Raw genomic sequence first — 56,146 nt, forward strand, 5'->3', positions numbered from 1 at the left:
GTCGACGATCTGTGGGCCCGCCACCTCTTCGACGAGCCGATGGTGGTGGCGCTCCCGGCGACGCATCGCCTGGCCGCCGGAACCGGTCCCGTCGGTCTGGCGGACCTCTCCAACGAAGGTTTCATCGTCTATCCACGCCGCAACGGACGGGCGCTCTACGATGGCATCATGGCGGCCTGCGCGGCGGCCGGGTTCTCGCCCCACATCGCCCAGAACGCGCCGCAGCTCGCCTCGGTGGTCAATCTCGTCGCCACCGGCATCGCGCTCGCCATCGTGCCGCGCTCGATGGCGCGGCTGGCGACCGAGGGCGTCCGCTATCGGGAGATCGCCGGTCCGGCCCCGGTCGCGCCGATGACCCTGGTGCGCCAGCCGACGCCGGAGATGCCGCATCCGCGGATTTTTACCGATCTGGTGCTGGCGCGGGTGCGGGGTGAGGGTGGGGAGTGAGAGAATTTCCGCTTGATCTGTTCGGAGGTCGGTCAAGCGCCGGATCTTCTCTCCGGGTGCACCAGTCATTGCCCTCTCTCTCAATCCTATCCGCAACCTCATCCTGAGGTGCGAACGGAGTGAGCCTCGAAGGAGGGCACCAGGGATCACCGAGATTTCTCGAGCCCTCCTTCGAGGTCAGCCGATCTTCGATCGGCTAACGCCTCAGGATGAGGTCGTGGGTGGGATGAAGAATCGTGACGAGAAGTGGCACCTCTTCCAACAAATCCCCCTCACGCCCCCAACCGTCCGATGATGTGATCCGCCACCCGCAGCGAATTCGCGATGATGGTCAGCGTCGGGTTCACGGCGCCGATCGACGGGAAGAAGCTCGCGTCGGTGACGTAGAGGTTGTCGAGCTCGTGCGCCTTGCAGTCGAGGTCGAGGACCGATGTCGTGGGATCGGGGCCGAAGCGGAGCGTGCCGGCCTGGTGGGCGGTGCCGCCGATCGGCACGTCCTTGCCGAGATAGAGCGAGCGGTCGAACAGGTGCGGGTGGATGTCGAGCTTGCCGCAGAGGTCGCGCAGCTTGGCCTTCAACCGGTGCAGGGCCTCCTCGTTGGTCTGCGTCAGGTCGAGCCGCACCTTTCCACTGTCGTAGAAAATCCGGTTCTGCGGGATCGGCAGGTCCTCGGTGGTGAGCCAGAAATCGAGGGAATGCTTGGCGAGCCAGTCGAACGGCTTTTCCGGAAACCATTGCAGGAAGCCCGGCAGCCCCTCGCCGTGGATCTGCACCCCGTCCGACTTGCCGACCATCTGGATGTGGCCCAGCGGAAACTCCCAGTCGTCGGCGCCGAAATAGAAGTCGTTGAGGCCGAGCGTCTTCTGGAATTTGGTCGGGTTCGGGGTGCGGGAGATCGCCAGCACCGTCGAATTGTTGTGCCGCATGTAGTTGCGGCCCACTTGCCCTGAGCGGTTGGCCAGCCCCTGCGGATGGGCATCGTTGCTTGAGCGCAACAGGAGCAGCGCCGAGGAGAGCGCGCCGCAGGCCACCACCACGATGTCGCCGGTGAAGACCTCGGTCGCCTCGCCGCGTTTCACCTCGACGCCGGTGACCGTCCGGCCGGCCGGATCGGTGAGGAGCCGGTCGACGTAAGCGTTGGTCATCAGCGTGAGGTTGTCGTGCGCCGCCAAAGCCGGGTCGACGCAGGTCACCTGCGAATCGGCCTTGCCGTTGGTGATGCAGGGATAGCCGTCGAAGGCGTCGCAGCGGATGCAGGCCGAGTGCGGCAGCGGCTTGCCGTTCCGTTCCTCCAGCCGCACGCCGACCGGCAGGTGGAACGGGTGGTGCCCCTCGCGCTTGAGGCCGTCGAACAGCTCCTGGATCCGCGGTTCGTGGGTGACCGGCGGGTAGGCGTAGGGCTTTTTCGACGGCGGCTCGGTCGGGTCCTCGCCGCGCAGGCCGTGGACGTAATAGAGCTCCTCCGCCGCCTGGTAATAGGGCTCGAACACGTCGTACTTCACCGGCCATTCCGGCGAGATGCCGTCCGGGTGGCGGATCTCATAAAAATCCTTTTCACGAAGACGGAACAGGACCGAGCCGTAGACCTTGCTGTTGCCGCCGACGAAATAGTGCAGGCCGGGATGGAAGCTCGACCCGTCGGCGCCGTACCAGGTCTCCGGCGCCTGGTAGCGGGCGTCGACGAAGACCGCCTGGCTGTCCCAGTTCTCCCGCTCCCGCGGCAGGTAATCGCCGCGCTCGAGCAGCAGGATGCGCTTGCCGGTCTGGGCCAGCCGCCAGGCCATGGTGCCGCCGCCGGGCCCCGAGCCGACGATGACGACGTCGTAGTGCCGGTTCTCGCTCATCGGCGGGGTCCCCTCCTCTGCGAAAAAGCCGCGGGATGACGTAAGGCGCCTCGCCCGTGCGAGGCGGATATGGCGGGGCTGGCGCGAACGTCGACCCGCTCCAGTTAGGTTTTTGCAGCGCGAAACAGGGCAGCGGGGTCACGGGCGGATGGCAAGTTTCAGCATCGCGGTCGCGTTCGGGGTCAGGCTCCTCCTGGTGATGCTCTTCCTGCCGTTCAGCGCGCTCGACAAGATCCTGAACTTCCGCGGCGCGGTGGGCCAGGCCAGGCAGGCGGTGCACGCGACCGGCCCGGCGACGGCGCTGATCCTCATGGGCCTGTTCGTCGAGATCGTGATGTCGCTCGGGGTCCTCACCGGCATCGCCGACCGCTTCGCCGCCTTCATCCTCGCCGGCTATTGCGGCGTCACCGCGCTCCTGTGGAAGCAGTTCTGGAAGCCGGGCGATTTCTGGTCCGGCGGCAAGGGACGCGAGCTTTTCTGGGATTTCTGGAAGAACCTCGCGCTCGCCGGCGGGTTTCTACTCGTCACCTTCGGCACCGGGGCGAGCACCGTGGAGAGTTTTGTCTCACACCCCTTCGCCTCGTCGAACCCCTACAGAATCAGCGAGACCGCCCGATGAGCGACGACAAGCCGAAAGTTCCCTACTGGCACCTCTGGGCCGACGCGGACGGGGTCAGCCACCAGACCCTTTGCGCCTTCACCGAGTTCGAGGAGAAATCGATGTCGCCGCCGGCCCCGCCGCAATGGCAGGGCCAGAAGACCCATGACGGCGCCACCGTGTTCGTCACCGTGCAGCCGGTCGGCTGGACCGGCGACTGGCACCCGAACCCGAAGCCGCAATGGATCATCCCGCTCTCGGGCCGCTGGTTCGTCGAATCGATGGACGGCACGCGGGTCGAGATGGGACCGGGCGAGATCTCGTTCGGCGAGGACCAGAACGTCCGCGAGGTCGACGGCAAGAAGGGCCACCGCTCCGGCACGATCGGGAACGAGCCCGCCGTGCTGATGATCGTCCAGTACGACAAGCCCCCGACCACGGGCGCGGCCTGCCGGTTCCGGTGACGCCATGGACGGGTTCGAGATCCACGACGAGCGCTTCAAGCACTACATCCTGGGCAACGCGCCGCTGGAAGAACTCGGCTCCGGCTTCCGCTGGATCGAGGGGCCGGTCTGGATGGGCGATGCCGATTGCCTGCTGTTCCAGGACCTGCCGCGCAACCGCACCATGCGGTGGATCGAGGGCGCGGGCTTCTCGGTCTACCGGGAGCCGTCGAACTACGCCAACGGCCAGACCCGCGACCGGGAGGGAAGGCTGATCGCCTGCTCGCATCGCGGCCGCTGCCTCTATCGCACCGAGTACGATGGAACGGTCACCACGCTGGTCGAGCGCCATGCCGGCAAGCGGTTGAATTCGCCGAACGACGTGGTGGTGAAGTCGGACGGGACGATCTGGTTCAGCGACCCGGTCTACGGCATCTCGAACGACTACGAGGGCGGGCGCCAACGATCGGAGCAGCCGCCGGCCCTCTACCGCTTCGATCCGCGGACGAACGAGATCCAGGTGATGGCGGGTGATTTCGACGGGCCGAACGGCCTCGCCTTCTCGCCCGACGAGCGCCGGCTCTACGTCGCCGAGACCGGCGACCAGTCGAAGCCGAACCCGCGCCAGTACATCCGCGTCTTCGACGTCGCGCCCGACGGGGCATTGTCGGGCGGCGACGTCTTCCACACGATCTCGCCCGGCTATTGTGACGGGATGCGGGTCGACGAGGACGGCAACGTCTGGTCGAGCGCGGCGGACGGGGTCCACTGCATCAGCCCCGAGGGCAAGCTGATGGGCAAGATCCTGGTGCCGCACCGGGTCTCGAACATCACCTTCGGGGGCCCGACCAAGAACCGGCTGTTCATCGGCGGCTCGCACACGCTGTACGCGATCTTCCTCGACCGGCGCGGGGTACAGACGCCGTGAGCGCGCTCCGCCTCGCCCGCATCGCCCTGAACGCCGCCGATCCGGCACGCCTGGCGGAGTTCTACCGCGAGGCCCTGGGCTTTACCGCGGGCGAGGCGCCGCCGGCCTCGGATTTCTCCGCCGTGACCGGCCTTGCCGGCGCGCGGGCCGTACCCTTGCGCCTCGGCGACCAGTCCCTCGACCTCGTGGCGGTCACCCCGGCAGGCCGGCCCTATCTGGGCGACGTGCCGGGCTTCAGCCCGGTGTTCCAGCACTGCGCGCTCATCGTCTCCGACATGGCGGCGGCCCATGCCCGCCTGTCGGCCCATCCGGGCTGGCGTCCGATCTCCACCGACGGGCCGGTGCGGCTGCCGGCCTCCTCGGGCGGCGTGACGGCGTTCAAGTTCCGCGATCCCGAGGGTCATCCCCTCGAATTGCTGGCCTTCCCGTCGGAGGCCATGCCCGAGGCCTGGCGCGGGCGCGAGACCGGCGACCCCTGCCTCGGCCTCGACCATTCGGCGATCTCGGTCACCGACACCGCCCGCAGCGTCGCCTTCTACGAATCCCTCGGGCTGCGGGTGGTGTCGCGCTCGCTCAATACCGGGCCGGAACAGGCTCGCCTCGACGCAGTCGCCGACCCTGTGGTCGAGGTGACGGGCCTCGGGTTCCCGGACGGGCGACCGCCCCATGTCGAATTGCTGTGCTACCGCGGTGACTTTTCTCGGTCGGCCTCGGACCTCGCGCCCGGCGATATTGCGGCGACCCGGCTGGTGATCGCAATGAGCAATGGCGACGGCGTGGCGGCGGCCTGCGCCGCTCATGCCGGGCGGCTCGTGTCGCGGGGGCCGGTCCCGCGGCCCGGCGGCGGCCTAGACGCGCTGCTGCGCGACCCGGACGGGCATCTCGTGTGGCTGATGGCGGGTGACACGACTTCCGACTGATCGGTTGTGAAATCAATGAAGTGCGGGAGCCCCTCTCCCGTGTGGGAGAGGGGAGATGTGCTGCGTCTTTCTTGAATAGATAAAGCAAAAATCGCATGACGGGGAGCGGGAGCCCCGTCGGGGACCCTCACGGCTCCTCCCCCCGCCTCTCCCCCCTGGGCGCCTCCGCGCCGATCGACTGGCGCCATTCGGCGAGGAAGCGGGCACGCTTGGCCCGGTCCTGCACCGCGAGCAGCACCGGGCCGACGGTGATCGGCCGGAAGGCGCCGGCGGCGGCGAGGCTCGGCGGGCCGTCGACGCCCTCCGGCAGCGGACCTGTGCGGTGGAAGAAGAAGGCCTGCTCGTGCGAGACCCGCTGGCCGCGCTCGGACAGGAGGTAATCGACGAAGGCGAAGGCGTCCCCTACCGCCCGGGCGGTGACCGGCACCAGGACGGCGCGGCTGAGGACCAGGGTGTAGTCCCGCGGCACCACCAGGCCGAGGCGGGCGCCGCGCCGGATCGCCCCGTAGACGTAGGAGCCGAGGAGGTTGTAGCCGATGACGATGCGCCCCGCCTGGAGATCGGCGATCAGGTCGCCGGTGCAGCAGCGCACCTGGAGGTTCGCTCGCCCGAACGCCTCGACGAGGCGGCCATAGGTGGCCGCCGCGCGGGCGTCGTAGACCGCGAACAGGTAGCCGATGCCCGACAATGTGATGTCGTAGGAGCCGATCCGCCCGGCATACGCCTCGGGCTTGCGCCGCAGGAGGTCGACGAGCTCGACCCGGCTGTGCGGCAGGTCCTCGCGCGGCACCAGATCCGGCCGGTAGGCGATCACCGCCGGCTCGGTGGTGAAGCCGAACACCTCGTCGCGCCAGGCGGCCCAATCGGGCTGGCGGCCGGTCTCGATCGAGCGGTGGGATCGGGCGCAGCCATCGTTGGCGAGCTTGATCAGGTGGTCGACCGAGGAGGAGATCACCACGTCGGCCGCGTAGTCGGACGCGCCCCGCCCGGCGGCGCAGGCCGCCGCCACCTCGCCGAACAGGTCCGCCGTGATGTATTCGTGGTAGACGACGGTCACGTCGGGATAGAGCAATTGGTAGTCGCGGATCAGCGGCGCCATCGCGTCGAGGTCGGCGGCGGACCGGATCGTCAGCGTCGTGCGCTCGTGCTCGCTCGCCGGGAAGCGGGTCATCTCCTCGGCGGCGGCCGGGCCCGAGAGGCCGATAACGAGGGCGAGGGCGAGGCGGATCATGCCCGCCCCTCCCCGTCCGGCAGAGACAGGATCACGCAGAACCCCTTGTCTGAATGCGCCTCGAAGCGCATCTCGCCGCCATGGGCCGCCGCCACCTCGGCGGCGATCGACAGGCCGAGGCCGGACCCGACCGTGCCGCCGGTGGCGGCCTGGAACGGCTGGCGCACCCGGGTCCAGTCGCTCGCCGGAATGCCCGGCCCGTCATCCTCCACCGCCAGCACCACCCGGCCGCGCTCGCGCCCGACCCGCACCGTGAGCCGGCTCCTCGCGCCGTGCTTGAGGGCGTTGTGGATCAGGTTCGACAGGGCCTCGCGCAGCGCGATGGCGTCGGCGGGAATCGTCACGGCGTCCTCCGGCCCCTCATAGCCGAAATCGATTGTCCGGCCGACATCGACCGCCCGGTCGCCGGCCTGCTGCACCGCGTCGATCAGGGTACGGCGGGCGAGCCCCGCCACGTCGACCGGATCGAAGGCGGCCGTGCGGGCGCGGTGGATCACCATCGCGTGGTTCAGGAGCTGGTTGGTCAGATGCCCCAGCTCGGCGGTGCGCCGGCGGATGCGGGCGAGCTGCTCGCGCCGGCGCCCCTCGTCGGTCTCGCTCGACAGGAGGTCGAGCTGGGCGGCGAGCGCGGTCAGCGGCGTGCGGATCTGGTGCGCGGCGTCCGCAATGAACCGCTTCATCACTGCGACGTGGCCCGAGAGGCGCCCCATGAAATGGTCGATCGAGGCGACGAGCAGGTGGATTTCCTGCGGCGCGGCGAGCCCGAGCGGCTGGAGGTCGTTGGGCCCGCGGGCCGCCAGCACGCCCTCGATGGCGCCGAGCGGCCGCAAGGCGGCGCGCACCGCCACCGCGACGGCGCCGAGCGCCAGCGCGCTCATCGCCAGCACCATCAGGCTCGCCTTGACGGTGAGCGCGCGGGTGAGCTGGCTGCGCGCCTCGCGGGTCTGGGCCACCACCACGGCGGCGAAGCCCGCCTGCGTCGCGTCCGGCACGTAGCGCCCCGCCACCACCGCCCGCACCGCCTGGCCGCGATGCTCCCCGTCGAGGAGGATCGGGCCGGCGCCGAGATGCTGGCGATCGACCGGGATGGCGAGATCGGCATCGCCGGTGAGCAGCCGGTCGCCAGGATCGACGACCTTGTAGAAGATCCGGTCGCGGGGGCTGAGCGCCAGCGTCTCGAAGGCCGAGAACGGCGGATCGACCGAGATCGTCCGCCCGTCGCTGGCGATCGATTCCGCGATCTGGAGCGCCGCACCGACGAGGAGCCGGTCATAGGCCTCGTCCGCGGCGAGCCGCGCCGAGGCCCAGGCGGCGACGAGCAGCAGGCCGGCGCCCATGGCGAGGACCAGGGCCAGCACCGTGACGAGGCGGGAGAACAGCGAGACGGTGCGGGGGATCACGGTCGAGGATCCGATAGTCTACGTCTCGTCCCACCCCCGGCCTCATCCTGAGGTGCGAGCGAAGCGAGCCTCGAAGGAGGGCTCCAGTGAACTCGGAGACTTCTGGAGCCCTCCTTCGAGGTCAGTCGATCTGCGATCGCCAACACCTCAGGATGAGGTCGCTGATGGGAGGGCGACATCGGCGGCTCCATCGTCGTCGACATCACTCCTGGCACACCACCTGATACCCAAGCCCCCGAAGCGTGCGGATCTCGGCCTGCGCCCCGGCGGCGGTGAGCTTGCGGCGCAGGCGCGCCACGATCTGCTCGACGGCGTTCTCGCTCGATTCCTCCTCGAAGGCGAAGACCCGCTCCAGGAGCTCCCCCTTGGCGAAGATGCGCCCCGGCCGCGCCGCCAGGATCTCGATCAGGGTCCATTCCCGGCGCGTCAGGTCCAGGGTCTCGCCCGCCACGCTGGCGTTGCGCGCCTCCCGGTCGAGGCGCAGGTTGCCCAGCGTCAGCGCGTTGTCGGCATGCCCGCTGTTGCGGCGTAGCAGCGCCCGCACCCTGGCCTCCAGTTCGCGGAAGTCGAACGGCTTCACCAGGTAGTCGTCGGCTCCGAGATCGAGCGCACCGACCCGGTCGTCGACCTCCGATCGGGCAGTGAGCACCAGGACCGGCACCGGACCCCGGCGCGCCCGCAGGCGCTTGAGGATCGCGAAGCCGTCGAGCCCCGGCAGGTTTACGTCGAGGACCACGAGGTCGTAGGCCTGGACGGCGAGCAGCGCATCGCCGGCCGCCCCGTCGGTTTCCCAATCGACCGCGTGGCCGAGCCCGCGCAGCCGCGCGGCGATGGCCTCGCCCACGTCCCGCGTGTCCTCGACGAGCAGGATACGCACGAAAATTCCTCTTCGATCATCACCCGGCATTATCTGTCAGGTCGGCGACAGGTTCGAAGGCTACCCAACCCCCAACGCCGGGCCAAGCACCTTCAAGGAAAGAATCACCATCAAGGACAAGAGCTTCGGTCCGCAGACGACGAAACGGGGAGGACACGCCATGAACGCACGCCCGACCATCATCCCTGAGCCGCTGCTCCAGGTCCAGGGTGTCACGCTCCAGTACAAGACGACCGATCATCTGGTCACCGCGACCTACCGGGTCGATTTCGAGGTGATGCCGGGCGACCGCTACATCCTGCTCGGGCCGTCGGGTTGCGGCAAGTCGACCCTGCTCAAGGCGATCGGCGGCTACATGACTCCGGTCGAGGGCGAGATCAAGCTCAAGGGCCGCAAGGTCACCGAGCCCGGCCCCGACCGGATGATGGTGTTTCAGGAGTTCGACCAGCTCCTGCCCTGGAAGACCGTCAGGCAGAACGTCGCCTTCGCGCTCACCGCGAGCGGCCGCGCGACCGGCGCGGAAGCCGATGACCGGGCGATGTCGTACATCGAGAAGGTGGGCCTCGCGAAGTTCGCCGATTCCTTCCCCCACATGCTGTCGGGCGGCATGAAGCAGCGCGTGGCGATCGCCCGCGGCATGGCGATGGAGCCCGACATCCTGCTGATGGACGAGCCCTTCGCGGCCCTCGACGCCCTCACCCGCCGCAAGATGCAGGACGAGCTGTTGCGCCTGTGGGAGGACACCCGCTTCACGGTGCTTTTCGTCACCCACTCGATCGAGGAGGCGATCAAGGTCGGCACCCGCATCCTGCTGCTCTCGCCCCATCCGGGCCAGGTCAAGGCGGAGCTCAACAGCCTGCCGGCCTCGGAACTGGGCACCGCCGCGCAGGGCGCCCTGGAGACCCGCATCAACGACATGCTGTTCGCCTGACAACGAGACATTCCGGGAGATACGCCGTGACCGCCACCCTCGCCCCCCTCTCGACATCTCTGGCCCCGCGGCCCGAGATCGTCCGCGAGACCTCCGCCGCCGGTGCGATCAGCGTCGAGCAGCGCCTGTCCTTCGCCGAGCTCGCCTATCGCCAGAGCTGGCTGCGCAAGGCCGTCGTGCTCGCCGCCCTCGCGGTGGTCTGGGAAATCTATGGCCGCTGGCTCGACAACCCGCTCCTGTTCCCGACCTTCTCGGCGACCGTCGAGGCCTTCGTCTCCTCGGTCCTGAGCGGCGAGATCCCCGCCAAGGCGCTGATCTCGCTCCAGACGCTGGCCATCGGCTACGGCATCGGCATCGGGCTCGCGGCCCTGCTGACCACGCTCGCCATCGGCTCGCGGATCGGCACCGACCTGCTCGAGACGCTGACCGCGATGTTCAATCCCCTGCCGGCCATCGCGCTCCTGCCGCTGGCGCTGATCTGGTTCGGCCTCGGCCAGGGCAGCGTGGTGTTCGTCCTCGTCCACTCGGTGCTGTGGGCGATCGCGCTCAACACCCATGCGGGCTTCCGCTCGGTCTCGAACACCCTCAAGATGGTCGGGCTGAACTACGGCCTGCGCAACCTGAGCCTGGTGCGGGCGATCCTGATCCCGGCGGCCTTCCCCTCGATCCTCACCGGCCTCAAGGTCGGCTGGGCCTTCGCCTGGCGCACGCTGATCGCCGCGGAACTGGTCTTCGGCGTGTCCTCGGGCTCGGGCGGGCTCGGCTGGTACATCTTCGAGAACCGCAATGCGCTCGAGACCACCAACGTCTTTGCCGGCCTGTTCACCGTCATCATGATCGGCCTCTTCGTCGAGAACGTGATCTTCGCCAACATCGAGAAGAAGACGATCCGCCGCTGGGGCATGCAGCACTAAAAAAACGACCCCACACCCCCTGGATCGCGCACGGTCCCGGGGGCATGAACGACGAAAACGGGAGGATCCCCCATGTTCGCACGCAAGCTCCTCGGCCTCGCGGCCGGCGCGGCCCTCGCTTTCTCCCTCGGGCTGGTCCCTGCCCGCGCCGAGGTGTCGGAGGTCCGCATCTCGAAGGGCTACGGCGTCCTCTACCTGCCGCTCTTCGTGATGCAGGAGAAGAAGTTCCTGGAGGCCCAGGCCGCCAGGGCGGGCCTCGGCGACGTCAAGGTGAGCTGGCTCACGCTGGACGGCGGCAACGTCATCAACGACGCGATGATCTCCGGCGCGCTCGACATCGCCGGCACCGGGGCGCCGGGCTTCCTCGCCCTGTGGTCGAAGGGCCGCGGCAGCCCCAAGACCGAGGTGATCGGCATCTCAGGCATGTCGACGACGGCGCTCGACCTCAACGTCAACAAGCCCGAGATCAAGTCGCTCGCCGACTTCACCCCGAAGGACAAGATCGCGATTCCGGGCATCAAGACCTCGCTGGCCGCGGTGGTGCTGCAGATGGCGGTGGCCAAGCAGTTCGGGCCGGAGAACTACGCCAAGCTCGATTCGAGCACCGTCGGCCTGCCGCATCCGGAGGCGGTCGCGGCGCTTCTGTCCGGCAAGACCGAGATCGTCGCCCATTTCGCCTCGCCGCCCTTCACCGGCGTCGAGCGCGCCGACCCGAAGATCCGCACGATCCTCAAGGCCTCGCAGGTCTTCGGCGACATCACCCTCGACGTGGTGTTCGCGCTCAAGCGCTTCACCGAGGCGAACCCGAAGATGACCCAGGCCTTCCTGGCCGCCCTCGACGAGTCTTGCGACTTCATCAAGGCCAACAAGGCCGAAACCGCCGAGATCTTCGCCCGCGCCTCCAAGGTGAAGGTGTCGCCCCAGGACGTCGCCCAGATCCTCGACGACCCGGACAGCCGGTTCTCGGCGACGCCGCACGGCATCATGGAGTTCGTGACCTTCATGAACCGGGCCGGCATCATGAAGACCAAGCCGGCGACCTGGCAGGACCTGTTCATCCCGGCCCTGCGCGACCGCGCCGGCAGCTGATCGGGTCGAGGGTCCGCACCCTCGAGACCGGCCCCGCCGCGCCCCGCGCGGCGGGGCTTGTTTACCAATGGTTAAGCATGTCGGTCCTTGATGCCGGCCATGCCGACTCAGCCTCTGACAGCTCATCTGGCCCCGGATCCGCTCGGCGACGCCCGGGACCTGCACGCCAGCATCGCGGCCCTGCGCCGGCTCCTGATCGCGCAGAGCCGCCAGTTCGAGGCCATCGAGCGCCGCCTCTCCCCGGCCCGCAGCCCGGCCGAGACGGGGGCCCTGCGCCTGCGCGCCCTCAAGGGCGGGAGCGTCTGACGCCCGCGCAGGGGCACTCCCTCCGGGTATTCAACCGCGAGGTGCAGGCCCGCCTGTCGTGCACGTCGGTGACCGGGCCGTAACCTTGATCCCGTTCCGCATGGACCACCCCTCGCCGCACCGCGTTACCCGGTTGACAGCGAGAGGAGGCCCAGCCGTGGACACCTGCACCGGAACGCCCGTCAGCCTGACCCTGGGCGGTCGCAGGATCGAGGGTGTCCTGCGGGCGGTGGGCGATTCCGTCGAGATGCCGGAGGCGCCGGGCAGCCCGGCGCGCCGGCTGCGCAACCTGATCCTCGATTTCGGGCCGGCCTGCGCGCCCGTGGAGGTGTGGCTGGCCGAGCCGGAGCCGCCGGGGCTTCCGCCCAACCCTAGGCTTTCAGCAAGATCCTGAGTTCGTCCAGGATGTCGTCGCCGCGGCAGGGACGGGCGACGAAGCGGGCATGGGCGGGCATCCGGTCGGGATCGGGCTTGCTGCGCCCGGACACGACGACGATCGGCAAATCGGGCCGCATCTGCGCCGCCGCGCGGGCGAGCTCGAACCCGTCGGTCCTGCCGGACAATTCGACATCGGTGATCAGCGCGACGATGTCCCGGCGCAGCTCGAGCAGGGAGAGCGCCCGCTCGGCGGAGGCCGATTGCAGCGCCTCGAACCCGGCCGCATCCAGCACGTCGCTGAGATCCATGATCGTCAGCGCCTCGTCCTCCACCACCAGGATGACGGGGCGCTCGTGCCTGGTCTCGTCCTCGGCAGCGTTCTCGGCCTTCACGGTGTCGTTGCTCACGTCGCCTGTCCTTGCCGGTCGGGCCCGTCCGGGACGCCCGCCCGGAAAGCGGCGCGGTCGGACAGGCCGTCGTCGTGTTGTCGGGCGGCCGCTCCCGGCCGGCCGGCGCCCACGCACCGGCCGTTGATCGAAACGGCCGATACCCTGCGCCGGTTGCAGCCCCGAGGCCGTCGCATCGACGAGAATTCGTCCCATCGGCGATCTGCCGCTTGCGCCGCGGCCCGCGCCCCGCTAGAGCACGGCACCGACCCGCACGGACGCCCCGGCGCCGCGCAGGTCTGGCCCGGAGAGGTGGCCGAGTGGTTGAAGGCGCACGCCTGGAACGCGTGTATACGGGCAACCGTATCGAGGGTTCGAATCCCTCTCTCTCCGCCAGATTTCTGGCAGTTTGAAAAAATCCTTTGGTTGTTTAGATGCGATGGTCATGCCTTTAACGTTAGGCTTAGATTAGTCGCTGTAGTTATCCCCCATGCGGTACGGCTGGCTGTCCTAGAGCATTTTTCGACGAAGTGGATGCCGGTTCGTCGCAGAAAATGCGGCAAAAACAAAGACCTAGAGAGCTTCGCGATTGCAGTGCGATCGTGAAGTGCTCTAATGGTCGTGACCGGCGCTATCGCTGAGATGCAGAGCACCGGCGGCATGCTATTCGCGGCACTCGTGCTCCTCACCTGTTGCGCCCGCACGACTTAACGCAAACCGGCGTCATTCCGACATCAAACCTTGTCAGCTGTGCTGGTCCAGGCTTGAGGCCATCCCGCATCGCGAGGCCTCGGTCGCGACAGGATTGCTCATGGCGCAGTCGATCGCGGTCGCCCGCTGCGATTCAGTATCTGCGCAATGCGTCCCAAAAAATATCCGGTGCGTCCCGCAAAGGGAATCAGGGGTATCCCCGATCGCGCGTTTGTTGCTCAGTCGCCATCGCTGGGGCATGCGGCATGCCTGTCGATTGTTGAAACAATTCCAACTTATGCCACGCTACCGTTTCAGGCTGAGCATCTTCGAGAGTCTTCTCGACCCGGGGAATTGGCTGGAGCTGCCTGACAGAGACGCTGCGGTAGCGAAGGCGCGCCAGATCGCGCAGGCGCTCCTCAGCGTCGCCGATCAGAGAGTGCCGTGGGTGGAAGGCGAGGTCGTGGTCGAATGCAGCGACGGCAGCCAGCCCATCGTCTTGCCCATCATCGACATGGCCGTGGGCGAGGCCAAAGCGACCTGGCACTGAGTCATGTGCCGGGTCGCTGGTCCGGTGCCGCCGAAGACCGTCGTCTCGCGGCCGTTGGCATCACACCGGATGCCACCACCGCCCGCGCAGGACCACGCACTCCGAGGTGATGCGCCGGTCCCCTTTCATGTGCTCGCCCAGCACGTCGACGTAGTCGAATTCGCCCTCGCGCACGGCGAGCACCGTCGCGTCGCCGAGCGCTCCGACCTTCAGGGTGCCATATTCCATGCGCTTCAGCGCTACCGCGGCATTCACCGTCGAGGCGGCGATCACCTCGTTCAGGCTCATGCCGAGGCAGAGCATCTTCGACATCGTGGTGACCTGGTCGAAGGCCGGGCCGTCGATGCACAGGGCGTGGACGTCCGACGAGATCGTGTCCGGCTGGAAGCCGCCGGCCAGCATGGCGCGGGCGGTCTTGAAGGCGAAGGAGCCCTTGCCATGGCCGATATCGAACAGGATGCCGCGCTCGCGCGCCTGGCGCACCGCCGGCTTCACCGCGCCTTGCGCGGTCACGGGTGAGTTCGGGAACGGCCGGAAGGCGTGGGTGAGCACGTCGCCGGGGCGGAGCATGTCCAGCACCGCCTCGTAGCTCGGCGGCGGCTCGTCGATATGGGCCATCAGCGGCAGCCCCGTTTCCTCGGCGACCTGGAGGGCGATCTCGAGGGGTGCGATCCCCTGCTCGCCCGAGGCATGGGCGCCGACCCGGACCTTGATGCCGATGATCACGTCGCGGTTGGCCTCGGCCACCGCCACGGCCTCGCGGGGCGCCATCAGGCGCATGTCCTGGCTCTCGCCGACCATGATGGTCTTGGAGAAACCGTAGATGCCCGCGAACGAGACGTGCAGGTAGGCGAGGATGCGGGCTTCCGCGCGCTCGATGACGTGCTTGCGGAAGCCCGGAAAGTTGCCGGGCCCGGCGCTGCCGGTATCGACCGAGGTGGTGACGCCCGACAGCCGGCAGAACGCGTCGGCATCGATGCCGAGCGAGGTGCCGCCCCAATAGACGTGGGTATGCAGGTCGATGAGGCCCGGGGTGACGATCGCCCCGTTCATCTCCCGGACCTCCGTCCCCTCCCCCGCCGGCAGGCCGCGGCCGAAGCCCGAGACGAGGCCGTTGGCGAAGGCGACGTCGGCGACCGCATCGTGGTTCTGCGAGGGATCGATGATGCGGGCGCCCCGCAGGATCAGCTCGTGCTGCACGGCTCTACCTCTGGCGATGATCACAAGAGCATTTTCCGACGAAGTGGATGCCGGTTCGTCGCAGAAAATGCGGCTAAACCAAAAATCTGGAGCACGTCGCGATCGCGATGCGATCGTGACGTGCTCCAGGGCAGGCCCGTCACGCGGCCTGCGCCGGCAGGCCGGCGCGGTCGAGGTGGCAGGCGGCGAAATGATGGCCGCCGACCGGATCGAGCCGCGGCTCCTCGGTGCGGCAGCGGTCGAAGGCGTGGGGGCAGCGGGTGTGGAAGCGGCAGCCGCTCGGCGGGTCGATCGGGCTCGGCACGTCGCCGCGCAGGACGATGCGGGTGCGCCCGGCATCGGGCTCGGGCACCGGCACGGCGGAGAGCAGGGCCTGGGTGTAGGGGTGTTTCGGCGCCAGGAAGATCTCGCGGCGCGGGCCGATCTCGACGATCTTGCCGAGATACATCACCGCGACCCGATGCGTCATGTGCTCGACGATGGCGAGGTCGTGCGAGATGAACAGCAAGGCCAGGTCGAGTTCCTTCTGCAAATCCTGCAGCAGGTTGACGATCTGCGCCTTGACCGAGACGTCGAGGGCCGAGACCGCCTCGTCGCAGATGATCAGGTCCGGCTCGGCGGCGAGCGCCCGGGCGATGCCGATGCGCTGGCGCTGGCCGCCGGAGAATTCGTGCGGGAACCGCGTCAGCGCCTCCCGCGGCAGGCCGACCCGCTCCATCAGGGCGGCGAGCCGCGTATCGAGATCGGCGCGGTTCCTGGCGAGACCGAAATTGCGGATCGGCTCGGCCAGGATGTCGCGCACCCGCATCCGCGGATTGAGCGAGGAGAACGGGTCCTGGAACACCATCTGGATCCGCCGGCGCAGGGGGCGAAGCGCGCCGGCGGACAGGTCGTCGATGCGTTTCCCTGCAAGCACCACCTGGCCGGAGGTCGGCGGGAACAGCCGCATCAGGCTGCGGGCGACCGTGGACTTGCCGCAGCCGGATTCGCCGACGAGGGACAGGGTCTCGCCCTTCTCCAGGGTGAAGGAGACGCCATCCACCGCCTTGAGGCTGCGGGCCTGGCGGCCCAGCAAGCCGCCGCCGAGGAGGAAGTGCTTGCGCAGGTCGTTGACGGCGAGGAGCGGGGTGCTCACGCGGCGAGCGCGTCCTTCGGCGCATGGTGGCAGGCGGCGAGGTGGTCGTGGGCCTTCGGCTCGAGCGCCGGGGCGTGGCTGCGGCAGAGATCGGTGACGGAGGGGCAGCGGCCGGCAAAGACGCAGCCCTCGATCCGGGTCTTCAGGCTCGGCACCATGCCGGGAATCTCGGCCAGCCGCTGGGGCGCACCCGGCCGTTCGGCGGCGCCGAGGCGCGGGACCGCGCCCATCAGGCCGCGCGTGTAGGGGTGGCGGGGCGCGCGGAAGAGGTCGCGGACCGCGGCCTCCTCGACCTTGCGGCCGGCATACATCACCACCACCCGGTCGGCGACCTCCGCCACCACGCCGAGATCGTGGGTGATCAGCATGATGGCGGCCCCGACCCGGCGCTTGAGGTCGCGCATCAGGTCGAGGATCTGGGCCTGGATCGTCACGTCCAGCGCCGTGGTCGGCTCGTCGGCGATCAGCAGTTTGGGCGAGCAGGCGAGCGCGATGGCGATCATCACCCGCTGGCGCATGCCGCCGGAGAGCTGGTGCGGGTATTCCCGGACGCGGCGGCGCGGCTCGGGGATGCCGACCAGCGTCAGCATCTCCACCGCCCGCTCCTCCGCCTCCTTGCGCGACAGGCCCTGATGCAGCCGCAGGGTCTCGCCGATCTGGCGCCCGACCGTCAGCACCGGGTTGAGCGAGGTCATCGGCTCCTGGAAGATCACGCTGATGGCGTTGCCGCGGATGCGGCGCATCTCGCGCTCGGGCAGGTCGAGGAGGTCGCGGCCCTCGAACCGGATCGCGCCGGCGAGCCGCGCCGGCGGTTCCGGCAGGAGCCGCAGGATCGACATCGAGGTCACCGACTTGCCGCAGCCGGATTCGCCGACGATCGCCAGGGTCTCGCCGGCTCGAATCGCGAAGGAGACCCCGTCGACCGCGCGGTTGACCCCGTCGGGCGTGCGGAAATGGACCTGGAGGTTCTCGACGGAGAGGAGCGTCATGGGCGTCGTCTCCGGAATGAGCATGAGGTGTTCAATATGACGATCTCACCCGCGACCTCATCCTGAGGTGCTGCGTAGCAGCCTCGAAGGAGGGCTCCAGAAAGCGCGGTGCTCGCTGGAGCCCTCCTTCGAGGCTCCCTGCGGTCGCACCTCAGGATGAGGTCGCGCGTGGGAGGACGAGGATGTCCGGGTGGCTGCCTCTCCGCAGCAGGCAGGCCCTCACACATCCTTCGCCATCCGCGGGTCGAGGGCATCGCGCAACCCGTCGCCGACGAGGTTCACGGCGAGCACGGTGAGCGACAGGAAGATCGCCGGGAACAGGATGATGGTGAACTTCACCTGCCAGAGCGCCCGGCCCTCGGCCATGATGTTGCCCCAGGACGGGGTCGCGGGCGGCACGCCGGCGCCGATGAACGACAGGATCGATTCGGCGATCATGGCCGAGGCGCAGATATAGGTCGCCTGCACGGTCATCGGTGCCAGCGTGTTGGGCAGGATGTGGCGCCAGATGATCATCGGCATCCGGGTGCCGGTGGTCACCGCCGCCTCGACATAGGGCTGCTCGCGCAACGACAGCACGACGCCGCGCACCAGCCGCGCCACGCGCGGGATCTCCGCCACGGTGATCGCCAGGATCACGTTCCCGATCGAACCTCTTGTCAGCGCCATGAGCGCGATGGCCAGCAGGATCGGCGGGATCGACATCAGCCCGTCGACGACCCGCATGATGATCCCGTCGGCCCAGCGCACCATGCCGGAGACGAGGCCGACGACGAGCCCGGCGAGCGAGGCGAACAGCGCCACCGCGAAGCCGACGAGGAGCGAGACCCGGGCGCCGTAGATCACCCGGGAATAGAGGTCGCGCCCGAGCATGTCGGTGCCGAACCAGTATTGGGCGGACGGCACCCGCGTGCGCCGCGACGGCGCGATCGCCGTCGGGTCGACGGTGCCGAGATACGGCGCCAGGATCGCCATCAGGGCGACGACGAGCAGGATCACGCCGCCGATCACGATGGTCGGGTGGCGGCGCCAGGTCCGGCGGATCCGGCCATAGGCCTTGCGCGGCGGGTAGAGATCGGGCAGCGGCGCGGCGACCGCGAGGCCGGGGGGCGCTTCGCCCTGCAAGGGTTGGGCGGCGCTCAATAGCGGATCCTCGGGTCGATGAGGGTGTAGAGGACGTCGATCGCGAGGTTCACCAGCACGTAGGTGAAGCTGAACAGCAGCACGACGCCCTGGATCACCGGATAGTCGCGCCGCAGGATCGCATCGACGGTGAGCCGGCCGAGGCCGGGAATCGCGAACACCGTCTCGGTGACGACGGCGCCGCCGATGAGCAGCGCGATGCCGATGCCGATCACCGTGACGATCGGCACCGCGGCGTTCTTCAGCGCGTGGACGAACAGCACCTGCCCTTGCGCCACGCCCTTGGCCCGCGCCGTGCGGACGTAATCCTGCTGGAGCACGTCGAGCATCGTCGCCCGGGTGACCCGGGCGATCAGCGCGATGTAGACGAGGCCCAGCGTCAGCGCCGGCAGGATCAGGCTCGCGAACCACGGGCCGATCCCCTGCTCGATCGGCGTGTAGCCCTGCGCCGGCAGCCAGCCGAGTTCGAGGGCGAACACGTAGGCCAGCAGGTAGCCGACGACGAAGACCGGCACCGAGAAGCCGAGCACCGCCCCGCCCATCACGAGGCGATCGACGAGCCGCCCCGCCTTCCAGGCCGCCAGGACGCCGAGCGGCACCGCGACCAGCACCGCGAAGATCAGCGTCACCAGCATCAGCGACACGGTCGGCTGCACCCGTTGGCCGATCATGGTGGTGACCGGCAGGTTGGTGAAGATCGAGGTGCCGAGATCACCGTGCAGGATGCGCCAGGCCCACTCGCCGAAGCGGACCAGGAACGGCCGGTCGAGGCCGAGCGAGGCGCGGATGCGCTCGATATCGGCCGGCGAGGCCTGGTCGCCGGCAATGAGCGCCACCGGGTCGCCGGGGGCGAGGAACAGCAGGCTGAAGACGAACAGCCCGACGACCGCCATCACCGGGATGACGGCGAGGACGCGCTTGACGAGGAAGCCGAACACGGGGGGTTCCTCAGGCCTTGGACACGCCCCAGGTGAAGGGCAGCGGCCCCTTGCCCACGCCGGTCACGGTCTTGCGCCAGGCCTGGTAGCCGAGGAAGTAGCCGGTCGGCACGTAGACGACGCCGTCCACCGCCGCCGCGTTCACCTTGTCGATCGCCGCCTTCTCGGCGGCCGGATCGGCGGCATCGAACCACTCGGTGATGCCGGCCTCGACCGGCGGCAGGTCGGGCCAGCCGAACCAGGCCTTGTCGCCATTGGCCCGGATCGCCGGATAGACCGCCGGGTTGATGCAGTCGGCGCCGGCATGCCAGGTGTGGAACATGTTCCAGCCGCCCTGCGACGGCGGCGCCTTCGAGGCGCGCCGCGTGCCCACCGTGCCCCAGTCGGTGGCGACGAAATCGACCTTCATGCCCATCTGCTTGAGGAGGTCGGCGGTGACGTCGCCCATGTTCTTGGTGATCGACTGGTCCTGCGCCACCACGCAGACCACCGGCTCGCCCTTGTAGCCGGCCTCCGCCAGCAGCTTCTTGGCCGCCGCGATGTCGCCCTTGCCGATTTTTTGACCACCCGCTTCGCTGTAGAGCGGCGTGCCCGGGGTGAAGAAGCCCGGCAGCGGCTTCCACAGCTTGTCGTCGTCGCCGATCAGCGACCGCATGTAATCCTCCTGGTTCATGCCCATGAGCACGGCCTGGCGGATCTTGGGGTTGTCGAAGGGCGGATGGAGGTGGTTCATCCGGAACGCGCCGATATTGCCCAGCGGATCGGCGATGTCGACGTTGATGTTGGCGTTCTTGCGCAGGAGGGGGACGAGGTCGGGAATCGGGTTCTCCCACCAATCGACCTCGCCGTTCTGCAGCGCCGCCGAGGCGGTGGCCGGATCGGGCATGATGATCCACTCGACCCGGTCGAGCAGCATGCGCTTGCCGCCGGCGAGCCACGAGGACGGCTCGTCGCGCGGCTTGTAGTCCGAAAATTTCTCGAAGACCGCGCGGGCGCCGGGCACCCATTCGGCCTTGGCGAACTTCATAGGACCGGAGCCGACATACTCGGTGATCTGGGTGAAGGGATCGGTCTTGGCGATCCGCTCCGGCATGATGAAGGCGCAAGGAGCGTTGTTCTTGCCGAGCGCCAGCAGGAGCTTCGGGAACGGTTTCTTGAGCTGCCAGCGGAAGGTGCGGTCGTCGACCGGGACCAGCTCGGCCTGGATCGCCCGGATCATGATGCCCATCGGGTCGCGGGCCGACCAGCGGGTCAGGCTCGCCACCACGTCCTTCGACAGGACCGGCTCGCCGTCGTGGAACTTGAGGCCGGGCCGCAGGCGGAAAGTCCAGGTCAGGCCGTCGGCCGAGACCTCCTCCGATTCGACCATCTGGCGCTGGGGCTTCAGCTGCGCGTCGACGCCGTAGAGCATGTCCCAGACGAGGGCGGCGGCGTTGCGGACGACGTATTGCGTCCCCCAGATCGGATCGAAATTCGCCAGGTTCGCCTGCGGCACGAACCGCAGAACCTTGGCCGGTTGCGCCAGCGCCGGGGCGGCGAACTGGGGCGCCATGCCGGCGGCGCCGATGGCGGCCGAGCCTTTCAGAAACGTCCTGCGGTCCATGGCGTATCCTGCCTGCGGGGCCTGTGGTCGTGAGCCGTGCCCGGGCCCCTGAAGAGCCGGCTCTCCTGCCAGGTTCGCCTCGGTCCGATCGCTCGGTCAAGGCGGATTGCAGGGTTTCCAACGGTCACGCTCGCCCCGGGAGCAAGCTTCGCGCCAAGGGGTGCACCAAGGGGCGCGCCAAGGCGGGCGGGAGGCCGTACCGGCAGCGCCGGAGCCACTCGCCTTAAGCCCTCGTGCCTATCGCCTCCGGTCGATTTCACACGCGAACGATCGGCCATCTTGAGCAATAATCGCTCTATGGGGCTGTCCGGAACCTGACTATGAACTTATTGTCGGCATCGAGGGGCGAGCCGATGGCATCACGCGGCGAGATCATCTTCGATTCACCGTCACCCGCGGTGGATTGTCAGGTATCGAACCTTACGGTCGTCGGCGCATTGCTCACGGTCCCTGCCGGAACCGTGGTGCCGGATGCGATCACGCTGGCGATTGCCGGCGAGTTCGTGATGCGCCGCTGCCGCGTGGTGTGGCGCCGGCGCGACCAGGTCGGCGTGGCGTTCGAGATGCCGGTCTGAGGTCACCGGAGCCGACATCGCCGTGTGTCCGACCAGGATCGGTGCGATCGAGCACAAGCTCCGTCGGCGAGCCCCGGTGCCGCCCAGGTCGTCCTCGAGACCCGTGAATCGTCGCCTGATGTGGTTTTCCGACCGGGCCGCACGAAAACCGTATCGGGGGGAAGGGACGACCAGCCCGGTCGAGGAGTGTTGCATATTGGCAACATTATCGCTGAGTGTACGAATAGACTTGCGGCCAATAATATGTATTGTTCGTATGCAGCATCGCGGAGAGCGCAATGGCGGACAATTATTCCTATTCATTTGATTACACATCGGGAGTTTTTCGCCCTTCCTATGTGTCGGCTATTGGATCTTTCAGTGTAGATTATAATTCTATGCGGGTGTACGACATTAACGTCGTGTCTGGAGATATAAGATTTACGTCTGGAACGGTCGAATATGGCAAAAATTTCGATGGAACTTCATCATATAGAGTCAATTTATCGTATTCTTCAGGTACTGTAAGTAATCAATATGCGTCTATTTCAAAAGATTCGGCCGGGTTATATTTTAAATATGAGTCGGTAGATACATCTTCATTTTCTAATGTTAGTTATTTGAGGAACATATATGGCAGCGATCGCTATTTCCTGCCGGTACGTACGAGCGCCGAGGCGACGAATGCCCCCGTCACCACGGTTGCCGTTTGCTTCACGAGCGGCACGAGCATCCGCACGGATCGTGGCGACGTTGCTGTCGAGCACCTGCGCGTCGGCGACCGGGCGGTGACCGCCTCCGGCGCCCTGCGGCCGGTCACCTGGATCGGTCACCGCCGTCTTGACGCGCAGGGCCGCGTCGTGCCCCATGACCAGCAACCGATCCGCGTCCGCGCCGGTGCCTTCGGGCCGGGTCTTCCCGCCCGGAACCTCTCCCTTTCCCCCGGCCACCCGGTGCTCGTCGGGGGCGATGCGGATGGCGCGGGCGGCCACCTCGTGCCGATCATGTGCTTGATCAACGGCACCACCATCGTCCGCGAGCCGGTCTCGTCGGTCACCTACTGGCATATCGAACTCGATGCCCACGACATCCTGTTCGCCGAGGGCCTGCCCGCCGAGAGCTATCTCGACTGGGGCGACCGCCCGTTCTTCACGGAAGCCTCCGACCACGCCCTGCACAACCCCGACTTCGTCGTGCCGGGTCTTTCCGCCCGCTGCCGGCCGGTGGCCGTGGACGGCCCGGTGGTCGAGGCCGAGCGCAGGCGCCTGTCGGGCGTGTTCGCGGCGTCGCTCGGCGCCGCTTGCGCCTGGGACGAGGCCGAACGCTTCGACTGGCTCGCCGCGTAGTCCCGGCCCGAAACGCCCCGCCCGGCGCTGCCGGCGAGTTCGTGATGCGCCGCTGCCGCGTGGTGTGGCGCCGGCGCGACCAGGTGGGCGTGGCGTTCGAGATGCCGATCTGAGATCACGGGGGCGGATATCCCGTCCGGTTTCGCAGAGCGTCCGGACCGGGGCCGGTACCCTCGCCGCCCCCGCCTCTGGGCTCCGCCCCATCGTTCCGGAACTTGCGACGGATAGGCGGGAGGTGGAAAGACGTGCGCGCCCGAGTCACGTTCTACTTCTGACCTGATTTTTGTTGTATATTTGCGACATTTTGGTTTAATGACCTGAGCCGAATTGCAACTTTTGGTACTTATAATTTAGAATTTCCTGCTTCGGAGGAGGATGTCGTGGCAAGCGTTTATTCCTATACGTTTAATAGCTCGCTGACCAACTTGGACGGCAAATCGATACCCATCGCCGGATCATATTATGTAAATTACGACACAATGCAAATATACAATGTAGATATCAGAATAAGAGACGCAATATTTGCTCCTACAACGGCACGAAGCATATTTGAAAGCGGACCCAATGCTTATAATGTGGGTTTTTCATATGCTACATCAATTTATAATAGCTATAATCTGAATTTTAGCTGGGAAACTAGAGAGCCGTCATCATTATTAAATATGAATTATTACGCTAGCAACACATCGAGCGTGGCTATGCCACCCGTAATCACGGATGCGCGGGCTGCATCTGTACCCGTAGCGACGACTCCTGTCTGCTTCTGCACCGGCACGCAAATCCGCACGGCGCGCGGTGACGTCGCCGTCGAGAACCTGCGGGTCGGCGATCGGGCTGTGACCGCCTCCGGTGCCCTTCGGCCTGTCACCTGGATCGGGCACCGCCGTCTCGACGCGCAGGGCCGCGTCGTGCCTCATGACCAGCAACCGATCCGCGTCCGCGCCGGTGCCTTCGGGCCGGGTCTTCCCGCCCGGAACCTCTCCCTTTCCCCCGGCCACCCGGTGCTCGTCGGGGCGGATGCGGATGGCGCGGGCGGCCACCTCGTACCGATCATGTGCCTGATCAACGGCACCACCATCGTCCGCGAGCCGGTCTCCTCGGTCACCTACTGGCATATCGAACTCGACGCCCACGACATCCTGTTCGCCGAGGGCCTGCCCGCCGAGAGCTATCTCGACTGGGGTGATCGCCCGTTCTTCACCGAAGGCTCCGATCACGCGCTCCACAATCCCGACTTCGTCGTGCCGGGCCTTGCCGCCCGCTGCCGGCCCGTTGCCGTGGACGGTCCGGTGGTCGAGGCCGAGCGCAGGCGCCTGTCGGGCGTGTTCGCCGCGTCGCTCGGAGAGGCCTGCGCCTGGGACGAGGCCGAGCGCTTCGCCTGGATCGCCGCGTAGTCCGGCCCGAAACGCCCCGCCCGGCGCTGCCGGCGGGGCCCAAGGGTCGTGTCGGGCGGGAGGACGCTACGGCGTCTTCACCAGGACAGGACGCATAAATCCCCGAAGGACCAGAGGCCGGACGACTTCCCGCAGCGGGTTTAAGGTGCACCGGGAACGCGAGCCCAGCGTGACGTCAATCCACGCCCTTGCTCTGCAAGGGGGGAAAGCTGGAGCGGGTGAAGGGAATCGAACCCTCGTATTCAGCTTGGAAGGCTCAGCTAAGCCTTTGATCCTGCTGCGCCTCATTCCTCGTCGCGAACCTATCCACCATGCCCTGGGGAGGAGTTTCGAGTGCGATGATGAACCGCTAAGCCGTCGATTGATCGGGTGGGAGCGGATGTCCGTTCCGGCCAAGCCCCCCATTCGGGCGCCCTGCCCTACCGCTGTCGATCACGCGACGTGGCGGCCTGACTTCCCCTGGAGGATAATTGCACTTCGTCATCTGTTAGGATGCGCCATGGCCGGATGGATGGAAAGCAGTAACTATCCGTGGGGCCAGGCGATGTTCTCTTTTTGGTCTACGGTTCGTTGTTTGTTTGCAACTCTTAAATTGGATGTTGCGGGACAGATTGCAACCTGAAAAATACATAATATGAAAATTGAGTGCTCTGGGGAGAACGTCGTGGCCACCGTTTATTCTTATTCTTTTAGCTCACAGCTTATAAACCAGAGCGACGGAAGTACCATTCCAGCGAGCGGATCGTTAATCATTGATTACAGCAATATGCGAGTTTATGATATAAATATCATAGCGGGCGGCAAAATAATTTCCAGCGGGACTGTCCTTAAGGAATTCAATATCGATAGAACCACATACTATAATATTAATTTAACCCAAGGGCAGCCTTCAGAAGATTATAGTTATCTCAATTTATTCATAAAATCGCCATCAGATAGCGTCTTTTATAATGCTAGATATACAAGAATAATTTTCGACGGCAGCACTTCACCACCGACCTCAACCTTTACACAGGCGCAATCCGCAGACATTGCAGCAAACCCTGTCGCCGTATGCTTTGTCACAGGCAGCCGGATCAGCACGGCGCGCGGCGACGTGGCGGTGGAGGATCTATGGGTCGGCGACCTCGCCGTCACCGTCTCCGGCGCCCTGCGACCCGTCACCTGGATCGGGCATCGCCATCTCGATGGACGCGGCCGGACCCTGCCTCACGACCAGCAGCCGGTCCGCATCCGCGCCGGTGCCTTCGGGCCGGGGCTGCCCGCCCGGGATCTCCGCCTCTCCCCCGGCCATCCGGTCCTCGTCGGGGCGGATGCGGATGGCGCGGGCGGCCATCTCGTGCCGATCATGTGCCTGATCAACGGCACCAGCATCGCCCGCGAGGCGGTCTCCTCGGTCACCTACTGGCACGTCGAGCTCGATGCTCACGACATCCTGCTCGCCGACGGCCTGTCCGCTGAGAGCTACCTCGACTGGGGCGACCGTCCGTTCTTCACGGAAGCCTCCGATCACGCGCTCCACAATCCGGACTTCGTCGTGCCGGGCCTTGCCGCCCGCTGCCGGCCCGTTGCCGTGGACGGTCCGGTGGTCGAGGCCGAGCGCAGGCGCCTGTCGGGCGTGTTCGCGGCGTCGCTCGGCGCCGCTTGCGCCTGGGACGATGCCGAACGCTTCGCCTGGATCGCCGCGTAGGCCCGGCCCGAAACGCCCCGCCCGGCGCTGCCGGCGGGGCCCAAGGGTCGTGTCGGGCGGGAAGACGCTACGGTGTCTTCACCAGGACAGGACGCATAAATCCCCGAAGGACCAGAGGCCGGACGACTTCCCGCAGCGGGTTTAAGGTGCACCGGGAACGCGAGCCCAGCGTGACGTCAATCCACGCCCTTGCTCTGCAAGGGGGGAAAGCTGGAGCGGGTGAAGGGAATCGAACCCTCGTATTCAGCTTGGAAGGCTGCTGCTCTACCATTGAGCTACACCCGCGGCGGCTGCCCAGATAGCACGGTCGATCCGGGTTGAGAAGCGGGGCAACGGCACGGATCGCCCCGTTTCCGCGCCCTACTCGACCACCAGCTTGTAGGGCAGGCCGGCGCGCACCGGCACGCCCTTGTCGAGCCCGTTGAGGACCTGGAAACGCTCGAGCGGCCGGTCGACCGCCGTCATGCGCTGGGCCAGGCTCTCGACGGTGTCGCCGGCGGCGGCGGTCACGACCTGGATGCGCAGGGGCTTGAGGCTGCGCGCCTCCTCCGGGGTCACCAGGGCGATGCTGGCGAGCCAGCGGCCGAAGGCGGGCTCCGGATCGGTCGCGCCCTTGGCGGCCATGATCATCCGGAAGGTGTTGGAGCCGACCCGTACCGCGGCGAGGCGGAAGAACCACTCCTTGCCCTTCGACACCGCCGTCACGGCCGGAAAGCCGTTCAGCATCCGGTTCTCGAAGCTCCCGGTCTCGATCGCGTCGTTCCAGGTCGCCTTCAGCACCTCTTCGAGGCCCTGGCCGGCATTGGTCTCGACGGCGTCGAACAAGAGGCGGCTCTTGCCGTCCGGGGTGGTGCCGAGCACCGCGCGGGCGGTGTTGTCGAGCCCGAAACCCTCCGGCGCCTCGAAGGCGACGCCGAGGCGTGGATGGATGAAGCGGCGGCCGCGGATCAGCCCGTCGGCCGGGTTGTCGCCGTAGGCGATGCCGTCGATCGCCGCGAGGTAGCGGTTGCGGTCGTCGACGCCGAGGCCGGGGGCGCCGATGCGCCGCGCGGCCTGCGTCACCTGGGTGATGCGCTCGGGCGTGCTCGGATGGGTCGCCAGCATGTCGGGCTCGGAATTGAGCCCGGACCCGGCGCGGAGCGCAGTGGTACGGTTGAGCGCGGTGAGGAAGCGCGAGGCCCCGAACGGGTCGTAGCCGGCGCGGGCCAACGTGCGCACCCCGGTCTGGTCGGCCTCGAATTCCTGGCTGCGCGAGAAGCGGGCCAGCACGAAGCGGGACTGGTCCTGCAAGAGGGCGCCGGTCGCGGGATCGTTGAGCACGTCGGCCACGACCTTGCTGACGAGCTCGGAGCGGAGCGCCATCTCGGTGCGGGCGCTGGCGTGGCGCAGGGTCACGTGGGCGATCTCGTGCGCCAGCACCGCGGCGAGCTCCGAGGTGTCGTCGGCGAGCGCCAGCAGGCCGCGGGTGACGTAGATCCGGCCGGTCGGCAGCGCGAAGGCGTTCACCACCGGCGAATCGAGCAGCGTCACCGCGTAGGTCTCGTCCGGGCGCTCCGTCGCCTTGACCAGGCGGTCGGTGACGTCGCTGACGAGGCGCAACGCCGACGGCGCCTTGTACTCGCCGCCGAACGAGGCCACGAGCTTGGCGTGGTCGGCGTCGTTGGCCGGCCGGTCGCGCCCGGTGGTGCGCGGCGCCTCGGGCGGCACGACGGCCGCCACCGGCGCCAGCGCGCCGGTCTGGTCCGACGTGCAGGCGGCGACGAGCAGCGCCAAGACCGTCGCCGGCATGATCGCCGCCGCCGGCACGATGGCTGCCGCTGACAAGATGGCCGCGCCCCCGGCCGGCCGTGTTCGCGTGAAAGACCACCCCATGGCGATCAGCGCCGCGGCGCCTGCTCCTCGTCCAGCATCTCGATCATCTCGGCCGCGCCGATATCCAGAGTCGGCCCGCGCCACAGCTCGACGATGCCGCGAGCCCGCACGCGCCGCCCCCGAAGCGCCGGGGAAGAGAAACCACGTTCGAGCATGATCCGCCAAGTGCGTTTCGACACCGTGACCGTAACACCTTCCGCACCGAAAGGGGCGAAGTTGAGGTAGGTGCGGCGCTCGCGCTCGCCGACGTTGCGCACCCTCCCCTCCACGACCGCGAATCGGCCCACCATCGTCGCGAGCCGCGCCACCTCCTCGGTCGGCACCGGGGGTGCCGCCGCCCAGAGCCCCTGCCCCCGGCGGCGGGCCGCGTCCTCCAGCGCCAGCAGGCCGGGTCGGCACAGGCTGTCGCCCTCCCCGGCATCGACCGCGACCAGCCCGGCCGCCACCAGCCCGCCGGCGAGGTCGGCCGGCTCCCCACCCTGTGTGGCGGCGTCCAGGACGATTCGGCCCCAGCGGTCGGGCTCCGGCGCCTCGCGGGTGGCGAGCGTCCGGCCCGCGAACCCGGCGAGCCAGGCCCGCGCGGCCTCGGCCGCCGCCGGGTCGTCGGGCCAGCGCACCCCGTCGAGGCGCGCCCGCCGCCCGGAGGCGAGGACGAACTCGCCCCGCGCGGCCACCGCCTCGATCCGGTCCTCTGCGGCGATGCGGCCCCGGCAGGCCGGCGGCTCGCGCCCGCGCGGGCTCGCCGCCGCCGCCCCGGCGAGGAGCGCGAGGCCGAGGCCGAGACTTGCCGCGATCCGTCCTCTCATGGTGGAAAAGCCCGTGGTGAATGCCTGCCCGCCGCCTCATCGGCGAGGTTGGCGGAAAGCGGTCGGGATGGTAAGAGGCTCGCCGTGGGTCTCCGTAGCTCAGCTGGACAGAGCACAGGTTTCCTAAACCGAATTGGGCGTCGCGCCGGGAAACCGCGCGGCGGATCCGCTCAAAGTCGGGGAAAGCGTCGAGCCGTTCGCGGAGTCACGCCGATCCCGAGCCAAGCCCGGCCGCCAGGTCGGGAAGGTGTAGAGACTAGACGGGCGGCACCTAAGGGCTCTTCGAGGATTCTCGGGGGGCCTACGGTGAAGGGATAGTCCAGACCACGAACGCCTCGCGGCGGCGGCGAAAGCCGAAGTGGTATGAAACCTGGGGTCGCAGGTTCGAGCCCTGCCGGGGACGCCACATCCCGCCAAGCCTTTGTGCTGGCTGAAATTCTGCTAAAATCAGTGCCTTGCGGGCCGCCGGTCATACAAACTGGCGGTGCAAACGGGCCATGGGCTTGATGAACTACCTCCTGCGGGACAGGCACGGCACCTACTATTTCCGGCGGGTGATCCCGGCCGAGCTGCGGCCCTTCATGCCTGCCCCGTGGACCGGGAAGGCGAACTGGAAGCAGAGCCTCCAGACCAAGGACCCCGTCACCGCCAAGCGAGCCCAGGCCCGCCTCCTCTCCCGCTGCGTAGCGGACTTCGAGGAAGCCGAGCGGGCCAAGCTCGAGGGTCACGCCAAGCCAGGCTTGCGGCAAGGTGCCGCCCTCCCCCCGGTGGCGGAGATCGAAGCGGACTTCCTCTCGGGGCTCCTGGAGGAGGACGCGGCGCACCGCAGCTCGGGTGATTCGCGCCGGCAGCATCAGACCGCGGCGGAGCGGGCGGAGTGGGACCATCTGGCGCCCCTCAACCTCGCCGGCCGGGGGATGGACGCGGCTATGCACCACGTCTACGGCGATGAGCTGGAGATGCTGGCGGCGGACTTCGCGAATGCCCAGGCGCGGCAGGACCCGAGCATCGTCCATGCGGACCTGAAGGCCCTACTCCAGCGGACCGGGGCGGTGCTAGACCCCTCCTCCGATGAGTACCACGAGGCCGGCCTTGCGATCCTCCGAGCCCATGTGCGGGCCTATGAGCTGAAGCTGGAGCGCCAGCGGGGGAAGATCGTTGCCACCCCTGCCCCGAGCGCCGACAGGGGGCCGAAGCTGTCCGAGGCATTCGAGGCCTGGAAGGCAGGGAGCGGAACCCGAGGGAGCCGGAAGCCGAGCCCGAAGACTCTCCTGGAGGCGGTCTATGCGGTCCGCCGCTTCACGGAGTGGCATGGTGATGCCCGTCTGGGCGACATCACCCGTGCGATGGGCCGGGAGTTTGCCCTTGCGCTGGCGAAGGTTCCGACCGGCCTCCCGGACAGCCTGCGCCAGACGCCTCTCCGCGAGCTGGTGAAGAGGGAGAAGGACTTGGCCCACCTCCCCCCGGTCCACTCCGGCACCATCAACAAGTCGCTCAACATCCTCTCGGCCATCGTCAGCCACGCCGAGGCAGGCGGTGAGCTGGACGCGGTGCCGGGGGGCTTCAGGAACCCCTTCGGCAAGGGCGTGAAGCTCGACACGGACCGGCGCGAGGCGGACCCGAGGCAACCCTTCAGCGCAGCGGACCTGAAAAGCATCTTCGGTGCGAGGGTCTTCCAAACCGGCGAGCGGCCGACCGGAGGTGCCGGCGAGGCGGCCTTCTGGCTCCCGCTCCTGGCACTGCTCTCGGGTGCCCGCCAAGGCGAGCTTGCCCAGCTCCGGGTGATGGACCTGGCGGAGGATGCCGAATCAGGGGTCTGGTACCTCGACATCGGGACGGCCGGCGGGCGGAGCATCAAGACCGCCTCGTCACAGCGCCGGGTCCCGCTGCACCCTGCCCTCGTGGATGTCGGCCTACTCCGCTACCGGGCGGGCCTCGTGGCGGCTGGAGCCAAGCCTGAAGCCTCCCTCTGGCCGGCCCTCAACATCGAGCGGGAGGCGCAGCCGGCGGGGGCGTGGTCGAAGTGGTTCACTCGCTTCCTGCGCAAGACGGTCGGCATCGCGGACCCAACCAAGGTCTTCCACTCGTTTCGACACACCTTCAAGCGGATGGCCCGCGATGCGGGGCTGCATGAGGAGATGCACGATGCCCTCACCGGGCACGCTGGAGGCGGAGGCGTCGGGCGGGGGTATGGGAGGGGCTTCGGGCTCAAGGCGATGGCGGCCGAGATGGCGAAGATTGAGGCCCCTGAGGTGGTGCGGGGTCTGAGGTGGTCTGAGGCGGGGTCTGGCGAGGCGGCGGGGGCGAAAAGCGAAAACCGATAGTCCGGCCGCGTAGGCTGCCGACCTAGGGGGTAAGCACCTCGGCGAGCTTCGCTACAATCTCCGTCATCGGGTCTTCTGCGGAGTCCAGACCACTTCGGGATGCCAACATGGGACTGACATTGTTCAGCGCCTCGAAAGTCACTCCGTGAAGGATCGGGATGAGCCTCTCACCTCTGAGGAGAACCGAAAGCTCTTTGTCGGCGATGCCCTCTTTTCGCAGGCGGTCCAGCAGCGCGGGAGTTACCAGCACAATCCCAACTCTCGAATTCGCTAAGCCCTTGTCGATGGCCCGCATCAACGGCACACCGAGACCAACGTCCTTCTCACTGAACCAAACTGAGACGCCGCGGGCTACGAGGAGGTCGTGAAGCTCCTTAGCGGCTCCCTGCCGGTCGTCCCAAGCATGACACAAAAAGGCGTCTCGAAGGTCAGGCTGCTTCTGCGCAAGGTCCTCAACGCTCTCGCGGATCGGCGTGAGTGCTCGTACTTGCGCAGGCGTATAGAGCACGGGTGAACTTGTTCGCGACCAGCGGGGCTTGGAGCCTCTGCTACTGCCTCCCCCGCTAGCGCTTCTGCCGCCGCCGATGCTTCCAGAAGAGGAATAGGAGGGATATGAGGGGTAAGATGGATACGAATATGACCTGTAGCCACCAAAGCGGTGACGACATGCGGGGCATGCTGCTGCGGCGCTAGCCGAGCGATGACCTTCTTTGGGCGCAGTGCATCTAGCCATGCGATGATTTTTGCAGCCTTTAAGCGCTCACGAAAAGCAGCCCACTTTCTCAGTCCTCGATTCGGCTGTGGATAACAGAGTCCCGGGGTCAGCCGGCAGGACAGTGATGACGACCGTAAAGTGTTCTGAGCTTGGTCACCCCTTCCCGCCTTGCACCAAGCGCAGCTTCATGACCCCCGGAGGCAAATCCGGCGGTCTCCCGGGCCGCTCCAGGTCCACGAAATACGCCTTGCACTTCGGCACGTACTGGCTCTTCGCCCTTGCCCTCGGCACGTCCCGCCAGGGGCAATCCATCGCGATCCGGTCCAGCACTTCCTCCAGCGGGGTCTCAGGGCCGAACTTCGCGGCCAACCTCGCGAGCCGGTAGCTCCCCTGCCGATCGGGGCATTGAGGGCAGCCTACCCGCACCACCACGTAGGGGTAGGCGGCAAGGTTGCTCGGCCGGGCCGGTGGCGGATCGTCAAAGCGCATCGCCGATGTCGTCAAGGCGCCCACGGACGAAGCCCCGGGAGATGAGGCGGGAGCGTTCACGCGTCCGGCGCTCGGCCTCCAGGAGGTCCGCCAACGCATCCGTGATAGCGCACCGGAGGGCAAGCGCGAGGTCGCCTGAGGTCTGCGAGAGGTAGGCCGCGGCAATGGCCTCGACGGGGCATGAGGTACCGGCGGGAGCGGAGGACGGGCCTTCAGCGGGTCCGGTGTGTCTCGCCAGCATCGTGTGCCCTCCGTCCGAATCATTGAGAACGAAGAGGGAACACGCCACGGGCCGGTTGGTTCGGTCAAGGCTGGCGGGCCGGGCGGAGAGGTCATGCTCGCCTTGTCCCGCTCTGCGCCGCAAGCAGCTTCATCGGCCATCCAATGCGCCCCGGCACATTCCTCGCTGCGTTCTTCCTTGCGGCCTTCCCTGGCTTAGCTTAGGCGCATTAAAGCGCGTTTATGTGACTGTAGGGACGGCAATGGATCGACGGTTGATCGTGCTCCTAACCGCCATCATCGCTTTGGCAGGCCTTGCCGTTTGGCGTTCAGCGGCACTTCAAATCGCGAGCAACATTGAGCACCAGCAGAGTGCGCAGAGCATCCGGGCTAAGGTCTCAGGCAACCCGGCTGTTGAGCCTCGCGGAGCCTCGAAGCTAATTTCGTCCGCCTCTCCAGAAATCGAGCCCAGACGTCAGGGTGAGCAGGAATGGGACTACGGCAAGCTGACGGACTGGGTATTAATTTTCTTCAATGCCTTATTGGTCGTCTTCACACTCCTACTGTGGCGATCCACTGACAAGCTTTGGAAGGCGGGCGAGAAACAAATCCAAGTCGCCCGTGATGCCGCCAACGCTGCCAACGAATCCGCCATTGTTGCCCGGAACACACTAATAAATAGCCAAAGGCCTTGGATTATCGTCGGCGCAGAGATCGTAGACGAAGGTATAAAATTTGATGATATTGGTATTTATATGGATGTTAAATTGAGTTTGAAGAACATCGGCAACGCAATCGCTCTGAAAATATCTCCAAATGCTGAGATTTTTGCTGGCGGGCAGCGCGGGGCTTCCATTCTGGAATGGCGAGAGTTCATCGCAAAATCAAAAAATAGAGGCTTGCCGTATGGCCTTCATCTCGCTCCTAGCGACAGTATGCCAAATGGGAGCGATGGAAAAACTTTAAAGATATATCCAAGAGCAACAATATTTCAGCATCCCTGGGTTAGCGATTTGCTAAAATCGGATGATGTTCAGCTTTTTGTTTGCCTATGCGTGACTTACACATTTCCATCGGATATGAATGAAGTACACCACACCAGTTTATTTATGCATGTGACAAAGAAAGATAATGGCACTATCTCTCCGAAAGAGTCTACAATAAATGCAGATGATCTAATTTTAAAAGAAGATGCGGGAGCCAACTTTATTAGTATTGATTAACTCTGTACGCTTGCGCGGCGCCTTAGTCCCAAACATAATTTGCGCCACTTAGGTCATGCGAGGTGGTGGCAGCGGCGAGGAGGAACCCGAAGGCACCTCCCCGCCACCATCACGCCCTCAGTGCCAAGCTTACTGCTGCGTCGGCAGGACCCCGCTCAGGTCCACCCCTGTCGCCCTGCCCAACTTCTCCAGAGCCTCGGCGCCGGTCGCCCGATCCGACTTCACGCCATCCTTCGCGGCCACCGCAGCACGGCCCTTGAGGGTCTGCTGGTAGACCGCCTGCCGGACGTTCGGGTCCGCCATGAGCAGCTTCCCGGCCGCCTCGCGGTACTTAGCGACCGTCCCGGTGAACATCGCCTGCTTGGTGCCCTTGGTCTCCGCCTTGCCGTCCGGCGCCCTCTGGTAGGCCGCGGTTCGCATGATGCGCTCTACCGTCGCCTTCATGCTCGGCCCCCGCGGCAGGTGCCCAGCAAGCTCCTGATAGCGGTCATAGGCGTTCCGCCCGTCCGCCGTGCGCACATCACGGAGGTCCACCCCGCGGAAAGCGGAGTCCGGTGGTCCGAACGGCATCATGCCCGCTTCGTCCACCATGCGCCGCACTTCGGCGTCCACCAGACCCCCGGCCCCGGTAACCCAGAGGCCCTTATGGACCGTCAGGGGATCGCCAAAGATGTCGCGCTGCGGCGGCAGGCGGTCGGACAGTCCCGGCACGGTGGCCTTGATCTTGTCCACCACGCTCCGGGTCTCCCGCATCAGCGGGTCCGGGTTGATGAACCGCAGCCCCGAGGCAAACGGGACGAAGTTGGCCGCCATGCCCCCCGCCACTTTCCCGAGGCTCCGGTCCGGGGTCCTCAGCACATCGAGCGCGTCATTGAGCGAGGTCAGGTAGGTCTTCTGCCCGAGCTGCTTGACCAGGGAGAGGAAGACCCCGCCGAGGGCCGCCACCGCCTGCTCCCTGGGGCCGTCGCCATCATGGTCCCGCTCCAGGATATCGACCACGTCCGCCATGATGCCGAAGGGCATGGCGATGGGATCGTAGCGGCCGAAGTTCACGTAGGCGGGCCTCCCGTCCTCGCCGGGGATGACGAAGCTGTAGGGCTGCCAGCCGGTGGCCATCAGCGTCTTCCGCTGTTCCGCGTCATCCGGTCCGCCCCCGGTCACGTAGCCCGCATGGGTGAGCATGGCGGCGGTGCCCATGAACAGGGAGCCCATCGCCGCCTGCCCGATGGCCTGGGCCTGCTTCTCAGCTCCCATCTCGCCCTGGATCATCTGGCGGAACTCCCGCTGCGCCAGGTTGAGCCCCGGGGTCATCTTCCAGCCCATCCGAAGCACGTTGGTCGGGGTCTTCACGAACGGCACGATGAACTTCAGGGCTGGCACGGAGCTGGTCCCGGACGATACCCACTTGCCCAGCGTGTTCGGGAGGAGGTCTTGCTGGAAGGTCGCAATCTGGGCCTCTTCGAGGGCCTTCAGGTCCACCGCCCGGCCGGCATCATCGAAGGCAGCATTGAGCGTCTGGCGGACGTGCTCGGTGAGCGCCGGGCCCTCTAGGCCAGCCTCGATGCCCTGGCCGTGAGCCGCCGCCATGACCTTCGAGCGGTAGACCACCTGCTTGACCAGCTCATCCACGGAGCCGAGGGCGCGGGTGGGCAGGCCGGCCGCCTTCATGAACCCCGTATAGGTGTTGGACAGGATGTTTGGGATCGAGTCCCACTGCTTGTACCCCTCGGCCACCCAGTTAACCGAGCGGCCCGCCGAGCTGGCGGTTACCTCCGCCGTGTTCGGGGCGAGGATGCTGTCCCCGATCTGCCAGGTACGGACGGCATCACGCCAGGCCTCGTGCAGCGAGCCGGCCATATAGGCGTACTGCCGGGCGTTCTCGGCAACCCGGGCCATGTCGCCCTGGACCGCCCCGCCGACCATCCGCTCCAGGGGTCTCCCGAACAGCATGTAGCTGTTGGTCGAGAGGTTCACGAAGTGGGTCCGCAACCCCCAGAGGAGATTGTTCACGTACAGGTAGGAGGCATCGTCCACCACCTTGGACCAGAAGCCCTGCCTGAGGAGCCTGTCGGCAACCCGCGGGTCCCGCCCCGCCGACTCGATGAGAGTCAGCATGTCAGCATCGGACAGCTTCGCCATCGCCGCCACGTCCTCGGGCGTATAGCCGAACTCGGCCCGCTGGCGCCGGAGGGTCCGCGCGGCGTTGGCCACCATGGCCGCGCTCTCGGCCCGCGCGGTGGCTGCCACCTGGTAGTGGCCCCGAAGCGCCTTCATGGCCTCCGTGAGGTCCCCGCCGAACTCTTCCAGCATCCCGAGCTTGATGCGGTCCGCGAGGTTCTGGGCATCCTGGGCAGCCCGCAGGGTGATGAGGTCCGCCGCCGCCACGTCCGCCACCAGCCTGTCCGCGTTCCTGCCGGCGAGCTGAAGGGCGCCCATAAGCATCTCGGGGTCATCGCCGTAGATGGCCACCCGCTGCTGAATGAGGCGGTCCTGCATGGCGTCCGAGCGCACGCCCGTGGGCCCGTCACCGCCCTTCGCCGCGGCAATCTCCCCGGCGAACTCATCGGCGACCCGGCGGATGACCTGGTCCAGCGATGAGGTGCCAGGGGCCGTGCCCGGCTCCAGGGCGAACTTCTGCCACGGGATGCGGCCCCCGTCGCCGAAGCGATACCCCCGATCGATGGCGCCTTCCCACCCGCCGGGCGAGAGGAGCTGTTCGGTATCGGCCCGGCTGTGGGCGATGAGGCGTTGCACCTGGTCATCGGTGATGTCGAGAAGCCGGGGAGCGGTGGTCTCGGCCTGGGCCGGCACGGAGCCGGATAGACCCCCTTCCTCCGTCCTCACCCCGGGCGGCACCTCTTCGGGCAAGCCTGACACGGTGGCGTCGCGGGTGCCTTGAGCCGGCATCGCGTCGGGCCCGTAGTCGATCGTCTCGCCGGCAGCCTCCCGCTCCGCCAGGGACCTCCGGGGGCTCCGAGCCGACATGGCGTCGGACTGGATGGCATCCGGGGCCTGGGCCGCGGGGGTCTCGGCGATCGGCGGCTTCCACTCCCGCCCGGCCGGCTGGATGCCGACCTCATGCACCGGCTCTCCGCCCCCGAGGTCGGCCGCCACGAGGCCTTCCTTCTTGATCCGCTTCGGGTCCGAGACGCGCATCATCCCGACGAGGCCCTGGTCCTGGAGCCCCCGGAGGCCCGACACCACGTCCTCGAAGGGGGTGCCGGGGAAGGCGGCCTTGAGGTCCTTGAGGGTGACCGCCAGGCTGCCGTCCGCGGTCTTCTCCTGGACGTAGCCCATGAGCTTGTCCGCGAGGGGCGCTTCGGTCGGTGGTGCTGCGGGTGTTGCCGGCGCCGGGACAGGAGTGGGAGGAGCAAGGGCTGCCTCCGCCTGGGCCACCGCCTCGGGGTGCTCCAGGCGCAGCGCCTCGACAGTCTCCGTATCGCCCTTGCTCGCGGCCAGCTTGGCGTCCTTGTGCGCCACGGCGGCGGAGAGGTCCTTCAGGGCGGCATCGGTCACCGCCTGCTCCCCGGACTTGAGGGCCTTGAAGCCCGCGACGCTCGCCGCGAAGACCCCCGCCAGGGCGGCATCCACGCCGATGGACTCCAGGGCGTTCTTCGTCCGGCCGAGCGCCGCGCTGTCCCCGGGCTTGCTGGCGAGGAAGTCCGACACCGGGTTCTGGAGGGCGGGGAACTTCTGGACCAGGTCCGACAGGCGGGGCCCGGAGGGGTCGAACGCCACTGCGCCCACCGCCGCCGCCTTGGCGGTCGAGAGGGCCGCGGAGCCCTTGCGGGTGGCCTCCAGGCCGCCGATCGCCCCGCCCACCGCCGGGACTGCCTTCGCGATGCCCACCAGCTTGCCGGCGCCGAGCATCCCGGTGGCGAACTGGGAGAGGCCCGACACGAAGGAGTTGGCGATGCTGGCGTTGCCGAGGTCCTTATCCAGGGTCTCGATGTTGCGCCGCAGCTCGGACTTGTCGGCCTCCGCGGTCTGGCCGAAGAGAAAGTCCTTCGTCTCATAGATGGACTTGGCGGCACCCGTGACGATCGCCCCGCCGATCTGGCCCGCGGGGTCCAAACGGTCGATAAGGCGGTCGGTGGGTGCCGACGCAGTGGTGGGCTCCGTGGATGCCGGCTGCGGGGCGACCCCCGAGGGGGCCGTCTGCGCCTGGGCGGGTATAGACCCCTGCACCGGGGGCAGGCCGTCTAGGAAAGCGTCCATGTCATCGCGAGGTGCCGGCGTAGCGGTAGGGGTGGCCTGAGGTTGAGCCTTCGGGGCCTCGGGCTCGGCCATGAGTTGGCGAAGTTCTTCGGGTGTCATGCGGTTGGTTTCCTCGTTCGGTGGGATGCGTCGAGCAGCCGAAAGGGCTGGCAACGAGGCGCCCGTGTGCGCCTTGCTGGGCTTCGCGGTTGCTGTTCGGCCGAGCGGGATGGCTAGCAGGACCCATCGAGCCCTCCGAAGCCATGCTCGGTGACGGTGACGATTGCTGCGGTGATGGACGGGGGCTCTACTCGCCTCCGATCCCGATACGCTTAGGGTCCTGGTGCTGGCGCAGAGTGGGCGCCTTCAGCATCACGACAGGGCCGCCTCATGCTCGGGCGGCGCGGCTTGGCCTCAGGCGGACCAAGCGGAGAGGCAGAGACGGTGAGGGCGATGGGACAGACCACCGCCACGGCTCCGCATGAAGGAGGCAGGGGTGTTGTCCCCTATCCTCCAATCCCGACCGCTCTGCCCTGAGGGCGGCGGTGAGGGGTGGCGGCACGTCCACTCCTAGGCCACCTGAAGACCTTTAGGTGGGACGTAATTAATACAATGATTTCAACGCGATAGGCAGGCGATGCCCCGTCACGGCCTCCGAGGCATCACCCATGATCGATGCAACTCGGTCAGCTTTGGATCGGGCGATCATCAACCCATCATGCATCGGCAGCGCAGGAATTCCCTCGGCGGTAAGCGCTAGGAGCGCCGATACCAACACTTGGGACTCTCGAAACATCAGGCGCAGCCCGATCCCAGTCTCGAAGATTGGCATCAGGTCTGGATGGCCCGCGAGGATTGCGGCCCGTACTTCCGCCGCGGAGAGGTTCGACGGAAACTCACCCCGGGTGCCTTTGGGAAATCGAGTGAGCGGGGTGTTACGACAGAGCATTGCAAGGGTGAATTTCTTCAGCCCCGGGCGCAGATGCAGCCCCGAGAGGTTCGGGACGGATGCGTAGAGGTCGCCCTGCGGCGGAGTGAGCCCGACCTCTGCGTATGCCAAGCGAAGGAACATCGCGGCAAAATCCAAGTCCGCGATCGGCTCTCCCTGAATACGGATGCTTTGTCTTCGTGAGGACGGAAGCGATTGCCACCACCCCCCGAAGAGGCGTCCACCATGGTCAAAGCGCTCAGTTCCCTCCGGGGAATCTGCGGGAATATTGAAGTAGCGACGCAGCAGGCGGATGCTGGTGATGACCGGCGGCCCATCGTCAGCCACCAAGCCAATCTCGGCCTCCGAGAGGGCCTTATTGATTTGGAGCATCTCCGAACGGAATCGGTCAGCGTCCTCGCAATCTTCGTAATCGATTAGCTCTCTTTCCTCCAAGTCGGCGGCGTAGTCTCGCGACTTGCGACTGAGGTAGATTGTCTCCCTCTCAAGTACCTGACCGAATTTCTCGGGGCCAAGACCGAAAGCCTTTAGGACTCGGTGATCGTCCAGGAAATTTGGTGACGCAGTTATCTTACTAGCAACGCCTTTGGTTTGCGACTTATCGAGCGTAATCAGGCCTGGAGAGAGTATCCTAAGGATGCGCGGCAGCCCTTTAAAGCCTGGTCTATCATAGCGAGTAACCGGCTGCTTTTCCGCGCGAAGACTAACCCCGCAGCTCGGCGGCCACACACCGATTGCGGCCGAGTAGGTTAGATTGGCGGCTATAGCCTGAAGTATCGCTTCAAGGTTGGCGCGATCGGCGGCTTTCATTGCACGCTGGCGGGGCGGCTCTGATAGCTCCCAGGTGGATGCAAGGTTACTGGCGATCGTCTGCGCCAGTTTGTTTCCACATGTCAGCCACGGGTCGAACATATGTTCGCAACGCGCGGCATCGTGTGCGTCCCGGGGATCGTCTGCCATATCACTCTGTTGTGTGACCCCCGCCATACGAACCGGACCGGCGTGGGCTCCCGTCCAGTCATCGAGTAGCAGCATCAGGGCCTCCCCGTGAAGCTGCCGGCTCGCGAGCCAGGGCGAGGATTGCGGGAAGGTGGTAGCCCTGGACGTGCTCACAGGCCTCCTCCAGCATTCGCCCGAGGTGCACGAGAAAGCGGCCGGAGCTGCGGGCATATCGGCGGTTTCGGGGCGGCAGGTCGGTGCTGGTCGTCGCGGCGGTCCTAGCGCACGCCTTCGCAGCCTGCACCCGGCGATAGTTCTCCGTCTCGCTGCCGGGCCGGACCGGGTCTTCTTCGATGGCACAGCACACCGCGAGGTAGTTCACCAGAAGCGTCTCCGGAGGCACCTCGCGGCGGCGCATGCGGGCGAGAGCAGCCCTGGCCTTGGCGTTGGGCGACATGCTGTAGGTATCCACCATGCGCTCTACCGGGCCCGCGTTGCGCATATTCTCGGCCAGAGCGAACAGCGCATGCACGATCCAAGAGTCATACGGGTTCGCCCGGATGAACCGGCGGGCTGCCTTGCGGTACGGCTCCAGATCGGAGGCCGAATAGGTCTTCTTCCAGTGGCAGCCGTGTCGGTTGTGAAGCTGGACGTGGTAGCGGCAGTAGGCGAAGGAGACCCCCCGCCCCGCCCGTGCCTGAGGCAAGCGCCCGCAGCCGACCACTGGGCAGTAGCGGAGAGCCCCGTCTGCACGCATGGCGGTACGCTCCTGTAGCTCGACAGTGGCCGGGCGAGGCCCGCGGGTGCGAGCCAGGTTGGCGCGAGACTCGTTGCCCCGGTGCTTCACGCCGCGTGCTCCACGCCGAGCGGTACCCGGCTGAGAAGGTAGTGGGCGAGGTCTAGGAGGGTTGAGAACCCGTCCGCGTCGATGGTCGGAGCGGGGAGCACCCCCGGGCGCTCTGCATGCAACTCTCGCCACCGATTGACACTGTCCTGCTTGGCCTCCGCGGTGCTGTAGAGGGCCAAACTGGATTCGCTGCCCGGGTCTTGTTCGTAGGTGGCGAGGTCCTGGCGCAGAGTGCTGCGGAAGTTCTTCGGCTCCTTCGTTTTGCGGTCCGGTGGCGTGTCGGCGGCAAGGCGCAAGAGGTAGGTCCGGCGCTTCTGTCCGTCTGGCCGGCTCCCGTGAATACGGAGGCGGACATAGTAGTAGCCACCCGTCAGGCCGTGCGGCTCAAGGGAAAGCCGTCCACCAGGTGCACACAGCAGCATAGAGAACGCTAGCAGAGCCGGGTTGAAGACGCGGGTGGTCGGCCCCTCGCGGCGAGGCTTCTGAAACGTCACGCGCACAACGGTTCGGCGCGGCGTCCGCATCACCTCGGGGCGACCGACGAAGCCAATCGACCACTCGTCCAGAGCCTCCAGAAGGAGGCCATCGTTTGGCTCGTCTGCATCCAGACCGGTTGCAGCGAACTTCGTGGCTTGGGCCATCCACTGCAAGATTTTGACGAAGGCAGTGGCGGGGGCACGCTTGCTCCGGGTGGGCACAAACCCGGCGTCGGGGACTGAGGATTGTTGGTCCATCGGGCTCCTTGCAGAGGGCGCTTCACCCTCTGTCGCACCCCTATATGTACCATCTAACATCATATTTCAAGGCGAATCAGGGTGGTCATAAGTTGACAGGACGCGCAGTCCGGGCCACGAATGTGCGACGGCGGGATGGTCCTGCCCGCGATCCCCCTCCCCGGGACCGCACCCAGCCACATCGCTGAGCCCGACCCGCGGCCCACCCATGGGTAAGCAACGGCGGAGCTTTGCTCAGAACCGGAACTGCCTCTGATGCTGCGTGAAATCGACTTCGCGGCGATCGATGTCGCACGCCTGAATGGCGCCGAGACCGCCCGCCATGCCGGCGAGGGTGATACCCTCGGGGCTTACCTCACGACTGAGCCGCCTGCTCTTCGTGGCGCCCCGATGCACCCTCGCTTCTACTGCGCCCACGTCGCCATCTTCTACGAACGCCAGGCCGTGGCTTCGGGCTGCCGCCGAGCGTGGGCCACGGCCGATCGATGGCACCGCCTCGACAAGGAAGGCCTGCGGCTCCCGGCCCGGTCCTGACGCTCCGCCTCGGGGCCTCTCTGCCGGGCTCGCCGGCATCTCGGGGCCTCGCACGGAGCGCCATCCCGGCGCTTCCAAGCTCACCAGCGAAAGCCACTCCTATGACGATGATGACGCGCGGGCACGCCTCGCCAGCGAACGGCGGCGCCTGCCTGAAGACCACCCGCACAAACCGACCGGCGGGCAAGCCCAGCCTCCGCATTCCGTCTGCCAAGGAGCGCCGAGCCGCCCTCCTGGCCCTTCCCGCCGGGGCCCGGGACCGCATCGGCCTCATCGCCCTCGACATGGTCTTCAATGCCTTCCTGTCCGGGGCCGCCTACGGGGACGAAGACCGGGTGCTCGGGGCTGACCTCCTGGCCATGCGCGACGCAAGCGAGGCCTGCGACGAGGCCCTGATGCAGCTTCACGAGGCCGTTGAGGCCGCCCTGCCAGACCTGTTCGGGGCGGCGGGCGAGGCCCCTCCCTGGACCGTCCAACACTGACGATCATCCCGCTTCCGCCCTACGACAACCTGAAGGAACCTGACCCATGACGATCCACCAGCGCCCCGTTGCGCCGGCCGATGCCGTGCGCCTTGAAGCCACCCTCGCGGCCATCGCCGTGCCGTCCGTGAAGCTCACCGACGCGGATGCCTCAGCCCACCTCGGGCGCCACTTAGACGATGCTTCTCCTGAGGAGCGCCAGGCCGCCATCGAGCGGTCGCGCCGGCTGCCCGAGCCTGGCGAGGTGCGGGCTGCTTGGCACACCTTGCCGACCGCCGTGCGGGACCAGATCGGGGAGGCGGCGCTGTTGCACGCCTTCTACTTCATCGTGGCCAACACGGAGGGCCGGGAGGTGGTTCTGGAGGCAGCCTTCCGATGCGAGGAGGTTTCCTCGGCTGGGCTCACCGAGTCCATGGTGCTGGCCGAAGCCGCCCTGCCGGCGCTGTTCGGAACCGCGGAGGCGGAAGCGCCGTGGGCTCGGAGTGAGGTCGTAGCGAAGGTTCCGGCTCAGGCCGCGGGGCCTGATGGTCTTCCCAGCCTCGATGCCATCGCCACCGCCTGGGACCGCCTCCCGTCCACTGCTCAACGCGAGGTCGGAACCCTGGCCGCCGCCTTCGCCCTCTACAGCCGCGTGGCTGACGACATGGGCTATCCCCTCGCCGATAGGTGGTTCGGGGGCGGGATCATCTCCCGGGCTGAGGCCGAGGAAACGCGGGTCCGTCCCCTGCTGGAGGATGCCGCAGCGCGGTCGTTGCCGGGCCTGTTCGGCACCTCGGAGGAGAAGCCGGCTTGGGCCCAGACCCTCACCACCGCCGGCCGGGAGGGCTGACCGATGCAGCTCGCTCACCAGCATCAGACCCACACCGCCGCCCCGTTCACCCTGCCCAGTCTCTCGCCGTTCCAGGTCGCCATCAGGGCCCACCGCGTCACCACAGCGAGGATCAACGATGTGGACGCCCGTAACGAGGACGAGGAGTCCGAGGCCAGGCTAGCAGCGCAGGACGCGGAGGATAGGACTTGGGCGGCGTTCCTCGCGGCTCCCTGCGCCGATCGAGCCGATGCCGCCGCCCTGCTGCGCTACGTCTCGTGGACTGTCACCCCTGGTCCCGCTGCCTGGCTTGCGGACAAGCTGATAGAGGCCCTTGCCGTCGCCCTAGGAGAGCACGCCACGCCCCCCGGTGACTGTGGCACAACCTCGCCCATCTCCCTCGCCGTCCGAGCCCACCAGCTCGCCTATCAGGCCCGTCAGGCAGCCTCAGCGTACCTGGATGCCACCGGCCAGCAAGCCCGCAAGACCCTCGCGTGGGCCGCTAAGGAGGCCGAGGACGATGCGGTCTCCGCCCTCCTGGAGACGCCTTGCAGCGACCTCCGCGGGGCCGGCGCCCTCGTGGCGCACATCGAGTGGTACCTCTCCGCCGCCGAGCAGCCCAGCCTAGTGGCCGCCCTCAAGGCCCGTGTTGCCGACATCCGGCTCTTCCTCGTGATCGGTCTCCCTGGGACGGACTGCGAGACGAACGCCCTCAATCTCGGCAACGCACTGGCGGCCTGTCGGGAGGCGTGGGCAAAGCTCCAGGCCACCACCGCGGAGGCCGGGGAGGCGCGGTGGGATGCCGAGGGCGATGCCCGAGAGTCCGCCTACGCCGTCCAGGAGGCTCCTTGCGGCTCCAGGGCGGACGCTGAGGTCCTTCGCGCTCACCTCCGCTGGTTCGTGCCGGAGCTGGAGCGGGCCGACCTGGACGGGGCGGAGGGGTTCCTGGCGGGGCTCAAGGCCCGGCTGGCGGACCTGGAGATGCTGCTCCCGGGCGAGCGCCAGGTGGTGGCCGCATGACGCCGACCGCTCCCGCCCCGGATGCGAACACGAGACTGGCCTTCGCGGCCGGCCCACCGCCCATGGTGGTCAACAGCGCGGTCCTGGAGGTCGCCCTGGAGGCTAGCCGGCGGCGGATAGACCTCCCCGGCATCCCGCCCGGGTCTCGCCTCGACCGCTACCTGTCGCCGCTCTCCGTCGCTCAGTTCGGCCCAGCGATGGCGGCGCAGGGCGATGACCTGGCCCGGGGTCTCCTCCTCTTCGCCGAGGGCAAGCTCGCGGCATTCGAAGACGGGGCGGGCGGCTGGCTCGGGGTCCACCTTTCGACATCCCTCGGCAACGAGGCTGCGGACGAGGTGGCGCACATCGATATGATGGTGGCGAGGGCTGACGATTGGCGCCGAATCGCGGCGGACCCTCTCGGGGACCTGGAGTGGGCCGCAGCGCCTCGCCCATGGTCCGCTCTGGCCGCCATCCTGGAGTTCGTGGCCATCCTTGACCGCCCGACCGATCGGCCCTTCGTCTCTCACCTGCCGGTGGCTCTCGATGCCGCCACCGTGTGTCGATCGGCTTTCACCGAGTTGGCGGAGGAGCTGAGCCGACCGGCCTATTACGCTGCGGTCGCCGCGGCGGCGGCTCACGGTGTGTCGCTGGTGAGCTTCGGGCCTGAGATACTGGCGACCCACGCGGCCGATGTCTGGTTGGCCTCCTTCCTAGCTGTGGACGCCTTCACGCGGCTGAAGCGGTTCGATGAGAGCGAAGTTCGACGGAAGGAGCGGGAGGCGTTGCAGGAGGTGAGGCGCCGGAGGAAGGCGGGCAGGCACTTGAGGCTACTGTCCTAACGCGCACACGGCCGGGCGGACCCTTGTGCGCTGGCCTTGGGCCGCCCCGCGCCTTTCCGAACTTCGAAGAGCAGGTGGCCCAGCCTAGCTAAGAGCCCTCAATCACGCTCGCCTACATACTTGCCAGTGGCGTCGAAGCTCAAGGACTTCTCATAGCCGAAGGCGTTCCAGAGTCGATCGAAGACTGGCCGTAGGACCTCCTCATCAGTCTGCTCGGCGCCCATAATGATAGCTTCCGGCAGCAGAAGTACATCTGAACGTAGGCTGCGCCTGATGCTGAACTCACGTCGCTCATGAACAAATTGATGCCCTCGCGCACCAATGATTGATAGGAAGATGTAAAGCGGAAAACCGATACCTTTCTCAGACAGCTTCTTTCGGAAGGATGGTAGCGCTTCCAACACGCGCCACTCAATGGCCGATGAGGGGATGAATGGCGTGCCACCACTGAGATAGCCGACGGTCGATCCACTCTCAATGATGCCGGATCGAAATAGGAGAGCAAAATTGAATGTGCCGCCAACTACATCATCACGCCCTGAATAAGTGGCATATCCTTCCATCGTGTGAATCGTATTTAGACCAGACATTGACCCGATAGGCCGCAAGAGGTCTCGGTGTGGGTCGATGTCGATGTCTCGTTCCGCTGTGAAGGCCTCCAGCGGCACGACATGGAGAACAGCTTTAGCGCCATCTCTCAAAACTACAGGTCCCTCGCCTGCCTCGATGATGCCAAGCCGTTCGTTCCTGAAGCGGCGGATACTCTGGTGCAGCCCCTCGGTGGCCAGGAAGGCGGCCCGCAGCTCGCCCACGTCCAACTGTGTCTTCCCTGCGTTGGTCCGGCCGTAGAAGTGCCCGTGACCGCGGAAGGTCACACGGTGCGGTCCTAGGTAGCTCCGCGGCGTCCTCAAAATCAGTAGCCCTTTGCCCTCCGATCCCGGCAGCCACCGCAGTTCCACCCGGGGCAGTCGAGGCTCCAGGCCCGTCCGCAGGGTGCTCTCCAGGCGCAAGACCTCCGCGTCCGGGTCAGGCAGCTCGATGCCAGGCGCACCCGTCGCCTCACCCTGAGCCTCCGTGATGCCGAACACGATGTCGCCACCGGCCGTGTTGGCGAGAGCGGAAACATCAGCCAGGAACTCCCGCTTGTCGTCATCCTTGCCGCCCACCGGGGCTTGCTTCAGGTCCAGGGTACGGCCCTCGCGAAGGCCGCCAGCCTGCACCATCGCCGCCACATCGCTGTAGGTCAGCCCATCGATTGGCTTCGGGAGCATGGCGGCACCTGTGAGGAAACGGGGCGGGGAAAGGAATGTCGCTTCAATCCTATGGGCTACCGAAGCCCTAGGCCACCACCAAGCTCCGTGCGCCCTCGCACATCCCGAAGGCCCCTCCCGCAGCTACCCCTTCCCTACGCCCGCAGGCCCATCCAGCCTGCCCCGGGCTCGGTGGCAGCCTAGTGCCCGCGTTCCGCCCCCTCGCGGGTGCCGGGCTGCCGCCTCTTCCCTCCTGCCGACCTCAAGTCGCCCCTCGGTATTCCGCACAGTGGGTATGACTAAGCTGCCGTATCTGGCCTCGCGCTTTGGGAGTATGCCCAAGTCTTGCGCCAGGGCAGCCCTAAGCCATGACTCCAGACAATCAAAACCATCTGCGCGTTGATCTTGAGGAGATCGCGCCAGGGGAGTTCTTCATCGCCGTGCGATTGCAGGATAGAAAAATAGCCAGCCTGTATCTCCGAGGGGACCGCCAGTCCGCGGAGGAGTTCCTTGAGGTAGCTCGCCGACGCATCTTGCTGACTGTCACCGGGGAGGAGCTGGGCGATACTCGCGAGATGGTAGCCCAGGAACTCGCGAGGCTGAGGGAGGACGTTCGGCTCCCTCGCAAGTAGCTTGCTTGCCCTCAGGCCTCCCACCGCGCCAGGGCCGCCTCTGCCTCCGAGACCCCTGGTCCTGGCTCACACCGCCACCCGCGCCAGGGCCCTCTTCACCGCCGTGGCGGTCCAAGACCCATTCCCCCTCGGCGTTGGGTGGCCCATCTCGTTGAGCCTCCTGGCCAGCTCCGAGAGGCCCACCACGCCATCCCCCTGCAACCGCTCCAGGACCGGCAGCACGGCAAAGGCCTTATGGTCCGCCTTCCGCTGCCTCACAGCCGTCGCCTTGGCCACATCCTCGGCCGTGGGAGGGGCTTCAGGCCGATAGCCCCGGTCGCCTCCGAGCTTCGTCCCCCTCGCCTTGGCAGCCGCTAGGGCCGCCTTGGTGCGCTGAGAGATCATCTCCGCCTCATGCTCCGCGAAGGCCACCAGGATGTGGACCATCAGCCGGTTGGCGTCCGGGAAGTCGCAAGCCCGGAACTCAACCCCGCTGTCCTTCAGGCTCGACACGAAGGCCACGTTGCGGGCGAGGCGGTCTAGTTTGGCGATGAGGAGCGTTGCGCCGGTCTTGCGGCACCGCTCGATGGCGGCCTGGAGCTGCGGGCGATCGGTCCGCCTCCCGCTCTCAACCTCGACGTAGGGCGGCTGGAGCAGCACGTCAGTGGGTCTGAGGTGGGCCTGGATGGCGGCTTGCTGGGCTTCGAGGCCGAGCCCGGAGCGGCCTTGCTTGTCGGTGCTCACGCGGCAGTAGGCGACATAGGCGGTCACGGGGCGGCCCTCGGCGGTGGTCCCCTCAGGCTGAGTCCCCGGACTCGCCGTGTCAATACCCATCGACGGACGATGATGTGTGGTGACAAAAGCAACCGATGGTGAGACCGGCGGGCGGCTTGGTGCTTCGGCGGCGGCGAGTGACGGGGCTCGATGGCACGGCGGGAGGACAGCCCAAGGGCGGGCAGGCGGCTGGCTGGATGGTAGCCCAAGGGGCGAGGCAGCGGTGCTCCTCCTGGCGCGGGGGGGGCGGGCTTCTGGGTGGCGTGGCGCCGGCCGGCTGCGGGCTCCCGGAGAGGCCCCCGTCCGGGTTCGCGTTCGCTGCGGAGGGAATGGCCGGGCGGGGGTACGGGGGGAAACTCTGATCCGCCCGCGCGAGGGTGTCTCCTCAGGTGGGTGACCCCTAGGCTTGGATCGGACCCGCCGAGGTTCGCTCTGGACCTCTACGCATCCAGGTCATACAATTTGCGGACGGAGGCGGGCCCGCAACGCATTGACTTAGCAGCAGAATTTCAATCGGGCGTAGCTCCCTGCCGGGGACGCCACGCTTGGGCCGGGCCGTTGTGCCGGCTGAAAAAATTTCTTTGGATCGAGATGTCGTCGATCGGCCGATGCGGACGGATCATGGACCCGCGTCGCATCCGGTCCGGGCAGTGCTCGTCCCGGCTGGATCATCGGCGGCGGGACATCCGCAAGCCCTGGCACGCCTCGGCGGCGATCCGGCCCTGACTGCTTGGTGTCCAGGGGTGAGGCTGCACCGGAACGGTGCGTCTCATATGGTTTCCGATTGATCGCTCCGCGAGGCGGAAACCGGCTTCGCTCAGGCGTGTGAAGCCTACGGCTTCACCGCGCGGGCTGGTGATACGGCGTCCGGAAGGACTCTTCCGGAAGCCGTATCGGCCGGTAACCTGCGGATGCCTGTCCGCCTCCTCCGGAACCGGTGTGCCGGCCGCACGTTTCCGGGACAGTAGCGGATTCCCCAATCCACGATGACGGAGCGCCCGCCGAGGTCCTAACCCTCCGGCGGGCGTTCTGCGTGTCGTGCCCCGGTCACCCCGCGGCCCGGCGGTAGCGAGGCCGAGTGTCGCGACCCTTGCGATTCAAGCTTGAGCGTGTCTTCGAGTCCTCACTCCTGCCTTGTTTGCGGCGCGTCCTGCCATCCGACCCGGCCGCCGAGACGCGGCCCGACACCGTTCCAGCGAGGCGGCACCATGCGTTTCATCGGCATCTTCGGCGCTCTCCTCTCCGTCGCCCTCGTCCTGACGGTCGGCGCCTTGTTCACCCTGGCGGCGGCGCCGGTCCGGGCGGCGTTGGCGTTCCGGCGGGCCTGACGCCCGCCGGTTCGCGGCGATCACGCGGCGGCGCGCATGAGCCAGATCGCCGCGGAGAGGCCCACCCCCGCAACCCCGATGAAGCCGACATACAGGGCCAGCGTCGGGTCGGTATGGTCGTGGGCGTAGCCCGGTTTGCGGGGAGACAGGCGCCACCGTTCCTTGATCTCGGCGAAGCGGGCCCGGGCGATGTCCTTCGGCGAGAGGGCGTTGCCGCCCGCCTCCTCGCAGGTTCCGAGCATCGCCATGCCGGGATCGAACACCTCGACCTTGTCGCCGCTGCGGCCGGAATCGATGTCGCCCTTGAGCATCGCGGTGTTGGGCTTCGGGGCGTCGACCGGGGCCGGCGGATTGGCGCGCTGTGCCGACAGGTGCGGGGGAACGTCGGTGTCGTCGCTCATGGCCTCGGCTCGCAAGAGGGATGGATGTCCCGGGACTACGCCCGCCGCGGAGGGAAGTTCGAAGGCGCGACGGCTTGCGCCCTGCGGCACGACGACCGCCCGATGCCTTGCCGGCGATCATGTCTCGCGGGAGATCGGGCCGGTGCCGTCCGGGCCCCGGCGAAAGCGCGCCGCAGGGCGGAACGATGCGGCGCGAGATGAATTGTTGCAATGCAGCATCGCGCTCCCGCGTAGTGCTGCTGCCCTCCTAGGGCGTTTCCTCCCTGACTGAAGCCGCTCGCGAGGGCGGCTTCTTTTTTGGCGGGAGCGCGGCCGGCGCGCGTCGGGTCGGCAGCGCAGGTGTGACGGTGCGGGATTTACGGTGATCCGGCCGCGAGATCGCGGTACCCCGCCGCCCGATTTCGCGCTATGGGCTGCGCAAGGCGCCCGGTCCCGGTCGCTTCTCTCACGGCGCAACCCGGCATCATGGCGCACGAAGGCCATCCTCCCCAGGGAACCCCGCTCCAGATCGAACTGGAGGAAGTCGCGCCGGGCGAGTTCATCATCTCGGTCCTCTGGCGGGAGAAGAAGCTCGGATCGCTGTATCTGCGGGGAGACCGCCGCGAAGCGACCGCCTTCCTCGAAGAGGCCCGCCAGCGCATCGTGGTGGCCGTCACCGGCGACGCGCCGAGCGACCTCGACCGGCAGGTGCAGCGCGAGCTGATCGACCTGAGCCGGAACATGCAGCCGCGCGGCTGAAAGTCGGCGCAGGGCCCGGAGCACGGCGCCGGGAACCTTTCCCTGAGAGACCGGTATGTCCTACGCCGGTATTCACGAAAGGTGACCCAATGCCCCTCTACTACGTCGACAGGTTCGATGGCATCGCCGTCATTGACGACGTGGGGGTCGATCTGCCCGGTCTGGAGGCGGCGCGCGATTATGTCCGATCTGCACTGATCGAGATGATGAGCGCCGAGGCCTGCACCGGCGAGGCATCGCGCTGCCAGGCCTCCGTGCGGGATGCATCGGGCCGGCGCGTGCTGGAGGCCTCCCTCGTCCTGACGATGTCGCCGGAGCCTCAATAGACACGCCCCTGACGCTCTCACCCGTCCCGACCCGCACTCCCACCCTCCGCCCTCTTCCGCCTCTCGTCGATGGCCCGGTCGACGAAGCCACCGACCATCAGGGTCGCGAGGAGGAAGCCCGTGCCGAGCGCCAGCGGGCGATAGGCGCCGAGACCGCAGACGATGCCGAGCGCCGCCGTCACCCAGATCGCCGCGGCGGTGGTGAGGCCGTGCACCCGGCCGTGGCCCTCGCGCTTGACGATCACGCCGGCGCCCAGGAAGCCGATCCCCGTGACGATGCCCTGGATCGCCCGGCTGGCATTCGCGTCCGTTCCCTCGTCGGAGAAGCCGGATCCGGCCAGGGTCACCAGGGCCGCGCCGAGGGCCACCAGGCCCAGGGTGCGCACGCCCACGGGCTTCGAATGCATCTCGCGGTTGATGCCCACCAGTCCCCCGGCGAGCACGGCGGCGCCGAGGCGGAGGCAGATGTCGGTAGTCGTGAGCATCGCGGTCACGAATTCCGCGCCGCAGCCAGACCTGAGCGGGGAACTGGATGCGCCATGACGATCCTCATGCATCGCTCCTCACGCCGCCCGTCCCGGCCCGTCTCCCTCGCGCGAACGGGACACGGCCCATCCTTCCCGACCAGTCGTCAAGCCCGGGTAGGGCGCCGCACCGGACGTTGCAAGACCGGCGTCGTCGCCCGGTCCGGCGCAGGTCCCTCCATCCGCTATGACGGATGACGCGTTCGGCCAAAAAGCGGGCATTTACGCGATCGCAACGATCGGGAATCAACAATCACCCCGTCGCCTTCCACGCCGCGGCGCGACGCGCGGGCAGACCTGCGAGCCGGGAGATGGCCGGGAAACCTGCGGATTACCGCGACGTGCATATCGGCAGCCTCATCGAGGAGCGGCGCCTGCGCGCCGGGCTCAGCCGGGAGGCGCTGGCCGGCCCCCTCGATGTCTCGCTCTCCCAGCTCGGCAAATACCTGAAGGGCGCCAACCGCCTGAGCGCCACCGACCTCGACGTCGTGGCGCGGGTCCTCGGCGTGCCGGTGGGATATTTTTTCGAGAGCATGCCGGGCCGCGATTTGCCGCAGCCCGGGCTCAGCGACCGGCCGCAGGCCCGGCTGGAGGCGCTCGAGGGATGGACCGGGTTCGCCGAGGCGGTCGCCCGGGCCGCCGACACGCATCTCGACGGCGATCGCCGCCAAGCCCTCGGCAGCCTCGTTCGCGCCGTCGACCATGCGCTGTCAGGGCAACAATCGTTCGATAAAGCGAACGTCTCCGCTCCGTCGGATTGACGTTCGGGATTCCGGCTGCCAGAACCCCGCGATCGAAGAGTCGGGTAGAAATCGGCCGACGTGCCGCGCCCGACGAAACCCTGGGGGCTTCGCACGCCATGCCGCGTTCCAATTACCTGTTCACGAGCGAGTCGGTCTCCGAAGGCCATCCGGACAAGGTCTGCGACCGGATCTCCGACACCGTGGTCGACGCCTACCTGGCGGTGATGCCGGAGGCCCGCCTCGGCGTCGAGACCCTGGCGACCACCAACCGCATCGTGATCGCCGGCGAGGTGCGCGGCCCCGATTCGGTGACCTTCAAGGACCTGGAGGAGCTGACCCGCGCGGCCGTCAAGGATATCGGCTACGAGCAGGACGGTTTCCACTGGAAGCACAACGACGTCGCCATCTACCTGCACGCCCAGTCCGCCGACATCGCCCAGGGCGTCGACGCCGCGGGCAACAAGGACGAGGGCGCGGGCGACCAGGGCATCATGTTCGGCTACGCGTCCGACGAGACGCCCGCCCTGATGCCGGCGCCGATCTACTACGCCCACAAGATCCTCAAGGACCTGGCCGACGCCCGCAAGGCGAAGTCGGGTAACGCGGCCAAGCTCGGCCCGGACGCCAAGAGCCAGGTCACCGTCCGCTACGTCGACGGCCGCCCGGTCGAGGCGACCCAGATCGTGCTCTCGACCCAGCACCTCGACGAATCGCTCGATTCGGCCGCCGTGCGGGCCATCGTCGAGCCCTACATCCGGGCGGCTCTGCCCGAGAACTGGGTCACCGACCAGACGGTGTGGCACGTCAACCCGACCGGCAAGTTCGTGATCGGCGGCCCCGACGGCGATGCCGGCCTCACCGGGCGCAAGATCATCGTCGACACCTATGGCGGTGCGGCGCCCCACGGCGGCGGTGCCTTCTCGGGCAAGGATCCGACCAAGGTCGACCGCTCGGCGGCCTACGCGGCGCGCTACCTCGCCAAGAACGTCGTCGCCGCCGGCCTCGCCCGCCGGGCCACGATCCAGCTCGCCTACGCCATCGGCGTCGCCAAGCCGCTGTCGATCTACGTCGACCTGCACGGCACCGGCGAGGTCGACGAGGCGAAGCTCGAGTCGGTCCTGGGCCAGCTCGTCGATCTGTCGCCCCGCGGCATCCGCACCCATCTCGGCCTCAACAAGCCGATCTATGCCCGCACCTCGGCCTACGGCCATTTCGGCCGCGAGCCCGAGGCCGATGGCGGCTTCTCCTGGGAGCGCACTGACCTCGTCGGCCAGCTCAAGGGCGCCCTGGCCTGATCCGGCGCCCCGGTCCGAGAGCGGCGTACGATCGCATCGCGATCGTACGCCGCTCTCGTTCTGTGTTTGCCGTATTTTCTTCGACGAACCGGTCTCCACTTCGTCGGAAAATGCTTTAGCGGGGCATCCACATGCGCCCCTTTCTCGGCACCGGGACACCATGGACGACCACGACACCGACGCAGGCCCCGAGCGGGCCCGCGCCTTCTACGGCCGGCGCAAGGGCAAGCGCCTGCGCCCGGGCCAGGAGGAGCGCCTCGCCGACCTCCTGCCGCGCCTGCGCCTGCCCGAGGCCGGCCGCCTCGACCCCCCTTCCCTGTTTCCCCGCCCGGTCGCCGAGACCTGGCTTGAGATCGGCTTCGGCGGCGGCGAGCACCTCGCCGCGCAGGCCCGGCTCAATCCCGGCACCGGCATCATCGGCTGCGAGCCCTTCGTCAACGGCGTGGTGAAGCTGCTGCGCACCCTCGACGACGAGGCGATCGACACCGTCCGCCTCTGGGACCGGGACGCGATGGAGCTGCTGCCGCGGCTGCCCGATGCCAGCATCGGGCGCGTGTTCCTGCTCTATCCCGATCCCTGGCCGAAGCGCCGGCAGCGCAAGCGACGCTTCGTGTCCGACGAATCCCTGGCCGAGATCGCCCGGGTGCTGAAGCCCGGCGGCGAGTTCCGCTTCGCCTCCGACATCGACGATTATGCCGGCTGGACCCTGGTCCGCGCCGCCCGCTCCCCTCGCTTGCGCTGGACGGCGACACGCGGCCCCGACTGGACCACGCCATGGCCGGAATGGCCCGGCACCCGCTACGAGGCGAAGACCACCGCCGAGGGCCGCAGGCCGACCTACCTGACCTTCGAGCGGGTGTAGGCCGCGCAGGACGGCTTTCGGCTCCTGTCGCGTCAACCCGGCCCGTGATAGGGTCGCGCCATGACCGCCGTCGCCTTCGACACCCTGAAATTCGCCCGCGCCCTCCGGGAGCGGGCCCATCTCTCCGCCGAGCAGGCGGAGGGGCTGTCGGAGGTGTTCGCCGAGGCGGTGCAGGGCGGCCTGCCGACCCGGGCCGACCTGCAGGGCCTCGAAGGCTCGGTCAAAGCCGAGTTCGTTGCCGTCCGGGCCGAGATCGCGGCTTTCCAGGCCGAGACCAAAGCCGAATTCGCGGCCGTCCGAGCGGAGCTCGCGGCCTTCAAGATCGAGACGAGGAACGAGTTCGCGGCGGTTCGGTCGGAACTCGCGGCCTTCAAGCTCGAAACCCGGAACGAGTTCGCGGCGGTTCGCTCGGAGATGAAGGCCGAGTTTGCCGCTGTCCGATCGGAAATGAAGAACGAGTTCGCGGCTGTCCGGGCCGAGATTGCGGCTTTCAAGATCGAGACGCGGACCGAATTCGCCTCCGTCCGGTCGGAGATGAAGCTCCTCGAACAGCGCATGACGATCAAGCTCGGCGCCATGCTGGTGGCGCTCGGGGGCATCCTGATCGCGGCGATCCGATACATGCCGGCCCGCTGAGGCGGGCATCGCACCGTTTCGGCCGCGACGTGCTCCGGCGCACCGCGCCAGGGGGGCGGACGGCCGACCTTGCCGCCGGGCGCGCGGAAAGGCATGTTTTCCCCGCGAAACCGCCAAGCCGGGCCGGGCGGGGCAAGTCGGCTCGGGACGGCGCGCGGGAGCCGGTGCACCCCGCCTGCCCGTCTCCCCGTTCACCAGGATTGCGCTGTCTTGGACCAGAGGCCCGACGCCGCCCCCGGCCTGCCGGATGAAGTTTTTCCCCGTTTCGCCTTCGAGGGCGCGCCGGTCGGCCTCGCCTGCCTGAGCGGACCGGATCGGCGCATCCTCGCCGCCAACCCGGCCCTGGCGGCGCTTCTGGGCACCGATCCCGCGACCTTGCGCGGCCGCAGCCTCGCCGATCTCGGCCACCCGCAGGGTTCGGGAACCAGTCCGGACCTTGCCGGCGAGGCCTGGTTGCGCCGGGCCGACGGATCCCCGATCCGGGTGCGGCTCCGGGCCGGGCCCGAGCGGGACGGCTGCCGGATCGTCGCGGTCGAGGCCGTCGCGGATGCCGCCGCCGAGGCCCGGCAGACCCATTCCGAGCAGACCCATCTGGCGCTCGCCTCCGCCGGGCTCGGCGAGTGGAGCTGGAGCCCGACCGACGGCCGCGTCGTCCTGTCGGACCGGGCCGCGGCGATCCTGGGCTACCCGGCCGGCGCGACGCCCCCCTGGGCTGGGCTGCAGGAGATGGTCTCCCGCGACGACCTCGACCGGGTTCGCGCGACGGTGCAGGACGCCGTCGCCAAGGCGATCCCCTACGCGGTCGAGATGCGCGTCCGCCGGGCGAATGACGGCCAGGAGGCCTGGATCTCCGCTCGCGGCCAGGCGACCCTCGCGCCCGACGGGACGCTCACCGGCATGATCGGCGTGCTCCAGGACGTGACCGCCCGGGAAGAGGCGCGGCGCGCCCTGCACGACCGCGAGCAGCGGCTGCGGGTGGCGACCACCGTGGCGGCGCTGGGCATCTTCGAATGGCATGTGCTCGACGACCAGTCGATCTGGGAGAACGAGCGGATGTGGGAGATCTTCCGCCGCCGGCCGCAGGACGGCACCATCAGCATGCGCGAGTTCTTCCGCACGGTGGTCCACCCGGAGGACAAGGTGGCCTTCCGCCGGTCCGTCGCCGCGGCGCTCCACGGCGACGGGGTGCTGCACGCGACGACCCGCATCCGTCGCCCGGACGACGAGGGCGGCGAGGTCTGGCGCACGATCGAGATGGCCGGCCGGTTCGAGCGCGACGGGCCGGCCGGCCTGCCGCGGCGCCTGATCGGCGTCGTCGCCGACATCACCGACCGGACGCTCGCCGCGGAGCGCCAGTCGCTGCTGATCCGCGAGCTGCACCACCGGGTGAAGAACACGCTGGCGACGGTGCAGGCGATCGTCGGCTCGACCGCCCGGACGGCATCGAGCATCGACAGCTTCTACGAGGCCTTCGTCGGCCGCATCATGTCGCTCGCCCACACCCATTCGGTGCTGACCGAGGACGTGTGGCAGACCGCCTCCTTGCGCGGATTGCTGGAGAACGAGCTGCGCCCCTATGCCGACGGCGAGATGCGGGCCGGCTCCGGCGGGCGGATCGAGCTCGACGGGCCGGCGGTCGACCTGCCTTCCGAGATCGCGGTACCGATCGGCATGGCGATCCACGAGCTGACCACCAACGCGGCCAAGTACGGCGCCTTGTCGAACCGCAGCGGCCGGGTGCGAATCCGCTGGAGC

General features: G+C 67.5%; 53 protein-coding genes and 2 tRNA genes (2 of these 55 running past the window's edge). 30 read left to right on the plus strand and 25 right to left on the minus strand.

The window, feature by feature from the left end:
• Positions 1-447, plus strand: the final stretch of a protein-coding gene (locus AC3AOF_RS24890) for a LysR family transcriptional regulator (RefSeq protein WP_488346780.1). The gene continues 459 nt to the left of window position 1, outside the view; only the last 447 of its 906 coding nucleotides appear in the window; its start codon lies off the left edge, out of view; its stop codon occupies positions 445-447.
• Between the two features lie 272 nt (positions 448-719).
• On the opposite strand, the gene AC3AOF_RS24895 is transcribed toward AC3AOF_RS24890, so the two are convergent.
• Positions 720-2,291: a GMC oxidoreductase gene (locus AC3AOF_RS24895; RefSeq protein WP_488346781.1), complete on the minus strand. Its 1,572-nt coding sequence runs from the start codon at positions 2,289-2,291 to the stop codon at positions 720-722.
• Between the two features lie 148 nt (positions 2,292-2,439).
• On the opposite strand from AC3AOF_RS24895, the gene AC3AOF_RS24900 reads away from it, so the two are divergent.
• From AC3AOF_RS24900 to AC3AOF_RS24915, 4 genes are read left to right on the plus strand one after another with little or no spacing between them, the layout of a single operon-like run.
• Positions 2,440-2,910, plus strand: coding sequence for a DoxX family protein (locus AC3AOF_RS24900; protein WP_488346782.1), 471 nt, complete (start codon positions 2,440-2,442; stop codon positions 2,908-2,910).
• Positions 2,907-3,353, plus strand: a complete 447-nt coding sequence (locus tag AC3AOF_RS24905; RefSeq protein ID WP_488346783.1) for a cupin domain-containing protein — start codon at positions 2,907-2,909, stop codon at positions 3,351-3,353. The genes AC3AOF_RS24900 and AC3AOF_RS24905 overlap by 4 nt, the downstream gene beginning before the upstream one ends.
• A gap of 4 nt (positions 3,354-3,357) precedes the next feature.
• Entirely contained in the window at positions 3,358-4,260 is a 903-nt protein-coding gene (locus tag AC3AOF_RS24910) for an SMP-30/gluconolactonase/LRE family protein (protein ID WP_488346784.1), read from the plus strand.
• Entirely contained in the window at positions 4,257-5,180 is a 924-nt protein-coding gene (locus AC3AOF_RS24915; RefSeq protein ID WP_488346785.1) for a VOC family protein, read from the plus strand. Before AC3AOF_RS24910 ends, AC3AOF_RS24915 begins: the two co-directional genes overlap by 4 nt.
• 127 nt (positions 5,181-5,307) lie before the next feature.
• On the opposite strand, the gene AC3AOF_RS24920 is transcribed toward AC3AOF_RS24915, so the two are convergent.
• The 3 genes from AC3AOF_RS24920 to AC3AOF_RS24930 all read right to left on the minus strand — a co-directional run bounded on the left by AC3AOF_RS24920 (position 5,308) and on the right by AC3AOF_RS24930 (position 8,688).
• Complete coding sequence (locus tag AC3AOF_RS24920; protein ID WP_488346786.1) at positions 5,308-6,411, minus strand: ABC transporter substrate-binding protein; 1,104 nt, start codon at positions 6,409-6,411, stop codon at positions 5,308-5,310.
• Positions 6,408-7,811, minus strand: coding sequence for a sensor histidine kinase (locus AC3AOF_RS24925; RefSeq protein WP_488346787.1), 1,404 nt, complete (start codon positions 7,809-7,811; stop codon positions 6,408-6,410). The genes AC3AOF_RS24920 and AC3AOF_RS24925 overlap by 4 nt, the downstream gene beginning before the upstream one ends.
• A 202-nt stretch (positions 7,812-8,013) precedes the next feature.
• Positions 8,014-8,688 carry a response regulator transcription factor gene (locus AC3AOF_RS24930; protein WP_236988321.1) on the minus strand — a complete coding sequence of 225 codons (675 nt, stop codon included), beginning with the start codon at positions 8,686-8,688 and terminating at the stop codon, positions 8,014-8,016.
• A 160-nt stretch (positions 8,689-8,848) separates the two neighbouring features.
• Here AC3AOF_RS24930 and AC3AOF_RS24935 point away from each other — a divergent pair, with 160 nt between their 5' ends.
• The 5 genes from AC3AOF_RS24935 (at position 8,849) to AC3AOF_RS24955 (ending at position 12,322) form a co-directional block, all read left to right on the plus strand.
• Positions 8,849-9,619 (plus strand): ABC transporter ATP-binding protein, encoded by a 771-nt coding sequence (locus AC3AOF_RS24935; protein ID WP_109960103.1) that lies wholly within the window; start codon positions 8,849-8,851, stop codon positions 9,617-9,619.
• Positions 9,620-9,678: 59 nt separating this feature from the next.
• On the plus strand, positions 9,679-10,533 hold the full coding sequence (locus AC3AOF_RS24940; RefSeq protein WP_442919343.1) for an ABC transporter permease: 855 nt from the start codon (positions 9,679-9,681) through the stop codon (positions 10,531-10,533).
• A gap of 72 nt (positions 10,534-10,605) precedes the next feature.
• Positions 10,606-11,622 carry an ABC transporter substrate-binding protein gene (locus AC3AOF_RS24945; RefSeq protein WP_236988319.1) on the plus strand — a complete coding sequence of 339 codons (1,017 nt, stop codon included), beginning with the start codon at positions 10,606-10,608 and terminating at the stop codon, positions 11,620-11,622.
• 99 nt (positions 11,623-11,721) lie between these two features.
• Entirely contained in the window at positions 11,722-11,928 is a 207-nt protein-coding gene (locus AC3AOF_RS24950; RefSeq protein WP_236988318.1) for a hypothetical protein, read from the plus strand.
• Between the two features lie 157 nt (positions 11,929-12,085).
• A complete protein-coding gene (locus AC3AOF_RS24955) occupies positions 12,086-12,322 on the plus strand; it encodes a hypothetical protein (protein WP_236988317.1) in 237 nt (78 codons plus the stop codon).
• Here AC3AOF_RS24955 and AC3AOF_RS24960 read toward each other — a convergent pair.
• On the minus strand, positions 12,300-12,713 hold the full coding sequence (locus tag AC3AOF_RS24960; RefSeq protein ID WP_236988316.1) for a response regulator: 414 nt from the start codon (positions 12,711-12,713) through the stop codon (positions 12,300-12,302). The two genes, AC3AOF_RS24955 and AC3AOF_RS24960, sit on opposite strands and share 23 nt — an antisense overlap.
• 285 nt (positions 12,714-12,998) lie before the next feature.
• Between AC3AOF_RS24960 and AC3AOF_RS24965 the strand changes: the two genes are divergently transcribed.
• Positions 12,999-13,088 (plus strand) — tRNA-Ser (locus AC3AOF_RS24965).
• Positions 13,089-13,503: 415 nt separating this feature from the next.
• On the plus strand, positions 13,504-13,932 hold the full coding sequence (locus tag AC3AOF_RS24970; protein ID WP_488346788.1) for a hypothetical protein: 429 nt from the start codon (positions 13,504-13,506) through the stop codon (positions 13,930-13,932).
• Between the two features lie 60 nt (positions 13,933-13,992).
• On the opposite strand, the gene AC3AOF_RS24975 is transcribed toward AC3AOF_RS24970, so the two are convergent.
• The 6 genes from AC3AOF_RS24975 to AC3AOF_RS25000 all read right to left on the minus strand — a co-directional run bounded on the left by AC3AOF_RS24975 (position 13,993) and on the right by AC3AOF_RS25000 (position 20,940).
• Entirely contained in the window at positions 13,993-15,132 is a 1,140-nt protein-coding gene (locus AC3AOF_RS24975) for an amidohydrolase/deacetylase family metallohydrolase (protein ID WP_488346789.1), read from the minus strand.
• 139 nt (positions 15,133-15,271) lie between these two features.
• Positions 15,272-16,267 (minus strand): ABC transporter ATP-binding protein, encoded by a 996-nt coding sequence (locus AC3AOF_RS24980; RefSeq protein ID WP_236988313.1) that lies wholly within the window; start codon positions 16,265-16,267, stop codon positions 15,272-15,274.
• Complete coding sequence (locus tag AC3AOF_RS24985; RefSeq protein WP_488346790.1) at positions 16,264-17,256, minus strand: ABC transporter ATP-binding protein; 993 nt, start codon at positions 17,254-17,256, stop codon at positions 16,264-16,266. The genes AC3AOF_RS24980 and AC3AOF_RS24985 overlap by 4 nt, the downstream gene beginning before the upstream one ends.
• Before the next feature lie 219 nt (positions 17,257-17,475).
• On the minus strand, positions 17,476-18,399 hold the full coding sequence (locus AC3AOF_RS24990; RefSeq protein ID WP_488346791.1) for an ABC transporter permease: 924 nt from the start codon (positions 18,397-18,399) through the stop codon (positions 17,476-17,478).
• Positions 18,396-19,292, minus strand: coding sequence for an ABC transporter permease (locus tag AC3AOF_RS24995; protein WP_488349049.1), 897 nt, complete (start codon positions 19,290-19,292; stop codon positions 18,396-18,398). The genes AC3AOF_RS24990 and AC3AOF_RS24995 overlap by 4 nt, the downstream gene beginning before the upstream one ends.
• A gap of 55 nt (positions 19,293-19,347) precedes the next feature.
• Positions 19,348-20,940, minus strand: a complete 1,593-nt coding sequence (locus AC3AOF_RS25000) for an ABC transporter substrate-binding protein (protein ID WP_488346792.1) — start codon at positions 20,938-20,940, stop codon at positions 19,348-19,350.
• Positions 20,941-21,293: 353 nt separating this feature from the next.
• Here AC3AOF_RS25000 and AC3AOF_RS25005 point away from each other — a divergent pair, with 353 nt between their 5' ends.
• From AC3AOF_RS25005 to AC3AOF_RS25020, 4 genes are all read left to right on the plus strand, one after another.
• Entirely contained in the window at positions 21,294-21,515 is a 222-nt protein-coding gene (locus tag AC3AOF_RS25005) for a PilZ domain-containing protein (RefSeq protein WP_236988309.1), read from the plus strand.
• 599 nt (positions 21,516-22,114) lie between these two features.
• Positions 22,115-22,840, plus strand: coding sequence for a Hint domain-containing protein (locus AC3AOF_RS25010; RefSeq protein WP_236988308.1), 726 nt, complete (start codon positions 22,115-22,117; stop codon positions 22,838-22,840).
• Between the two features lie 698 nt (positions 22,841-23,538).
• Entirely contained in the window at positions 23,539-24,234 is a 696-nt protein-coding gene (locus tag AC3AOF_RS25015) for a Hint domain-containing protein (protein ID WP_488346793.1), read from the plus strand.
• A gap of 1,102 nt (positions 24,235-25,336) precedes the next feature.
• Entirely contained in the window at positions 25,337-25,924 is a 588-nt protein-coding gene (locus tag AC3AOF_RS25020) for a Hint domain-containing protein (RefSeq protein WP_488346794.1), read from the plus strand.
• Positions 25,925-26,135: 211 nt separating this feature from the next.
• Here AC3AOF_RS25020 and AC3AOF_RS25025 read toward each other — a convergent pair.
• The 3 genes from AC3AOF_RS25025 to AC3AOF_RS25035 form a co-directional block, all read right to left on the minus strand.
• Positions 26,136-26,209, minus strand: a tRNA-Gly gene (locus AC3AOF_RS25025).
• A gap of 75 nt (positions 26,210-26,284) precedes the next feature.
• A complete protein-coding gene (locus AC3AOF_RS25030; RefSeq protein WP_488349050.1) occupies positions 26,285-27,712 on the minus strand; it encodes a M48 family metalloprotease in 1,428 nt (475 codons plus the stop codon).
• Between the two features lie 89 nt (positions 27,713-27,801).
• On the minus strand, positions 27,802-28,602 hold the full coding sequence (locus tag AC3AOF_RS25035) for a DNA-binding protein (protein ID WP_488346795.1): 801 nt from the start codon (positions 28,600-28,602) through the stop codon (positions 27,802-27,804).
• Positions 28,603-29,108: 506 nt separating this feature from the next.
• Between AC3AOF_RS25035 and AC3AOF_RS25040 the strand changes: the two genes are divergently transcribed.
• Positions 29,109-30,926, plus strand: coding sequence for a DUF6538 domain-containing protein (locus AC3AOF_RS25040; RefSeq protein ID WP_488346796.1), 1,818 nt, complete (start codon positions 29,109-29,111; stop codon positions 30,924-30,926).
• A gap of 22 nt (positions 30,927-30,948) precedes the next feature.
• Here AC3AOF_RS25040 and AC3AOF_RS25045 read toward each other — a convergent pair whose 3' ends face one another.
• The 3 genes from AC3AOF_RS25045 to AC3AOF_RS25055 all read right to left on the minus strand — a co-directional run bounded on the left by AC3AOF_RS25045 (position 30,949) and on the right by AC3AOF_RS25055 (position 32,371).
• Positions 30,949-31,434 carry a toll/interleukin-1 receptor domain-containing protein gene (locus AC3AOF_RS25045; RefSeq protein ID WP_488346797.1) on the minus strand — a complete coding sequence of 162 codons (486 nt, stop codon included), beginning with the start codon at positions 31,432-31,434 and terminating at the stop codon, positions 30,949-30,951.
• A 360-nt stretch (positions 31,435-31,794) separates the two neighbouring features.
• Positions 31,795-32,130 carry a hypothetical protein gene (locus AC3AOF_RS25050; protein WP_488346798.1) on the minus strand — a complete coding sequence of 112 codons (336 nt, stop codon included), beginning with the start codon at positions 32,128-32,130 and terminating at the stop codon, positions 31,795-31,797.
• Positions 32,120-32,371: a hypothetical protein gene (locus AC3AOF_RS25055; protein WP_488346799.1), complete on the minus strand. Its 252-nt coding sequence runs from the start codon at positions 32,369-32,371 to the stop codon at positions 32,120-32,122. Before AC3AOF_RS25055 ends, AC3AOF_RS25050 begins: the two co-directional genes overlap by 11 nt.
• A 259-nt stretch (positions 32,372-32,630) precedes the next feature.
• On the opposite strand from AC3AOF_RS25055, the gene AC3AOF_RS25060 reads away from it, so the two are divergent.
• The gene (locus tag AC3AOF_RS25060) at positions 32,631-33,572 is read left to right on the plus strand and encodes a hypothetical protein (RefSeq protein ID WP_488346800.1); all 942 of its coding nucleotides are present in this window, start codon (positions 32,631-32,633) and stop codon (positions 33,570-33,572) included.
• 129 nt (positions 33,573-33,701) lie between these two features.
• Here AC3AOF_RS25060 and AC3AOF_RS25065 read toward each other — a convergent pair whose 3' ends face one another.
• The 4 genes from AC3AOF_RS25065 to AC3AOF_RS25080 all read right to left on the minus strand — a co-directional run bounded on the left by AC3AOF_RS25065 (position 33,702) and on the right by AC3AOF_RS25080 (position 41,238).
• Positions 33,702-37,889, minus strand: coding sequence for a hypothetical protein (locus AC3AOF_RS25065; protein WP_488346801.1), 4,188 nt, complete (start codon positions 37,887-37,889; stop codon positions 33,702-33,704).
• Positions 37,890-38,373: 484 nt separating this feature from the next.
• A complete protein-coding gene (locus tag AC3AOF_RS25070; protein ID WP_488346802.1) occupies positions 38,374-39,753 on the minus strand; it encodes a hypothetical protein in 1,380 nt (459 codons plus the stop codon).
• Positions 39,737-40,414, minus strand: coding sequence for a hypothetical protein (locus tag AC3AOF_RS25075; protein ID WP_488346803.1), 678 nt, complete (start codon positions 40,412-40,414; stop codon positions 39,737-39,739). Before AC3AOF_RS25075 ends, AC3AOF_RS25070 begins: the two co-directional genes overlap by 17 nt.
• A gap of 86 nt (positions 40,415-40,500) precedes the next feature.
• On the minus strand, positions 40,501-41,238 hold the full coding sequence (locus AC3AOF_RS25080) for a hypothetical protein (protein ID WP_488346804.1): 738 nt from the start codon (positions 41,236-41,238) through the stop codon (positions 40,501-40,503).
• A 255-nt stretch (positions 41,239-41,493) separates the two neighbouring features.
• On the opposite strand from AC3AOF_RS25080, the gene AC3AOF_RS25085 reads away from it, so the two are divergent.
• From AC3AOF_RS25085 to AC3AOF_RS25105, 5 genes are all read left to right on the plus strand, one after another.
• The gene (locus tag AC3AOF_RS25085; protein WP_488346805.1) at positions 41,494-41,772 is read left to right on the plus strand and encodes a hypothetical protein; all 279 of its coding nucleotides are present in this window, start codon (positions 41,494-41,496) and stop codon (positions 41,770-41,772) included.
• 101 nt (positions 41,773-41,873) lie between these two features.
• Entirely contained in the window at positions 41,874-42,254 is a 381-nt protein-coding gene (locus tag AC3AOF_RS25090) for a hypothetical protein (RefSeq protein WP_488346806.1), read from the plus strand.
• 46 nt (positions 42,255-42,300) lie between these two features.
• Positions 42,301-43,083 carry a hypothetical protein gene (locus AC3AOF_RS25095; protein WP_488346807.1) on the plus strand — a complete coding sequence of 261 codons (783 nt, stop codon included), beginning with the start codon at positions 42,301-42,303 and terminating at the stop codon, positions 43,081-43,083.
• 3 nt (positions 43,084-43,086) lie between these two features.
• Positions 43,087-44,082, plus strand: a complete 996-nt coding sequence (locus AC3AOF_RS25100; RefSeq protein ID WP_488346808.1) for a hypothetical protein — start codon at positions 43,087-43,089, stop codon at positions 44,080-44,082.
• On the plus strand, positions 44,079-44,903 hold the full coding sequence (locus AC3AOF_RS25105) for a DNA-directed RNA polymerase (RefSeq protein ID WP_488346809.1): 825 nt from the start codon (positions 44,079-44,081) through the stop codon (positions 44,901-44,903). Before AC3AOF_RS25100 ends, AC3AOF_RS25105 begins: the two co-directional genes overlap by 4 nt.
• A gap of 98 nt (positions 44,904-45,001) precedes the next feature.
• Here AC3AOF_RS25105 and AC3AOF_RS25110 read toward each other — a convergent pair whose 3' ends face one another.
• From AC3AOF_RS25110 to AC3AOF_RS25120, 3 genes are all read right to left on the minus strand, one after another.
• A complete protein-coding gene (locus tag AC3AOF_RS25110; protein ID WP_488346810.1) occupies positions 45,002-46,174 on the minus strand; it encodes an AlbA family DNA-binding domain-containing protein in 1,173 nt (390 codons plus the stop codon).
• Between the two features lie 677 nt (positions 46,175-46,851).
• Positions 46,852-47,535, minus strand: a complete 684-nt coding sequence (locus AC3AOF_RS25115; RefSeq protein ID WP_488346811.1) for a recombinase family protein — start codon at positions 47,533-47,535, stop codon at positions 46,852-46,854.
• Positions 47,536-48,886: 1,351 nt separating this feature from the next.
• The gene (locus AC3AOF_RS25120; RefSeq protein WP_488346812.1) at positions 48,887-49,267 is read right to left on the minus strand and encodes a hypothetical protein; all 381 of its coding nucleotides are present in this window, start codon (positions 49,265-49,267) and stop codon (positions 48,887-48,889) included.
• A 465-nt stretch (positions 49,268-49,732) separates the two neighbouring features.
• Between AC3AOF_RS25120 and AC3AOF_RS25125 the strand changes: the two genes are divergently transcribed.
• Together AC3AOF_RS25125 and AC3AOF_RS25130 are read left to right on the plus strand one after the other, a co-directional pair.
• Positions 49,733-50,005 carry a hypothetical protein gene (locus AC3AOF_RS25125; RefSeq protein ID WP_236988303.1) on the plus strand — a complete coding sequence of 91 codons (273 nt, stop codon included), beginning with the start codon at positions 49,733-49,735 and terminating at the stop codon, positions 50,003-50,005.
• Between the two features lie 89 nt (positions 50,006-50,094).
• Positions 50,095-50,331: a DUF6894 family protein gene (locus AC3AOF_RS25130; protein WP_488346813.1), complete on the plus strand. Its 237-nt coding sequence runs from the start codon at positions 50,095-50,097 to the stop codon at positions 50,329-50,331.
• A 17-nt stretch (positions 50,332-50,348) separates the two neighbouring features.
• On the opposite strand, the gene AC3AOF_RS25135 is transcribed toward AC3AOF_RS25130, so the two are convergent.
• The gene (locus AC3AOF_RS25135) at positions 50,349-50,816 is read right to left on the minus strand and encodes an MgtC/SapB family protein (protein WP_236988301.1); all 468 of its coding nucleotides are present in this window, start codon (positions 50,814-50,816) and stop codon (positions 50,349-50,351) included.
• 350 nt (positions 50,817-51,166) lie between these two features.
• On the opposite strand from AC3AOF_RS25135, the gene AC3AOF_RS25140 reads away from it, so the two are divergent.
• From AC3AOF_RS25140 to AC3AOF_RS25160, 5 genes are all read left to right on the plus strand, one after another.
• Positions 51,167-51,616, plus strand: a complete 450-nt coding sequence (locus tag AC3AOF_RS25140; RefSeq protein WP_236988300.1) for a helix-turn-helix domain-containing protein — start codon at positions 51,167-51,169, stop codon at positions 51,614-51,616.
• 98 nt (positions 51,617-51,714) lie between these two features.
• Entirely contained in the window at positions 51,715-52,893 is a 1,179-nt protein-coding gene (gene metK / locus AC3AOF_RS25145) for a methionine adenosyltransferase (protein WP_236988299.1), read from the plus strand.
• A gap of 160 nt (positions 52,894-53,053) precedes the next feature.
• Positions 53,054-53,755, plus strand: a complete 702-nt coding sequence (gene trmB, locus AC3AOF_RS25150; protein ID WP_236988298.1) for a tRNA (guanine(46)-N(7))-methyltransferase TrmB — start codon at positions 53,054-53,056, stop codon at positions 53,753-53,755.
• A gap of 60 nt (positions 53,756-53,815) precedes the next feature.
• Positions 53,816-54,391 (plus strand): CCDC90 family protein, encoded by a 576-nt coding sequence (locus tag AC3AOF_RS25155; protein WP_236988297.1) that lies wholly within the window; start codon positions 53,816-53,818, stop codon positions 54,389-54,391.
• A 210-nt stretch (positions 54,392-54,601) separates the two neighbouring features.
• A protein-coding gene (locus AC3AOF_RS25160) for a sensor histidine kinase (protein ID WP_488346814.1) crosses the window boundary here: on the plus strand, positions 54,602-56,146 show its 5' portion. The gene runs 234 nt beyond the window's last position; 1,545 of the gene's 1,779 nt are visible here — the first part of the coding sequence; it begins with the start codon at positions 54,602-54,604; its stop codon lies beyond the right edge, outside the window.

The sequence above is a fragment of the Methylobacterium sp. 142-1Y genome (assembly GCF_057747795.1).

Coding starts and splice junctions, on each gene's coding strand:
- metK (WP_236988299.1), top strand. CDS start 51,715: ATGCCGCGTTCCAATTACCTGTTCACGAGCGAGTCGGTCTCCGAAGGC.
- AC3AOF_RS24950 (WP_236988318.1), top strand. CDS start 11,722: ATGCCGACTCAGCCTCTGACAGCTCATCTGGCCCCGGATCCGCTCGGC.
- AC3AOF_RS25085 (WP_488346805.1), top strand. CDS start 41,494: ATGCTGCGTGAAATCGACTTCGCGGCGATCGATGTCGCACGCCTGAAT.
- AC3AOF_RS24895 (WP_488346781.1), bottom strand. CDS start 2,291: ATGAGCGAGAACCGGCACTACGACGTCGTCATCGTCGGCTCGGGGCCC.
- AC3AOF_RS24945 (WP_236988319.1), top strand. CDS start 10,606: ATGTTCGCACGCAAGCTCCTCGGCCTCGCGGCCGGCGCGGCCCTCGCT.
- AC3AOF_RS25110 (WP_488346810.1), bottom strand. CDS start 46,174: ATGCTCCCGAAGCCAATCGATGGGCTGACCTACAGCGATGTGGCGGCG.
- AC3AOF_RS25125 (WP_236988303.1), top strand. CDS start 49,733: ATGGCGCACGAAGGCCATCCTCCCCAGGGAACCCCGCTCCAGATCGAA.
- AC3AOF_RS25105 (WP_488346809.1), top strand. CDS start 44,079: ATGACGCCGACCGCTCCCGCCCCGGATGCGAACACGAGACTGGCCTTC.
- AC3AOF_RS25055 (WP_488346799.1), bottom strand. CDS start 32,371: ATGCTGGCGAGACACACCGGACCCGCTGAAGGCCCGTCCTCCGCTCCC.
- AC3AOF_RS25120 (WP_488346812.1), bottom strand. CDS start 49,267: ATGAGCGACGACACCGACGTTCCCCCGCACCTGTCGGCACAGCGCGCC.
- AC3AOF_RS25030 (WP_488349050.1), bottom strand. CDS start 27,712: ATGCCGGCGACGGTCTTGGCGCTGCTCGTCGCCGCCTGCACGTCGGAC.
- AC3AOF_RS25035 (WP_488346795.1), bottom strand. CDS start 28,602: ATGAGAGGACGGATCGCGGCAAGTCTCGGCCTCGGCCTCGCGCTCCTC.
- AC3AOF_RS25140 (WP_236988300.1), top strand. CDS start 51,167: ATGGCCGGGAAACCTGCGGATTACCGCGACGTGCATATCGGCAGCCTC.
- AC3AOF_RS25075 (WP_488346803.1), bottom strand. CDS start 40,414: ATGCGTGCAGACGGGGCTCTCCGCTACTGCCCAGTGGTCGGCTGCGGG.
- AC3AOF_RS24970 (WP_488346788.1), top strand. CDS start 13,504: ATGGCGCAGTCGATCGCGGTCGCCCGCTGCGATTCAGTATCTGCGCAA.
- AC3AOF_RS25090 (WP_488346806.1), top strand. CDS start 41,874: ATGACGATGATGACGCGCGGGCACGCCTCGCCAGCGAACGGCGGCGCC.
- AC3AOF_RS25155 (WP_236988297.1), top strand. CDS start 53,816: ATGACCGCCGTCGCCTTCGACACCCTGAAATTCGCCCGCGCCCTCCGG.
- AC3AOF_RS25080 (WP_488346804.1), bottom strand. CDS start 41,238: ATGGACCAACAATCCTCAGTCCCCGACGCCGGGTTTGTGCCCACCCGG.
- AC3AOF_RS25050 (WP_488346798.1), bottom strand. CDS start 32,130: ATGCGCTTTGACGATCCGCCACCGGCCCGGCCGAGCAACCTTGCCGCC.
- AC3AOF_RS25130 (WP_488346813.1), top strand. CDS start 50,095: ATGCCCCTCTACTACGTCGACAGGTTCGATGGCATCGCCGTCATTGAC.
- AC3AOF_RS24935 (WP_109960103.1), top strand. CDS start 8,849: ATGAACGCACGCCCGACCATCATCCCTGAGCCGCTGCTCCAGGTCCAG.
- AC3AOF_RS24910 (WP_488346784.1), top strand. CDS start 3,358: ATGGACGGGTTCGAGATCCACGACGAGCGCTTCAAGCACTACATCCTG.
- AC3AOF_RS25000 (WP_488346792.1), bottom strand. CDS start 20,940: ATGGACCGCAGGACGTTTCTGAAAGGCTCGGCCGCCATCGGCGCCGCC.
- AC3AOF_RS25135 (WP_236988301.1), bottom strand. CDS start 50,816: ATGCTCACGACTACCGACATCTGCCTCCGCCTCGGCGCCGCCGTGCTC.
- AC3AOF_RS24920 (WP_488346786.1), bottom strand. CDS start 6,411: ATGATCCGCCTCGCCCTCGCCCTCGTTATCGGCCTCTCGGGCCCGGCC.
- AC3AOF_RS25070 (WP_488346802.1), bottom strand. CDS start 39,753: ATGCTGCTACTCGATGACTGGACGGGAGCCCACGCCGGTCCGGTTCGT.
- AC3AOF_RS25040 (WP_488346796.1), top strand. CDS start 29,109: ATGAACTACCTCCTGCGGGACAGGCACGGCACCTACTATTTCCGGCGG.
- trmB (WP_236988298.1), top strand. CDS start 53,054: ATGGACGACCACGACACCGACGCAGGCCCCGAGCGGGCCCGCGCCTTC.
- AC3AOF_RS24900 (WP_488346782.1), top strand. CDS start 2,440: ATGGCAAGTTTCAGCATCGCGGTCGCGTTCGGGGTCAGGCTCCTCCTG.
- AC3AOF_RS25065 (WP_488346801.1), bottom strand. CDS start 37,889: ATGACACCCGAAGAACTTCGCCAACTCATGGCCGAGCCCGAGGCCCCG.
- AC3AOF_RS24985 (WP_488346790.1), bottom strand. CDS start 17,256: ATGACGCTCCTCTCCGTCGAGAACCTCCAGGTCCATTTCCGCACGCCC.
- AC3AOF_RS24995 (WP_488349049.1), bottom strand. CDS start 19,292: ATGGCGGTCGTCGGGCTGTTCGTCTTCAGCCTGCTGTTCCTCGCCCCC.
- AC3AOF_RS25095 (WP_488346807.1), top strand. CDS start 42,301: ATGACGATCCACCAGCGCCCCGTTGCGCCGGCCGATGCCGTGCGCCTT.
- AC3AOF_RS25015 (WP_488346793.1), top strand. CDS start 23,539: ATGCCACCCGTAATCACGGATGCGCGGGCTGCATCTGTACCCGTAGCG.
- AC3AOF_RS25005 (WP_236988309.1), top strand. CDS start 21,294: ATGGCATCACGCGGCGAGATCATCTTCGATTCACCGTCACCCGCGGTG.
- AC3AOF_RS25100 (WP_488346808.1), top strand. CDS start 43,087: ATGCAGCTCGCTCACCAGCATCAGACCCACACCGCCGCCCCGTTCACC.
- AC3AOF_RS24905 (WP_488346783.1), top strand. CDS start 2,907: ATGAGCGACGACAAGCCGAAAGTTCCCTACTGGCACCTCTGGGCCGAC.